51 protein-coding genes (1 of these 51 cut by a window edge) are annotated in these 57671 nt (G+C 43.9%); 40 read left to right on the top strand and 11 right to left on the bottom strand.

From position 1 onward, the window contains the following. From EV213_RS09055 to EV213_RS09030, 6 genes are all read left to right on the top strand, one after another. A protein-coding gene (locus EV213_RS09055) for a DUF418 domain-containing protein (RefSeq protein ID WP_133580208.1) crosses the window boundary here: on the top strand, window positions 1-453 show its 3' end. The gene continues 768 nt to the left of window position 1, outside the view; 453 of the gene's 1221 nt are visible here — the last part of the coding sequence; its start codon lies beyond the left edge, outside the window; it ends in the stop codon at window positions 451-453. 121 nt (window positions 454-574) lie between these two features. After that, on the top strand, window positions 575-1888 hold the full coding sequence (locus tag EV213_RS09050) for a phytoene desaturase family protein (protein WP_166639227.1): 1314 nt from the start codon (window positions 575-577) through the stop codon (window positions 1886-1888). Window positions 1889-1897: 9 nt separating this feature from the next. Continuing rightward, a complete protein-coding gene (locus EV213_RS09045) occupies window positions 1898-2776 on the top strand; it encodes an RNA polymerase sigma-70 factor (protein WP_133580206.1) in 879 nt (292 codons plus the stop codon). A 385-nt stretch (window positions 2777-3161) separates the two neighbouring features. Further along, complete coding sequence (locus EV213_RS09040; RefSeq protein ID WP_133580205.1) at window positions 3162-3815, top strand: GAP family protein; 654 nt, start codon at window positions 3162-3164, stop codon at window positions 3813-3815. A gap of 22 nt (window positions 3816-3837) precedes the next feature. Next, window positions 3838-4629: a MerR family transcriptional regulator gene (locus EV213_RS09035; RefSeq protein ID WP_133580204.1), complete on the top strand. Its 792-nt coding sequence runs from the start codon at window positions 3838-3840 to the stop codon at window positions 4627-4629. Then, entirely contained in the window at window positions 4619-4882 is a 264-nt protein-coding gene (locus tag EV213_RS09030; protein WP_133580203.1) for a hypothetical protein, read from the top strand. Before EV213_RS09035 ends, EV213_RS09030 begins: the two co-directional genes overlap by 11 nt. Window positions 4883-4962: 80 nt before the next feature. Here the strand turns inward: EV213_RS09030 and EV213_RS09025 are convergent, their stop codons facing one another. Together EV213_RS09025 and EV213_RS09020 are read right to left on the bottom strand one after the other, a co-directional pair. Continuing rightward, entirely contained in the window at window positions 4963-5562 is a 600-nt protein-coding gene (locus tag EV213_RS09025) for a TetR/AcrR family transcriptional regulator (protein WP_133580202.1), read from the bottom strand. Between the two features lie 4 nt (window positions 5563-5566). Then, window positions 5567-6322, bottom strand: a complete 756-nt coding sequence (locus tag EV213_RS09020) for an alpha/beta fold hydrolase (RefSeq protein WP_133580201.1) — start codon at window positions 6320-6322, stop codon at window positions 5567-5569. Window positions 6323-6700: 378 nt separating this feature from the next. On the opposite strand from EV213_RS09020, the gene EV213_RS09015 reads away from it, so the two are divergent. Next, window positions 6701-7309, top strand: coding sequence for a hypothetical protein (locus EV213_RS09015; protein ID WP_133580200.1), 609 nt, complete (start codon window positions 6701-6703; stop codon window positions 7307-7309). Between the two features lie 246 nt (window positions 7310-7555). Here the strand turns inward: EV213_RS09015 and EV213_RS09010 are convergent, their stop codons facing one another. Next, entirely contained in the window at window positions 7556-8239 is a 684-nt protein-coding gene (locus EV213_RS09010) for a hypothetical protein (RefSeq protein ID WP_133580199.1), read from the bottom strand. A gap of 452 nt (window positions 8240-8691) precedes the next feature. Here EV213_RS09010 and EV213_RS09005 point away from each other — a divergent pair, with 452 nt between their 5' ends. From EV213_RS09005 to EV213_RS08985, 5 genes are all read left to right on the top strand, one after another. Beyond that, window positions 8692-10113, top strand: coding sequence for a DKNYY domain-containing protein (locus EV213_RS09005; RefSeq protein ID WP_133580198.1), 1422 nt, complete (start codon window positions 8692-8694; stop codon window positions 10111-10113). Between the two features lie 1702 nt (window positions 10114-11815). Next, window positions 11816-12523, top strand: a complete 708-nt coding sequence (locus EV213_RS09000; protein ID WP_133580197.1) for an N-acetylmuramoyl-L-alanine amidase — start codon at window positions 11816-11818, stop codon at window positions 12521-12523. An 84-nt stretch (window positions 12524-12607) separates the two neighbouring features. After that, window positions 12608-13438, top strand: a complete 831-nt coding sequence (locus EV213_RS08995) for a divergent polysaccharide deacetylase family protein (RefSeq protein WP_133580196.1) — start codon at window positions 12608-12610, stop codon at window positions 13436-13438. Between the two features lie 65 nt (window positions 13439-13503). Beyond that, window positions 13504-13860, top strand: a complete 357-nt coding sequence (locus EV213_RS08990) for a DUF2200 domain-containing protein (protein WP_133580195.1) — start codon at window positions 13504-13506, stop codon at window positions 13858-13860. A 382-nt stretch (window positions 13861-14242) separates the two neighbouring features. Then, window positions 14243-14578, top strand: coding sequence for a hypothetical protein (locus EV213_RS08985; RefSeq protein WP_133580194.1), 336 nt, complete (start codon window positions 14243-14245; stop codon window positions 14576-14578). Window positions 14579-14780: 202 nt separating this feature from the next. On the opposite strand, the gene EV213_RS08980 is transcribed toward EV213_RS08985, so the two are convergent. From EV213_RS08980 to EV213_RS08970, 3 genes are all read right to left on the bottom strand, one after another. Continuing rightward, window positions 14781-14987: a hypothetical protein gene (locus EV213_RS08980; RefSeq protein ID WP_133580193.1), complete on the bottom strand. Its 207-nt coding sequence runs from the start codon at window positions 14985-14987 to the stop codon at window positions 14781-14783. Between the two features lie 116 nt (window positions 14988-15103). Beyond that, window positions 15104-16477, bottom strand: a complete 1374-nt coding sequence (locus EV213_RS08975) for a sensor histidine kinase (RefSeq protein WP_133580192.1) — start codon at window positions 16475-16477, stop codon at window positions 15104-15106. Window positions 16478-16488: 11 nt separating this feature from the next. Then, window positions 16489-17196, bottom strand: a complete 708-nt coding sequence (locus EV213_RS08970) for a response regulator transcription factor (RefSeq protein ID WP_133580191.1) — start codon at window positions 17194-17196, stop codon at window positions 16489-16491. Window positions 17197-17345: 149 nt separating this feature from the next. Between EV213_RS08970 and EV213_RS08965 the strand changes: the two genes are divergently transcribed. The 8 genes from EV213_RS08965 to EV213_RS08930 all read left to right on the top strand — a co-directional run bounded on the left by EV213_RS08965 (window position 17346) and on the right by EV213_RS08930 (window position 27548). Further along, window positions 17346-18113, top strand: coding sequence for an ABC transporter ATP-binding protein (locus tag EV213_RS08965; protein ID WP_133580190.1), 768 nt, complete (start codon window positions 17346-17348; stop codon window positions 18111-18113). Then, on the top strand, window positions 18100-19941 hold the full coding sequence (locus EV213_RS08960; RefSeq protein WP_133580189.1) for an ABC transporter permease: 1842 nt from the start codon (window positions 18100-18102) through the stop codon (window positions 19939-19941). The genes EV213_RS08965 and EV213_RS08960 overlap by 14 nt, the downstream gene beginning before the upstream one ends. A gap of 18 nt (window positions 19942-19959) precedes the next feature. Next, entirely contained in the window at window positions 19960-20322 is a 363-nt protein-coding gene (locus EV213_RS08955) for a YxeA family protein (RefSeq protein ID WP_133580188.1), read from the top strand. A 266-nt stretch (window positions 20323-20588) separates the two neighbouring features. After that, window positions 20589-22841 carry a helix-turn-helix domain-containing protein gene (locus EV213_RS08950; protein ID WP_133580187.1) on the top strand — a complete coding sequence of 751 codons (2253 nt, stop codon included), beginning with the start codon at window positions 20589-20591 and terminating at the stop codon, window positions 22839-22841. A gap of 203 nt (window positions 22842-23044) precedes the next feature. Continuing rightward, on the top strand, window positions 23045-24019 hold the full coding sequence (locus EV213_RS08945) for an ABC transporter permease (RefSeq protein ID WP_133580186.1): 975 nt from the start codon (window positions 23045-23047) through the stop codon (window positions 24017-24019). A 36-nt stretch (window positions 24020-24055) separates the two neighbouring features. Next, entirely contained in the window at window positions 24056-24937 is an 882-nt protein-coding gene (locus EV213_RS08940; RefSeq protein WP_133580185.1) for a carbohydrate ABC transporter permease, read from the top strand. Window positions 24938-24976: 39 nt separating this feature from the next. Next, complete coding sequence (locus tag EV213_RS08935; protein ID WP_133580184.1) at window positions 24977-26611, top strand: extracellular solute-binding protein; 1635 nt, start codon at window positions 24977-24979, stop codon at window positions 26609-26611. Window positions 26612-26624: 13 nt separating this feature from the next. Beyond that, entirely contained in the window at window positions 26625-27548 is a 924-nt protein-coding gene (locus EV213_RS08930; protein ID WP_133580183.1) for a family 43 glycosylhydrolase, read from the top strand. A 169-nt stretch (window positions 27549-27717) separates the two neighbouring features. On the opposite strand, the gene EV213_RS08925 is transcribed toward EV213_RS08930, so the two are convergent. From EV213_RS08925 to EV213_RS08915, 3 genes are all read right to left on the bottom strand, one after another. After that, the gene (locus EV213_RS08925; protein WP_133580182.1) at window positions 27718-28266 is read right to left on the bottom strand and encodes an NAD(P)H-dependent oxidoreductase; all 549 of its coding nucleotides are present in this window, start codon (window positions 28264-28266) and stop codon (window positions 27718-27720) included. Between the two features lie 152 nt (window positions 28267-28418). Continuing rightward, the gene (locus EV213_RS08920; RefSeq protein WP_133580181.1) at window positions 28419-28994 is read right to left on the bottom strand and encodes a TetR/AcrR family transcriptional regulator; all 576 of its coding nucleotides are present in this window, start codon (window positions 28992-28994) and stop codon (window positions 28419-28421) included. Window positions 28995-29090: 96 nt separating this feature from the next. Beyond that, a complete protein-coding gene (locus EV213_RS08915) occupies window positions 29091-29576 on the bottom strand; it encodes a VanZ family protein (protein WP_133580180.1) in 486 nt (161 codons plus the stop codon). 389 nt (window positions 29577-29965) lie between these two features. Between EV213_RS08915 and EV213_RS08910 the strand changes: the two genes are divergently transcribed. The 17 genes from EV213_RS08910 to EV213_RS08830 all read left to right on the top strand — a co-directional run bounded on the left by EV213_RS08910 (window position 29966) and on the right by EV213_RS08830 (window position 51642). Continuing rightward, a complete protein-coding gene (locus EV213_RS08910) occupies window positions 29966-31234 on the top strand; it encodes a rhamnogalacturonan lyase family protein (RefSeq protein WP_424923036.1) in 1269 nt (422 codons plus the stop codon). A gap of 414 nt (window positions 31235-31648) precedes the next feature. Continuing rightward, window positions 31649-32563 (top strand): NAD(P)/FAD-dependent oxidoreductase, encoded by a 915-nt coding sequence (locus EV213_RS08905; RefSeq protein WP_133580178.1) that lies wholly within the window; start codon window positions 31649-31651, stop codon window positions 32561-32563. 252 nt (window positions 32564-32815) lie between these two features. Further along, window positions 32816-33268 (top strand): VOC family protein, encoded by a 453-nt coding sequence (locus tag EV213_RS08900; RefSeq protein ID WP_133580177.1) that lies wholly within the window; start codon window positions 32816-32818, stop codon window positions 33266-33268. Then, complete coding sequence (locus tag EV213_RS08895) at window positions 33265-34068, top strand: DNA alkylation repair protein (protein ID WP_133580176.1); 804 nt, start codon at window positions 33265-33267, stop codon at window positions 34066-34068. Before EV213_RS08900 ends, EV213_RS08895 begins: the two co-directional genes overlap by 4 nt. Then, window positions 34065-34649, top strand: coding sequence for a TetR/AcrR family transcriptional regulator (locus EV213_RS08890; RefSeq protein WP_133580175.1), 585 nt, complete (start codon window positions 34065-34067; stop codon window positions 34647-34649). The genes EV213_RS08895 and EV213_RS08890 overlap by 4 nt, the downstream gene beginning before the upstream one ends. Before the next feature lie 185 nt (window positions 34650-34834). Continuing rightward, window positions 34835-35089: a hypothetical protein gene (locus EV213_RS08885; RefSeq protein ID WP_133580174.1), complete on the top strand. Its 255-nt coding sequence runs from the start codon at window positions 34835-34837 to the stop codon at window positions 35087-35089. Between the two features lie 72 nt (window positions 35090-35161). Beyond that, window positions 35162-35614, top strand: a complete 453-nt coding sequence (locus EV213_RS08880) for a hypothetical protein (RefSeq protein WP_133580173.1) — start codon at window positions 35162-35164, stop codon at window positions 35612-35614. A gap of 87 nt (window positions 35615-35701) precedes the next feature. Further along, window positions 35702-37951: a type 1 glutamine amidotransferase family protein gene (locus tag EV213_RS08875; protein WP_133580172.1), complete on the top strand. Its 2250-nt coding sequence runs from the start codon at window positions 35702-35704 to the stop codon at window positions 37949-37951. Continuing rightward, complete coding sequence (locus tag EV213_RS08870) at window positions 37944-38810, top strand: hypothetical protein (protein WP_133580171.1); 867 nt, start codon at window positions 37944-37946, stop codon at window positions 38808-38810. The genes EV213_RS08875 and EV213_RS08870 overlap by 8 nt, the downstream gene beginning before the upstream one ends. Before the next feature lie 647 nt (window positions 38811-39457). Beyond that, window positions 39458-41812, top strand: a complete 2355-nt coding sequence (locus EV213_RS08865) for a hypothetical protein (RefSeq protein WP_133580170.1) — start codon at window positions 39458-39460, stop codon at window positions 41810-41812. Then, window positions 41805-42734, top strand: a complete 930-nt coding sequence (locus EV213_RS08860; protein WP_133580169.1) for an ABC transporter ATP-binding protein — start codon at window positions 41805-41807, stop codon at window positions 42732-42734. The genes EV213_RS08865 and EV213_RS08860 overlap by 8 nt, the downstream gene beginning before the upstream one ends. Then, the gene (locus EV213_RS08855; protein WP_133580168.1) at window positions 42731-43588 is read left to right on the top strand and encodes an ABC transporter permease; all 858 of its coding nucleotides are present in this window, start codon (window positions 42731-42733) and stop codon (window positions 43586-43588) included. The genes EV213_RS08860 and EV213_RS08855 overlap by 4 nt, the downstream gene beginning before the upstream one ends. Window positions 43589-43610: 22 nt before the next feature. Next, complete coding sequence (locus EV213_RS08850) at window positions 43611-45218, top strand: hypothetical protein (RefSeq protein ID WP_133580167.1); 1608 nt, start codon at window positions 43611-43613, stop codon at window positions 45216-45218. Window position 45219: 1 nt separating this feature from the next. Then, on the top strand, window positions 45220-46224 hold the full coding sequence (locus tag EV213_RS08845; protein WP_133580166.1) for an AAA family ATPase: 1005 nt from the start codon (window positions 45220-45222) through the stop codon (window positions 46222-46224). Beyond that, window positions 46221-47090, top strand: coding sequence for a DUF58 domain-containing protein (locus EV213_RS08840; RefSeq protein ID WP_133580165.1), 870 nt, complete (start codon window positions 46221-46223; stop codon window positions 47088-47090). The genes EV213_RS08845 and EV213_RS08840 overlap by 4 nt, the downstream gene beginning before the upstream one ends. A 9-nt stretch (window positions 47091-47099) precedes the next feature. Beyond that, window positions 47100-48908: a vWA domain-containing protein gene (locus tag EV213_RS08835; protein ID WP_133580164.1), complete on the top strand. Its 1809-nt coding sequence runs from the start codon at window positions 47100-47102 to the stop codon at window positions 48906-48908. Further along, complete coding sequence (locus tag EV213_RS08830; RefSeq protein WP_133580163.1) at window positions 48889-51642, top strand: VWA domain-containing protein; 2754 nt, start codon at window positions 48889-48891, stop codon at window positions 51640-51642. Before EV213_RS08835 ends, EV213_RS08830 begins: the two co-directional genes overlap by 20 nt. Before the next feature lie 49 nt (window positions 51643-51691). Here the strand turns inward: EV213_RS08830 and EV213_RS08825 are convergent, their stop codons facing one another. Both EV213_RS08825 and EV213_RS08820 read right to left on the bottom strand, forming a co-directional pair. Beyond that, the gene (locus tag EV213_RS08825) at window positions 51692-52717 is read right to left on the bottom strand and encodes a methyl-accepting chemotaxis protein (RefSeq protein ID WP_133580162.1); all 1026 of its coding nucleotides are present in this window, start codon (window positions 52715-52717) and stop codon (window positions 51692-51694) included. A gap of 133 nt (window positions 52718-52850) precedes the next feature. Continuing rightward, entirely contained in the window at window positions 52851-53735 is an 885-nt protein-coding gene (locus EV213_RS08820; RefSeq protein WP_133580161.1) for a helix-turn-helix transcriptional regulator, read from the bottom strand. 126 nt (window positions 53736-53861) lie between these two features. On the opposite strand from EV213_RS08820, the gene melA reads away from it, so the two are divergent. The 3 genes from melA to EV213_RS08805 all read left to right on the top strand — a co-directional run bounded on the left by melA (window position 53862) and on the right by EV213_RS08805 (window position 57304). Continuing rightward, window positions 53862-55187 (top strand): alpha-glucosidase/alpha-galactosidase, encoded by a 1326-nt coding sequence (gene melA, locus EV213_RS08815; RefSeq protein WP_133580160.1) that lies wholly within the window; start codon window positions 53862-53864, stop codon window positions 55185-55187. 177 nt (window positions 55188-55364) lie between these two features. Beyond that, complete coding sequence (gene dat / locus EV213_RS08810) at window positions 55365-56207, top strand: D-amino-acid transaminase (protein ID WP_133580159.1); 843 nt, start codon at window positions 55365-55367, stop codon at window positions 56205-56207. A gap of 152 nt (window positions 56208-56359) precedes the next feature. Then, window positions 56360-57304 (top strand): aldo/keto reductase, encoded by a 945-nt coding sequence (locus EV213_RS08805; protein WP_133580158.1) that lies wholly within the window; start codon window positions 56360-56362, stop codon window positions 57302-57304. The last annotated feature ends 367 nt before the right edge of the window (window positions 57305-57671 follow it).

Genomic DNA, 57671 nt, shown 5'->3' with positions numbered 1-57671 from the left:
ATCTGGAGCGCGGCAATCGGCCTGCCCTTTCTTGCCATTCAGTTTGCGCTAAAATATACGATCGATAGTACCCATACAGGGCTGAATCTTGCACAAGTTCCCGCTCTACTGATCGCAAGTCCGGCGATCGCCATCTTCTATATAACTTCGCTGCTGCTTCTGCTGAGAACTGCTCTTGGGCAGCGAGTGCTCGCTCCTTTCGCGGCGGTTGGTCGTATGGCACTGACGAACTATTTGCTGCAATCCATCATTTGCATAACGATTTTTTACAGCTTTGGATTCGGCTTGTTCGCGCAAGTAAGTCCTTGGTATGGTCTTCTGTTGGCGATCGCCATCTATGGGCTCCAGCTTGTATTGAGCAATTTATGGCTGAAACGATATCCCTTTGGACCGTTAGAATGGCTGTGGCGCACGGCGACTTACGGTAAGCTCGGAGCCAACAGGAAAAGATAATTGATACAAAATGCATAATGTTTGCTAGAAGATCTTGCTTGTATATTTCTAAACTTTCTTTTGTCACAAAAAAGCACCGGCCCTCGTCATCGTAGTATCAAATCCACAAGGAGTGTGTCATTTGAAGACGTATGATATCGCGATCGTCGGCGGAGGGCTGGCAGGGCTGACTGCTTCCGTCTATTTAGCAAGAGCCGGTTTCTCTGTTGTTCTGTTAGAGAAGTCCGCGCAAATCGGCGGGCGTGCTATAACCATCAGGAAGAATGGGGTTTTATTTAATTTAGGAATTCACGCCCTTTACCAAGGCGGGGCTGCAGAGCAGGTGTTAAACGAATTGAATGTGAAGGTGGAGGGAGGAGCACCAGCCTCTAAAGCAGGCATCGTATGGAATGATCGGTTTCATGCGTTTCCTGGCAATGGCCTTTCCTTGTTAACCTCTAAACTTTTTTCTGGCGCGGCATTGATGGAGCTGGGGAAATTGATTTTTTCGTTAGGCAAAACGGATCTCAATCATTTACCGCCGATGAGCCTGCGAGAGTGGGCAGAGGAATCCATTAGCGACCCCATGGTGCGCCATTTCATCTATGCGGTTTGCCGGGCGAATTCCTTTGTGCCCGATCCGGATGCACATCTGGCTGCGCCTGGTATTAGACAGCTTCAACGCTCATTCAGAAGAAAAGCATTTTACGTTGACCATGGCTGGGGATTCATCGTAAAAGGATTGGAACAAAAGGCCATTCAGGAAGGCGTGACAGTCCTGAAGCAGCAAAATGTAAAGCAGATTGCTTTTGATGGGGTAAAACATACCATCCATGTAGCCGATGGTGAAACATTGCGTGTGAATGATGTGGTCATGGCAGCGGGATTAAGGGAAAGTTTAAGACTCTTCAAAGGAGCAGAACAAACCTCCTTAAGCCGCTGGGGGGACGATTCGCAGCCTATTTTCGCTGCTTGTCTTGATATTGCTTTGCACAAGCTGCCTAAGCCAGATTTGAACCGGAGCGCTGTGTTTTTTTTGGGTCAGCCGCTATTTTTAGTAACTCCCTCAAACTTTTCCAAAGCAAGTGACGATGGGTCAGCCATCGTGCAAGTGGTGAAGCACCTCGGTACAGATAGAGGAGAAAGCAATCCAAAGCAGGATGAAAAACAATTGGAAAAGGCACTTGACCTCATACAGCCTGGCTGGCGTAGTGAGGTGGCAGCCCGCCAATTTTTGCCGCGTATGACAGTGGTCCATGGCTTTAACTCGGTCAACACACCTTCCAAAGCGATCGGCCCGGCGGTTCCAGAAATTCCAGGTCTTTATGTGGCAGGCGATTGGGTCGGACATGGAGAACTGTTAGCAGATACCGCATTTGCAAGTGGAAAACGGGCAGCGGAAGCGATTATACTGCGTCACGAACATGAGAGTAAAAGCAGGTCAAAAACTATATGAATGAAGAGGATGGGGGAATATGCGATTAGCACAGTAAAAGCATACACAGAATGGAAGCCGATGCTGACTGGGCTGGCGTATCGTATGCTCGGCAGTATGATGGATGCAGAAGATATTGTTCAGGACGTCTTTATCTCTTGGGAAAAGACACCACAGGAGCACGTCCGACATCCCAAATCATATTTATGCAGAATGGTGACAAACCGTTGTCTTGATTATTTAAAATCAGCGGCATATCGACGTGAACAATATATTGGTGAATGGCTGCCTGAACCCATCATTACAAATCATAACGCAGAAACCGATCCTTCCGATGCGTTTGTAGCTAAAGAATCGCTCACAACGGCCTATCTTATACTTTTACAGCAGCTCTCAGTAACGGAACGGATGGTCTTTCTTCTTCGTGAAGTGCTGCGCTATGATTACGATGATATTGCGGACATTGTGGATAAAAGCAGCGTCAATTGTCGGCAAATTTTTCGCAGGGCAAAACGGAGCCTGGGAGATATTCCTGAACAGCCGTTGACGCTGTCATCCAAACAGCAAGCGCTGGTGGAACAATTCACCCAAGCGTTACAATCCGAAAATACCGATCAGCTCCTGGACTTACTGTCACCGGAAGCCATTGTGTATTTTGATGCCGGTGGTAAAGCGCTCGCACCTCTTCGTCCCATTTTTGGCCCCGAGCGGATCAGCCGTCTCTTTGCGGGCATTGTGTCTGATGCTCCCCCTGATTATCGGTTTGCACTTTGTGAAGTGAATGGTCAACCTGGTGCGATTGCCTATACGGGAACTCAGGTGTTTGCTGCCATTTCGTTTCAATACTGCGGTAATTACATTGAAGCAATTTATATTGTTATGAATCCGGAGAAGCTACAGCGTCTTTAGCTCGTTCCCCTTCCGAGCATCTAGCGCAGCGTAATGTCGTGTGGTCCTTAGTCTATTTAAAGACGAAAAGTCTACGCTACGCTGTCCTTTCCTATGTTTTTGTGAACATTGGGATTTTGCCGGTCCTTACTTTTCTTAACATCTATGTTCCTTAACATATAACACGCTACATCTGTGCCCACAAACCCGCAATCCATGCAAGACTAGGATTTGCGGGTATATGTTTGCTGTGATCTGGCGTCTCTGCTTGAAGCGCGTCCAAAATATTCTCCAAAGTAGGTTGCTTTTCAGAATGTGGGACTGCTTGAATCAATAAAGCCATTGACTTTGACGCTAACGTATATGTTTGAATAAGGTTGTAGTGCTTTTTGAAAGGAGGCAAACAATGTGGGTCACGGTGGCGGGTTTAGCCTTGTTAGATAGTCTAAGTTTTGCTTCAATTGTTATGACATTAGTTATGCTTTTATCATCTTCTTACTCGCCGCTTCGAATGATGACGTACTTGCTGACGGTTTCATTTTTTTATTTTATTCTAGGCACCCTTCTTAATCTAGGGTTCGATTCCCTGCTTCAATCCCAGTTTTCTGAATGGAGGTCATCCTCAATAATGCCTTACATCCAAGTCACTTCTGGGATCGCTTTGATTCTACTGAGTATTTGGCTAGATAAGAAACCTAGGAAATCTTCTTCAAAGATAAGCAGATTCAAACCTAAAAATACATTTGCTTCCATGGTAAAGTTGGGGTTCTTGGTAGCACTTATTGAGTCGATGACGATGCTTCCATTTCTATCTTTTGTAGGGATTGTCACAGCGAGTGAACTGACTTTCTTTGAATGGGGCCCACAACTGGCAGCCTATGTGCTTATAATGATTGCACCTCCTACGATTCTGGTAGCTCTAAAAACGCTTATCGGGACAAAGGTCGATTCATTATTAGTGCAAATCAACCGTAAAATCGCTCCTTTTGTGAATGGAGCTGTGAGTACAGTGGCGTGCATTGCCGGACTTTATTTAATTGCCGACGTGATCGCCAAGTAAGAAAAAAGAAAGGAGAAAACGCATGATTTATTCCATAGGCGAACTGATCAATAGAATTAAGATTAGCAGGAGAACACTCCATTATTATGATGAAATCGGCTTACTGAAACCAACAATATCAAGAGAAAATGGGTACCGTTATTATGATGAAAGTGCCGTCCTGAAACTGCAGACAATCCTTTCACTGAAATCAATGGATTTTTCTCTTGATGAGATCAAAGAATTGTTTGATACAACTCCGGAGACGTCCGATACGCCAGATGACCCTTGGATGCCGTTGCTACAAATGCAAATTGACCAGGCCACTAGGAAAATTGACGATTTGAAGAGAAAGCAATTCATTCTCAGAAGCGTTAGCCATACGTTGGTGATGTCGGGAAAGAGGGTAGATGAAGACATTTTTCAATTGATGAAAAAAATTGAAAGTCCTCATTTTGTGGAGGGAGAAATACCTGCGACATTTCCTAAAGAAGTATTTTCCGACGACGAAATCAGAGTGCTTGAGCGTCTTCCTTTAATCGGGAGTGAGGATCCTCGCGTTGCAGAGACCATTCATTTAATCAAGCAGACGCGATCGGCAATGCACAAGGGGATAGAACAGGCCGAAGAAGATCGTTTAGCTCATCTCTGGGCAAATTGCATTTCAAAGTGGTTTGACGGTGATTTGGCATTACAAAATAAATATTTTACCTTTATTGATTCTGCCAGCAAGGAGAAGCCGATCGTCTTCGGGCTTGATGATGAAGTCATTCGATTTATCGATCAATTGATGAATACCACACAACAGAGAGAGGAATCTGAACATGAATCTTGAACAGGAATTCGGAAATCGTGAAGACTTTAAGAAGCATTTGACTCTGTTTATCGTTGCCCATATTATCGTCAATATATGGTTGCGCATGGACGTAGACTTTCTGTCCGGTCTAAAGGAATCAATTACCCAAGGGAGGATATGGTATTACCATGAACAAACTGGCCTATTTATCACGGTGATATGGTTCCTTTTTTTAGCAGTGCAAGGGGTTTACACAGGGTTAAAAAGAAAGCGAAAAGAAGTGGAAAGATAAGCTTAAATTGTTCCCATTACACATTTGGCAAGTTGCTATCCTTAGGGTTTAAGAAGCTTTTTGGAAAAGGGGACTATAGTTTACAACATGTCATTCACATTACAAAACTGTTCGATGATCTGTTTTTTCATATGTGTTACCGGGTAACTATTGGGGTAAGCCGTCAGCATGAACATCATGCCATGGAGCGTTGAAGAAAAATATAGCGATTGCATACGTGGATGGGGTACTCCCATAGCCATAAAAATATCACATTGCAGTTCGAATTGCTGAGCCATGGCGTCATTCAGTAGCTGACTTTGCTTGAATAAGACCAAGTCTTCTTTTGGTTGTGTTTGGAGGTGCAAATAGAAGCGGTACACTTCGGGATTACGCTTCACGCCGTTAAGTGCTCCGTCCACGATGTACCTCAATTGCTCAGAAGGAGGGTCAAGTGTTGTAGCCGAACGCATGACTTCATCAATCTCGTCAATTCGGTGCTGTACCATGGTTGCGAGCAGAGCTTCTTTCCCTTTGTAATAATTGTAAAGCAAGCCTTTGGAAACTCTGGCCTTGTTCGCAATATCGTCAATCGAAGCGTCATGATAGCCACGCTCGATGAATATATCCATTGCAGCGGTACGGATTTTCTCACTCGTTTCCTGACGAATGCGATCATTTTCTTCTCGGGTACGTGGCATGTTCTTATTCTCCTTGAATGAATGTTTGAATGTGACGAGACACTTCTGCAGCGTGGGTCAACGTAAGATAGTGATCTCCGCCTTCAATTTCCACAAATTGAACCGAGGGAATTCGTTTAAACTCTTCAGCAATTTTAAGCATATCTGGCCATTCAACTGTACCATAAATGAAAAGTGTATCCGGTTTTATCTCCTCTAACCTCTCAATAGCAGGGGGGTCTGGCCAAATGACTTTGAAGCTTTTCCATTCCGTAAAGACGCGGGTCATGTATTGCGTTGCCATTTCACGAACAAAATCTCGGTATTTGCTGGTCATCGTGACACGATAATTCAGTCCAGCCAAGGACAAGTCAACCAGCTTGGGGATATCCGGAGCTGCGGCATTTACCGAAGCCATCCAATCTGTGAATTCATTAGAAAATTGAAATCCGGTTAAAGCGGGGCAAATGACGACAAGACGTTCGACCATGGAAGGGTAAGCGAGGGTGAAATCCGTGACAGCTTGTCCTCCCATAGAATGTCCAACGAGCGTCACGCGTTCCAGCCCTAAATGTTTAAGCAGGTTGTACAAATCTTCAACTAAGCTAGTGGGGGATTGAGGAGCTGGAGAATGACCGCATCCTCGGCAGTCGAAGGTAATCACTTTCCTAGATTTCGCTAGTATCGGGACGATTTCTTGCCACTCCCTTGAGTCAACCCCTGGACTGTGTACCATCACGATCGGAGAGCCGTCACCTTGAATGTCATAAGAAAGATCCATGAATTTTCCTCCTAATAGGTTAATCAACGAAATATCTGTTCATTATTTCCTTTGATTTCTTTCAACTATTTCTATGTCAAAAAGAGCAAATGCGGACAGATGAGAATGAATTTATTTTTCTTAATTATAGTTTAAGACTGAACGTACAGTCAATAAAAAATCACAATTGTAGTCTTGGCTTAAAGTTTGAAGAAACACGGTAACCGCTTTTTGAAGAGAAAAATATTGTCTGCTGTTGCAGTTGTGATTAAACTATACTTATAGTTTTGGTCTGATTGTATAGTGTAGAACGGACTTATCACCGAATATGGATAGTCCTGAACAGGGTTTTCTGTATCACTTGAGCCTGACCATTTAGGAGGTATTCACATGAATGAGTTGAAACCGTATCAGGATTGGATGGAAAAATGGCTCGATAACCACTTTGATACACCGCACCGAGAGTTTCTCATGTCCCATCCTGCCAAGACGGACGAGGACGATTTCGGTGTGCCGGTCGACATGCAGGACGGCGAAGAAGATGAGGAGGGATGGGTTCGGTGGAAAATGATTCCCTCAACTGTAACTGTTGCACAGATTCGGGAACTTGAACGTGCCCATGGGCTTCCCGTAACAGTTCCTCCACTGTATGCTGCCTATTTTACGACACGTTTTGTGATGAGTGTGACATTGAGATATAACCATTTCGGTATTGAACTGCCCGGGGTGCCTTCAGCCCACCCGCTCCGAGATGTGCATGCCTTATGGGAAAACGGGAAATCATTGATTCGAGAAAGTTATATTCCCTTCGCTACTTATGAGGACGGCGCTGGTCCGATATGCTGGGATATGCTTCAGCCACGGGAAGACGGAGATTATCCCGTCGTTTGGTTCGACCACGAAGCGCTTACCGAAGGAGAGCGCATCCGCCGCTCTGTCCTGGAGACTCTGGCGCAGCCGCTATTCCCTGGGTTCCAGGAGATGTTGAGCTCTGCTGGCAGTGCGTAACAGGGAATTAATGTTTTGATCATAGGTGGTGCGGTTACATAAAGACCGCTATTTTTTCGGTGTTTCCTATTTGAGATACTATGGTTAGCAAGTAAATGTCCATAAAAAAACTGTGGATTATTCGGAGAGAATGCGTCAATACCAATATCTCAATGCACAAGCAATAGAGAGTGACAAAATAAGGTGATTCAGCTTTGCGAAACATTGTAAAAGTTGGTTTTACTCACAATGTATAATCATCTAACACTATAAGTTTTTTTCCTTTTTGTATGCTTGGATTTCTCTTTCATATTCATTCAATAAGCGCGTATGGTAATCAGCTTCATCTTTTTTTCGTGGATATTTCTTTTCTAATTCTGGCATAACTTGCTGCCAGACATAGTTATTTTTAAAATTGTCATACTCCCAATCATACATAAATTCTTCAAAGGTTAAGGAGAGATGATCCGCTACTTTTTGTGTGAATGTAATGACTTCATTCTCTTCATTGCCTTGAGTAATGAACGCCATTTCTTCTCGTATATAGGCATTAATCCTCTCTTCGTCGTGTACGTCGACTCCGTACACGTCCTCAGCAAACTGGAACGTTAGCTTTCTTTCATCGTACGCTTTTTTCGCTTCCGCTAATAAATCATCTTCATCAATCGTTGAATATTGGCCCATCATCTGACCCATAGACAACCTGATCACCCATTTTCTAAGCTCTTCATCAGGTGAATGTAAAGGTTTGGTCGTTTTCCCTAACACCTCATCAGCATCTTCAATAGCGTTTTCCACAATCTCACCTACATCGAAATCTTCGTAGCTCTGTTGCTTTACATGTACAACTTCATCTTCGTTTGCGTCAGCAAATCCACAGCCACTTAGAATGCCAATGAATGCTAAACCGATAATCATGATGAGGATATAGTTTGTTTTGATTTTCTTCAAGCAAGCACCTCCAGTTTGTTTTGTCTAAAGAAGTGTACTGATCGTAAATACTTTATGTTCGTTCATTTGCATTTCTAAGAATTGAGAAAATTTGAAGTCTACCCCCCTACAGTACCATTGATCATAAGTGCTATCAAATACAGTGCTGACATTCTCTATACCGTTTAGTAGTGATCTCGGTGTCCTGCAAGAAATGGGGTCCTTCAATGGTGGAATTGCGAAAGTGTTTAGTGATATTCGGTTGGTTATGGTGTATCTGAAAGCGGGTCAAACACGGAGCTCTCCGCTAATGATGACACATAGACCAAGCACTGACTTTTTCGGATGCAGGTATACGTTACTCTAGGATTGTCATGCTTTATTAAGAGGTAAGGTGAGGATACCTTTACTCATGAGTATAGTATAATTTGGGAAGATCGCTTTAAAATAGATTAGGAAAGAGTGGTTATGTCATGGGAGAGTCTTTTTTCATCCATAAAGATAGTGTCGTCTTGAAGAAAGAAGATAATGAAGAGCTTTTTCCTATTAAAGGCGGTATTGTCCCGGACAGCTTCGGGGTTATTTATGTATATAAGCGTGGTTGGCTGCAATTTGCTTATTTAAAAGATCGCAAAGGCGTCTGGTGGTTTAATGGAGCTAAGAATAAAGTCAGCTTTGTCACCACGGAAGTTGATGGTTTTCGAGTACTTGACGATGATTACGGCCTCGACAGCAATCATCTTTATCTTGAGGACAAGCTCGTTCCAGGTTCGGCCCCTACCAGCTTTGAACTTCTTCAGGATTCTCCTTATTTTGCCCGCGACAAGAACTTCCTTTATGTGAAGAGCAGCAATCATTTTCATGTCTTCGATGATGTTGATGTCACCACACTGGTGGCTTTTAACGCCTATTGTACGGATAAGGATCATCTATTTCATCATTACGATGCTCTTAGTTATGCCAATGAAAGCAAGGGAGAGGTCGTGGATTGGCTACGCGAGAATCAGCCAGAATTACGGGGATGGTGGCACCCGAAATACGAGAAGTCAGCAGACGGTGCAGACCAAGTTGCTTTCGAGTGGTATAAAACCGAAAAGGAGATCTTTTATCGCACTGAGGCAGGCGTTAAAGCTCGTAAGAATCTACGGTCTGTGTACAATCTGGTGCGGAATGCGGATGTGGCGACTTTCGAGCCATTGGATGAGAATTTTTCACGAGACAGCAGGGCGGTCTATTATCAATGGCGTATGATTAAAGGGGCCGATCCGAAGACATTTAAGACGCTTGGCGGTCGGTTTGGTCGAGATACTAGCAAGATCTATTACAACGGTTATTGCGTCGACAGGGCGGATCCCGACAGCTTTTTCCCTTACTTGAGTACCCATTATCTTGGAATCGCTAAGGACAAAGACCATGTATACAGAAATCAGTATACCCGCACAAGTTTGCCGTTCGGTCATCCGGACAATATTCTCCAACCAATCAAAGGTGCAGAAGCGGCCAGCTTTGAATTATTGACGGAGTCAGGAAGTTGGGCTGTCGACGCCGGCAGAGTGTATTTATGGGGAAGTCATGCGAAGAAAATGGATCGTTTAAGCTTTGAACACTTACACGAAGACAGTCCACAAAGCTGGGCGAAAGATCGAACTGGTCTCTATAATGCCAATGGTCGCCGTACTGTCAAGGGGATTGATGGACGGAGCTTCGTAATGCTGAATAGCTATTGGGGCAAAGACAATACATCCGTCTTTTGTTTCGTCACGGGAAGCATACAGAAAACTGCGGATGCCGAAACGTTTAAGGTGACGGATGATGTCGGAGGGGCAGAAGATGCCACATACCAATATGCCATCGTATCTGGGTCTGTCAAAAAAACAAAAAGAAAAAGGGGCTAAATAAATTTAATTTCCTGTTTTTGCTGCCGAGATCGACATAGTCATTTGCTTCTGCACGGAATTATGTAAGTGTAAAATATACTAAAGAACAATCTTCAGTGCATAATAACCTTTATTCAATTCCAACTTATCAGGAAGAATCAACGCGTTATCTCTCAATTTAGATGGCGCGTTTTTTGCATGAGTTAAGTCAGGTGCAACTAGTGCCCCCTCAGATAGAGTAGATTTTATTTTATTCAGGATGAGTTATGGTTCTTGTTTTCGCAAAAGTTAACAGTTGGAAATCATTTTCTCTAGGCAAACGGCTATACATTCGCCTTCACCCTAAAGGGTACAAGTGCAACATTGACTCGAGAAGACCTCGTCGTGTTTTCTTTTCACCCTACGGGCACAAGTGCAACATCGACTCGAAAAGACCTCGTCGTGTTTTCTTTGCCGCTGGAGTCTCTCTAGTAGCCGCTTTTGGTTTATTATACAGAACGAATGAAATGAGAAAGATCTTTTTTGGTTTCATTTTCAACAGTTACCACAACTTTCGTGTAAAAGGCACTAGGAGATCTACCTTGAAACAGTGCACTGACTTGCCTGATTTGGCTGCTACTCGGCTTTTTACTTTCTATACGAGACCGAGCCACAATAAACTATGAACGCAGAAACAAACATCAGCGTAGTCCACATACGTAGACTCTAGTGGGATCAGCGCGAGCTGAAGATCCCCTCGGAAAGCCTGCTTTCCGAGGAAGCTGAAGCCGTGCCCCACAGAAAGCGAAGTATGTTGACGCAGCGGTCGTCATTCCCGTGCACCGTAGCGCATCTTCAACTCGAAAAGACCTCGTCGTATTTTCATTGTTGCTGGAGTCTCGCTAATCGTCGCTTTTGGTTTATGCTAAAGGGCGAATCAAATGAAACTGACCTTTTATGGTTTCACTTCATTCCTTTACCAAACGACATTCGTGTAAAAGGCACCAAGTGATCTACCTTGAAACATTGCACTTACTTTGCTTATTTGGTTGCAACAGAGCTTTTTACCCACTATACGAGACCGAGCCACCATAAAACAATGGACGCAGAAACAAACATCAGCGTAGTCCACATACGTAGACTCTAGTGGGATCAGCGCGAGCTGAAGATCCCCTAGGAAAGCCTGCTTTTTCGAGGAAGCTGAAGCCGTGCCCCACAGAAAGCGAAGTATGTTGACGCAGCGGTCGTCATTCCCGTGCACCTTAGCGCATCTTAACCTCGAAAAGATCTCGTCGTGTTTTCTTTGCTGCTGGCGTCTCACTAGTTACCGCTTTTGGTTTTTGTAAAGAACGAAAGAAATGAGATAGACCTTGTTGGTTCAATTTCGACCATAACCAGCTAAGGTAGTGGAAAGGGCACTAGCATCCGGTGAACCTGGTGTTTGCAATGGTTGCCTTCAACCGTTATTGAAATAAAACAATCTAAACAATTAGCTGGATTAAGAATCCTTTCCTTCACTTCTTTTTAAATCGGAACTTTGTTTTTGTCATGCTTGACCAACTTAGAAGCGGGTACCCATTCTAAATCCTCTTTCATTAAACTTAGGTCAGCCCCGAAGACAAGATAGTGTGGGGTGATTTCCCACGAATAAAACAGATCGTAGTGAAACAACTTAACAATAAAAAGGCGATATTGATCTCCTGAATTGGAGTGTTTACTTTGGCCAGTGAGGTGCTTTGAGATGGGAAAATCCTTTGAATGGGGACAGCAATTACGTCTTATTCGCCTTGTTTTGATTGCCGTAATTTTAGGGAGTAGTTCCACGAATGTTATGGCGTATGATTCACCGGTGGAAAGTCCATTACCCTCCTTCCAAGTATTAATTGATGTTGGGCACGGTGGCATTGATGGGGGCGCTGTATATGGTGAGTTGATTGAAAAAGACATTAACCTTTCTATTGCGAAAAAATTGTATGATCAGCTGAATAGTCAAGGGATTTCTGCAATCGTAAACCGAAATACAGATTATGCGCTGAGTGAGGATAATCGCTGGTTCCCAAGTCGCTCACGTCATAAGCGTGATTTAATTCAGCGGATGCAATTGTCAAATGAAATTTCTACCGATTTGTTTATCAGTCTCCATGTGAATGCCACTAAAAATAGCACCAGACGCGGGCCTTTAGTTCTTCACCAAAGCAATGAGCTAAGCGCCTACCTTGCTCAAAGCATACAAATTGAACTAAATCAGCAACAAGGATCAGCGAGGCTTCCTAAGGTTGGAAAGACGTATTATTTATTAAATCGGATTAAGCAGCCCGCCGTTATTGTGGAAATGGGATTTATCACAAATGCTAAAGATCGTACGATGTTAACAGATCCCAAGGAGCAAGTAAAAATTGCTTCAGCAATCACCGAAGGTATCAAACATTTTCTACTCATTGGAGAATGATCATTCATTCTTCGTGGGTCTTTGGATGTTCATAATAGTATCCGTTTTAAGTAAAATACACAGTTTGGTTGAGGAGATGAAGGCATGTCGGTCACCTTTAGGATGATTTTGTCGTTCTGTATGCTCCTTTCTCCTGGTCTTAATGAGGCATCAGCTCAGATGGTAAGTAATGAGATTTCCTCTGCAATGTCCGGTAGAATACCCGATGAGCAATCGACAAAGAAAATTTCCATCGTCATTGATGATTTTGGCAACAGGATGGTAGGAACGGAAGCCATCTTAGCTCTGCCAATTCCGTTGACTGTCGCGGTGATGCCCTTTCTTCGATCTAGTAAAGAGGATGCAGAAGGAGCACACCGTCGTGGGCACGAAGTCATTATTCATATGCCGATGGAACCAAACTATGGCAAAAAGGAGTGGTTGGGTCCAGGGGCACTTACAACTGATTTAGACGATGCAGAGATTCGCAAACGGGTTGAGGCTGCAATTGCCAACATTCCACATGCGGTTGGGATGAACAATCATATGGGGTCCAAGGTCACTGCCGATCGGCGCATCATGGCGATTGTTATGGAGGTGTGCAGGGAGCACGGGTTATTTTATCTGGACAGTCGGACGACGTACAAATCCGTTATCCCAGAGGTCGCAGCTGCCTATCATGTTCCGGTACTGAGTAACAAGCTCTTCTTAGATGATCGTTACACTCAGGGACATATTCAAGGACAACTGGGACTGTTAATGCAGCACTTGCAAGAAGATCAAGACGTGATTGCCATTGGGCATGTCGGGCCTTCTGGGAAAAATGTTGCATCTACTTTACGCCAATGGTCGTCCGAGGTGAAGAATAAAGCTGATTTTGTGACAGCATCCCAGCTCATTTCCCCAGAGGAACGAGAATTACAGATACTGCCGTAGGAATCCCTTTTTCAGCTTCGCGCTTATTTTGGTATACTAAAAAAAACAGGCAGTGAGGGAGTATCATGACCAAACATAGAATTTACACAACAAGTTTCGCCAGTGTCTATCCCCATTATGTGACGAAGGCAGAGAAAAAAGGACGCACAAAAGCAGAGGTTGATGAAATCATTCGCTGGTTGACAGGGTATCGTCAGGAAGAGGTAGAAGCCTTACTAGAATTAAAGACCGATTTTGAGACCTTTTTTGCGGAATCGCCCCAACTGAACCCTTCACGTACGTTGATCAAGGGTGTGGTTTGCGGCGTCCGTGTGGAGGACATTGAAGAGCCTACAATGCAGGAAATTCGCTATTTGGATAAGTTGATTGACGAATTGGCAAAGGGAAAAGCAATGGAGAAGATTTTACGGAAAGCATTGTGAATTCTCTAACCAATCGATACATAAGGATGCAAAGTCTAATGATAGAAGGGAATGGAATTTAATCTCTGAAGGTGAGCGTAAGTGAGTTATAAAATAAGAATGGCGATTATGCGGAGAAACCAACTACGTTTTTGTTGTGGAGGTTCAGCAAAATCGGAAAAATGGTGGCTGATAAACAGCTCGTGACCTGGGTAAGCTCACACCGAGTGTTATCGTAGTGCTTTAAAAAGCCATGATTTGCAGATTTTTTTTGAGCAGGGAAGGTTAAAGAAACGACCAAAATGACAATTTCATTCCGGTCCCGACAAACTATAGTTTGTTATAATTGGTAGTGACGTAATGTGTGCTATACTTCATAATAAACCATCGGGAGGATGAAGAAATGTCCACGGATGATATGTTGCATATGATTTTGCAAGCGGTGCGCGAGCAAGGCGAAGAGTTGAAAAAATTTAAAGATGAAGTCAACGTCCGTTTCGATCGCATTGAAACCCGTTTGGACGCGGTTGAAGGTCGACTGGATGCTGTAGAAAATCGATTAGAGGCGGTTGAAGGTCGACTGGATGCTGTGGAAAATCGATTAAAGGCGGTTGAAGGTCGTCTTTACGCTGTGGAAACGGCTGTTGGCGAGACGCGGAATGACATCGGATATTTCAGTAAGAAAATTGGGGAACATGATTTAGAATTTGACCGGATGAATCGCAAGCTCCAAGCTTAATATGGTTTCTATGTACTGCCAGGGTGTTACAGGACCTTGGCTTTTTTAGGTCCGTCCACGTCGCGTTTTTCAAGGGAAAGCCAAGATCTGACAATAGGATAAAATAGCAGTCCATCATTTTTATCTGATAAATGTAGAACGTCAGCACAAAAATACTCCCTGTACGGTTGAATTTTCAACCTTACGGGGAGCTGTTGATTCATCATGCATAAATTTTATCCAATAGAAGGAGGAGAGAACTGCCTGCATAAAGAATAACAGCAAGCCAAGTGACCATGTAGATGAGAACGTCGCCTCTAGACGGCTTTCTTTCCTTTTTCTTTCGGTGGTAGTTCAAAATGACAAAATATCCGCAGAGTAGTAACATCGTTGAGCCGGCAAGGCTGGCTTGTTCAAGTATAGAAGACATGAAACTTCCTCCTACAGTTAAATTAGCAGATGCGTTTTGACGAGTACACGTTTGTATGTAACGCCATAAAATTCCTTAGACATCTAACTCCGAGCTTAACAAAGCCTTGCTCTGCCCTAAAAGCTGATCTTCACGATGGTTCCTTTACCGGTTTGGCTGACCAGTTCGAGCGTCATCCCATGGGCTTCGATAATATCGCGAGAAATGGCCATGCCTAGCCCGGTCCCGTGGCTATTATTTGTATCCGTACCGCGATAATAACGGTCAAAAATCTGTTCAAGTTCTCCAGCTGGAATCCCTTTTCCGTTGTCCTCGATAAATAGGGCATCAGTTTGGATAGTGACAGCAACGGTTGTATCGTCCTCATTGTGAATGAGGGCATTGCAGATAAGGTTAAGAAGCGCTCTCTTCATTAAATGCTGGTCAATAGAAAGTTCAAGGTCTTGAGCTTCACTCTTAAAGGAGATGTTGCGCCCTTCAAACTGCGGATCATTCAACAGGTCGATGACCAATTCTTTGATAAAAGCTTCAACTGGTGTTTTCGCCAACTGCAACGGCAATTCCTTGTTCCGCAACCGCATCGTCAGCGTGAAGTCGTCGAGCAGTTCCTTCATGTAAATGGACTGTCTCTCAATGACCTCGGCGTAATCCAGACGCTCCTCCGCTGTAACCTCCGCACTTCGCAGCAATTCAGCATATCCCCGAACTGAGGCAAGCGGTGTTTTTAAATCATGAGAGGCATTGCTGATCCATTCATTGCGCATTTTTTCCAATTTCATTCGTTCGCTTTCGTTCTTACTCAGTGTCTCCGATACATCATTTAAGTTGGAGAAAACAGATTTGAAAAGCCCAGGCTTTTTTGGCTGCTGTGAATGAAAGTTTTGTTGTTTGAGCTGGGAGATTCGCTCGATCATCGTGTTGACCGGTTTTGTCAAAATCGTGCTGAAGAGAAGTCCGATCACCCCGGCAATCACTAAATCAACAATGATGATGATTAAAAGAAATTCGGAAGCATAAGAGAGAAATGAGGGAGCATCGATCATAAAGACAACGCGTCGTTCCTCTGCATCCGGCAACCCCACAATATAACTAAAGTCTTCATATTCTCCAAGAAAATATGTATTAAGTTCATCGTCCATATATTTGTATTTATGTACAATCTCCATTGCCGAGTAATGGGTTGAAGCAGTAGCCGGCGCCTGGTAAGACGACACGACATTTCCGTTTCCGTCAAGAATTTGCAACCATGCGTCATACGCTTCCAATGCCTGCTTTCCATTTTGCGAAACGAATGGTTCCCCGTTGTTCATCGATAAATATTGGGTGAACTCTCGCGTGAACGTTTCTGCCGAGTCACTTGTCACCCCGTCCATTGCCCTCGAACGCTCGGAATACCACATGCTAATCAAAATGATGGTGTTGACGATAAAAACGATGAGTATGATGCTAATGATTGAGAACAAATAACTCCCTGTTAGCTTCCATTTCATTGTGAAATCACCTATTTCCCCTGAAATCGGTAGCCTAGACCTTTGACGGTCGTAATGTATTTGGGGGTGGAAGGCGAATCCTCAATTTTTTCCCTTAATCTTCTAATATGCACAAGCAATGTGTTATCTCCGCCAAAAAAGTCTTCATCCCATACACTTTGAAAGAGCGTTTCCTTGCTTAAAATACGGTTGGGGTTCCTCATAAAACAAGCCATAATACCAACTTCTTTTGCCGTTAATTTCAACCCCTCGCCATTTTTTGTTACCTCGGTTTCCTCACTGTTGATGGAGAAGGGGCCGACGGTCGTCGTACGTTGATTTGCTGAGGCGTCACCTTCATTGGAAGACAAGCCCGCTCGCCTAAGTTGTGCTTTGACACGATAGGCGACTTCTTTAGGACTGAACGGTTTCGTAATGTAATCATCACCACCGAGTGCGAGTCCCAGTATCTTATCTGCTTCATCATCCTTTGCAGAAAGAAATAAAATTGGAATGCTCGATACGTCGCGAATCATTTTGCAGAGATCGTAGCCATCTCCGTCAGGTAGCATAATGTCAACAATCGCTAAATCGGGAGAAAATCGCTGAAACTGCTCCCAACCTTCCTTCACACTGCCCGCAGTCTCCACATTTTCAATTCCTTCTTTATGTAAGGCTGCTGCCATTAACTTGCATAGATCGTTTTCGTCATCTACGACTAGAATGCGTGGCTGTGCCATCGTCATCATCCTTTCAAGCGAAATTCTTCTGTTTCATAGTACCACGTTTTTTAGGCCGTTTTTGCAATTAAGGATTTTGTAAGGATGGCGTGATTTCAGGTTAAGGATGGAGGGATATAGTTAAGCCAAGAGAGGGAGGTGCCCGTACGATGGAATCTTTACTAGCTGTAAACAATGTTGAAAAAACATATGGGAAAGGTACAAACACATTTAAAGCGTTGGAACAAATTTCGTTTGAAATGGCCCATGGAGAATTTGTAGGTGTCATGGGGCCATCAGGTTCCGGCAAGTCAACGCTCTTGAATGTGCTGGCAACCATTGATGCCCCAACTGAGGGCGATATTTATATTGAAAAGGATAATATCGCGAAAATGAAGGAAGAAAAACTGGCGGATTTTCGCCGCAACCATTTGGGTTTTATTTTTCAGGACTATCATCTGCTAGATTCTTTGACGGTGAAAGAAAACATCTTGCTTCCACTGGCCATCGCCAAACGACCCGTTGCCGAAATGGAGAAGCAGGTAGTAGCCATTACGAAGGATTTCGGGATTCATTCCTTATTAAATAAATATCCTTATCAGATTTCTGGTGGTCAAAAGCAACGAACAGCGACATGTCGCGCGCTTGTTAACGACCCAAAAATGATTTTTGCAGATGAGCCGACGGGTGCGCTTGATTCAAAAGCGTCAGAGGATTTTCTAGAACGATTGAGCAGGTTAAATGAGGTGCGGGAAACGACGATTATGATGGTCACGCATGATGCGTTTGCGGCCAGCTTTTGCCGTCGGATTCTATTTATTCAGGATGGTCAGTTATCTGAGGAAATTGTGCGCCAAAATCAAACGAGAAAGCAATTTTTTCAAACGATCATGGATGTGTTGGCACGTATGAGGAGTGGTGTCGATGACATTAGCTGATATCGCTTTTAAAAATGGGTTGCGCAATATAAAAAGCTACGGATTGTATATCGGCTCGACCATTTTTTCAATCATCATCTACTTTACCTTTATTACATTGAAATACAACGAGGATATTAGCGCTTTGTCAGAGACCTCAAAGCAAATTAGTGCAATTATGGGTGCTTCGGCGTTTATCTTGTTGATTTTCGCTGCCGTTTTTATCGCGTATTCCAATTCGTTCTTTATGAAGAGACGAAAAAAGGAAATCGCCTTATTTTCACTGATGGGTATGCGGAAGCGTTCCATTGGTTTGATTCTCTTCCTGGAAAACTTGGCGATAGGTGTCATTTCTTTAATCGTAGGGATCGGCCTTGGCTTTTTATTTTCACAGGTCTTGCTGATTCTGTTAATGAAGCTGATGGGGCTGGAGATGGTGTTTAGTTTTGCCTTTTCCATGAGCGCAGTCGTCGAAACTTCGTTGGTTTTCTTTCTTCTTTTTCTCGCTACATCGGTGCAGGGGTATTTTATCATTTACCGCTTTTCATTAATTGACCTGTTTCATGCGGAAAAAAAGGGAGAAGAGCTTCCAAAAGCAAGGGTCTTTTCAGCCATTATTGGAGTGATTACGCTCGGTGCTGCGTATTGGCTGGCGCTGCAGGATCTCATGACCTCAGACGCATGGCGGATATTGGGTCTGGCGATGCCCCTTGTCATCATTGGTCTGATTGTTTTAGGATCGTACTTCCTGTTTCGCAGTGTGCTCGTCTACGCGCTTCATGTCGTAAAAAAACGTCGCTCGTTTGCTTGGAATGGTCTCCATTTATGGACACTATCACAACTTCTTTATCGGGTAAAAGGAAATGCACGTTCACTGACCATCATTGCTATACTGAGCGCAACCACTATTACCGCGGGTGGGGCAGTATTTGGATTGTATTATACCGCTGATAAAGAGGTTCAAATCTCTGCACCATTTACATTTATGTGGGAGGGGGAAGATCAGCAGATTGATCCATCCCTGACTACGTATGACGAAACGATTCACAGCAAGCAGGTTCGTATTGAAGAGAATAATGGGATAGTGCGACAATATGCCCTCATAAATTACACGATGTATGCCGCGTTAGCCGATCAGCTCGGTCAGGAAACAGTTGAAACACCTGATGCCAACAGTGCCATATTGATCGATACGTTTTTTGATGAGCGATGGGCAGAAAAACCATCTTCAGTACAGCTGGAAAATGAGCATTATCAGGTATCATCCATGTTAACGACGCCTGTTTTTAACGTAGGGACGTTAGGAGGAGCTGCCATCATTTTACCTGATGAGCAGTATAAGGAGATTGATGTAGAAGAGCAAGTGTTTCAAGCTGTTCAGGTGGAGGGCGAAGTACAGCAGATGGCTGTTTCTGAAGCATTAGCCACGTCTACTGAGAATTTTTCAAGTGCCATACAGGAGTATAAGGACGCCATTGAAGCGTCTGGCGTCTTGCTGTTTGTGGGTAGCTTTTTAGGCCTCGTCTTTCTAGTCGCTACAGGAAGCATTATCTATTTTAAAACGATGGCAGAGGCGGAGTCCGATAAAGAGGCATACAGAGTCCTTCACAAGGTCGGTGTGTCCAGAAAAGACATGACACGTAGTATCCGTCATCAAATTGGCGTCATCTTCATGGCCCCATTTGCTTTAGGAGTCCTTCATGGCATCGTTGCGTTAGTTGCTTTTTCAGCGCTTTTTAAAATGAATTTATGGTTCCCGGTGTTGCTATGGGTGCTCGCTTATGGATTCATTTACAGTATTTATTATGTTGCTACAGTGAAGAAATTCAAAAAAAGTGTATTCAATTAGGAGAAGGAGGGCGTTTTTATGCGAAAGGTTGTCGGCGTCATCATTACGGTAGTCATTCTATTTATTGGTGGGATTGTTGTGTTAGCAACAGTTGATTTTAATCGAATGGGGAAGGAACATCTCTATATTCAAACGAGCGAACCCGCTAATGTGGAAGAAACAACGCTGGATTCAGGACAAATAGTAAAAAGTTATTGGTACGAAGCGCTGGCGTTTAATGAAGAAGGCGAGGAGTTGGTCGTTGAATATTCCGCTACGAAAAAACTTGCATTGGATGCCTATTTGAAGCTTTACGTAAAAAACGAAAATGAAGTAACGTCATACGATGAAGTCCAGTGGGAGGACATCCCCGTAAAAGCTCAGGAGCAGTTAAAGGAATAATGCTTCCCAAAGATGTAATAGTAAATTACATCAGCAGTGACGAATTTGAAAAGGTCACCTCTTAAACGAGGGGCCTTTTTCTTTTTTACTGTAGTCTCATCTATGAAGAGAAGGGAGAACCTGCCCAGACAACGAATAAGTTTGGTACGATAGATGCTAGGGGGGCATAACGATAGTACATATACGGAAATGAAGATGCAACATGTTTTCATTTAATGTAAGCGTTTTCCTTTTGCTGAATAGAATACATCCAAGGGAGATTAGAAATGCATAGAAAATGGTTTTATCGTCTCATTCTTTCTTACTTACCGATGTTTTGCATCGTCATTTCTATCCTGATAGTTATTTCATTTTTATTTATTTATCAACTGACTAAAAATGAGGCTGTCAAGGTCAATCAGATCTATGCGGAACATGTCATGGAGACTATCGAATACTATTTGCGACTGACCGATCACATGGTGATGAAAGAAATTCAGGGGACAGATACATTTTCGTCTTTTTTTAATGAGACTTTTGATGAGGAGACAGAACGGCCATGGGTGAATTACCAGACCAATCTTAAGCTTGATCAGTTGGAGCGGACGCTGCCGTTATTCAGCACCATCTATTTGTACCGGCACAAGGACCAGGCCATCTTAAACCCGTCCTACGGATTTACAACCGTTCAATCATTTTGGGATGGGGCGTTTATTGGGCAATTGCTGAATTCTGAGGAGACACCAACCGATTGGAGCTCAGTCCGGACGATTACTGTCGGAAATCAGAACGAGGAAGTCACGACGTTGGTACGTAGCGTTTCATTATTAACAGGAAATCAGGGGTTCGTCGTCATCAATGTTCATACCGATGCGTTGCGACGATTAATTGCCACATCAACGGACTCTCAATTGACGTACCTTCGTTTAATTGATCAAAGAGGTCACGACGTCTTTTTCTTAGGTGAGCCAGCTGCGAAGGATTCTTCCCATGAGGCTATTACAAAGTTGTCCAACGGGCGCTCTTCCTATACAGGGTGGACGATAATGAGCGGCTTGCAGGAAAAACAATGGTTCGATATCTTCTCGTTGTTTTCATATGTATGGTTCGCCGTTGCCTTAGTCAGCGTACTTCTTGGCGTCGTTTGGATTATCCTCATGAGTCATCGTAACAATAAACCAATTCAATCCATCATGGAAAGCATCAACTCGTATTCTAAACAAAGAAATCGTCCATTTCTTAGAGATCCTTCTGGCGATGAACTGGGAATCATTAATACCGCCATTCAGAGTTTGCTAAGAGAATCGTCGGAAATGGATCAGCAAAATAAAGAAAACCTTATGTATAAGCAGCGAATGCTGTTTCAGGAATGGTTGGAAGGAAACAGGGTGATTTCCTTTGACGAGTGGGCGGATGAGAGAGAATTATCTTCGGATTTTCAGTTAAATGAAGCGTGCCTATTGCTTTTTGAAATCGATCATTATGAACAGTTTTTCGACAACCACAGTAAAAAGGATCTTGCGTTGGTAAACTATGTTGTTAAAAAAGTGCTAGAGGAAATGGTGGACGGCGATGCGGCGTTCTCCATTTGGCACGAATGGGTTTCAGATCGGCGTCTGGCAGCGGTGGTTTTGTGCTCCCGTGAAACGGATCTTGGCTGGCATCAACTGGCGGAGCGCTATCAGAACTGGATACATTCAGAAATGCAATTCACGATTACGATCGCTCTAGGCAGTGTCAAACATGATATGGACTGCATCCCGTTGGCTTACAGTGAAGCCAAACGAGCGCTCTCGCACAAGATAACGCTTGGCAGACAACGAATTATTGCACATGAAGACATTGCTGGATTAAACCAGATCGATTCCACGCATTACATTCCGTTGGTGGAAGAAATCATCCAGCGCTTCAAGCAAGGGGAAGGGAACTGGCAAGGCGGACTGGGTCAGTTGTTCCACTTGTTTAGAAAGGACCAAGTTTCTATGCAGTTTTTAACGAGCATCTTATCGTATTTTACCTATCAGATGCAACAGGAAATGAATTCACTTGCTTACGACTATGTCGAGGTATGGAACAGCGGCTCGTCGTTGTTGTCGGATATGGAAACGAATCGTTTCGAAAACTTGGATGATATTTCTAACTACGTTTTGGACTGGTTGACGAATAAAGAAATAGATCTTCAGCACATCAGGAATAAAAATATCCACCGTCAGTCCATTCTTGATATCAAAAAATACATTGAAAAGCACTACCATTGTATCGATTTGTCTTTAAGCTATTTGAGCGACCTATTTAACATCCAACCGACGTACTTGAGTCGGATTTTCAAAGAAGAAATGGGCGAGAAATTTGTAGACTATTTGATGAACGTCCGAATTCGCCAAGCAAAGACGTTGCTATCTGAGACGGAAGAGACGGTACAGCAGATCACAGTGAAAGTCGGCTATACTCACGTAGTCTCTTTTACACGTGCTTTTAAAAAAATTACCGGAGTGCCTCCTGGAGAGTATCGCAAGGCGGTGCAGAACGTGAATCAATAATTGTTAAGCCTATAAAACAAGTTAAGTGTCTTTACTCCTTGACCCAATCCTTGGGGACAAGGAGTTTTTGTTACTTAGGAAAAGGATGTAGGAAGGAGTTATTTTGGGTTTACTCATGAAAATAAAGTTTATTGCCTGAATAATGCGAATGTCGTAAGTTGAATGTGCAGTACATAAGAAAACGCAGGGAAAGGGGATGGATGATGAAATTCAACCGTATCGCAGGAAATGAATCAGCACCTGCCATTCAAAAAGACGTTATAGCCAGGTCAAGGAAATTACGACGGAAAAGGCTTTTACGTCAGAATTTGCCACTGTTCATTATGTTTGCTCCAGTTCTTATTTATTTTCTACTGTTTAAGTATGGTCCCATCCTAGGCTTGGTGATTGCCTTTAAACAGTACAGCTTGGCTGGAGGAGTGTTTGGGAGTCCGTGGGTAGGGATGGCCAATTTTGAAATGCTATTTAACACGCCGCAGATGCTGAATATTATTCGAAATACGTTAATGTTAAGTGTGCTTCAGGTGGTCGTGGGATTTCCGTTGCCAATTCTGCTGGCGATTTTGTTGAATGAAGTGCGCAAAAGCTGGTTTAAAAAGTCTGTGCAAACGCTCGTTTACTTGCCTCATTTCTTTTCATGGGTCGTTATCGCCGGTATCGTAATTGCAATGTTATCGATGGAAAGCGGCATCATTAATGTATGGGTGCAAAAACTAACAGGCGACGTATATCCCTTTTTGTACGAGCCGGTCGCTTGGGTTGCTGTTCTTCTAGCCTCAGGGGTTTGGAAAACAACAGGTTTTTCAGCAATTATCTATTTGGCTGCCTTGTCAGCCATAAACCCGAGCTTGTATGAATCCGCAAGTATGGATGGGGCCAATAAATTTCGTCAAATTTGGCACGTCACACTTCCAGGAATCAGCGGCACGATCATTTTAATGCTGATTTTATCGATGGGGCAGATCATGGAAGTCGGATTCGATCAAGTATTCATGCTCCAAAATTCTGTCGTCGCGGGCGTTTCAGAAGTTATTAGTACCTATGTGTATAAGATTGGACTGCTTGGCGCGCAATACAGTGTAACGACTGCACTTGGGTTCTTTGAATCTCTCGTAGGACTTGTCCTCGTTTTAACGGCAAACTGGATTGCGAGGCGATTCAATCGTGGGTTGTGGTAGACGACGTATTTTGTTACTCAAAAGGGGGCTGGATCATTGAGAGATTCTTTTGGAGATAAAGTGTTTTATTCCGTCAATTATATTCTTCTAGCCGTCGGAGCTCTGACGTGTGTATTCCCGTTGATCCATATTTTAGCTATGTCTCTTAGTGATTCTCATGCGGTGCTGTCAGGGATGGTTACACTTGTACCTGTTGGCTGGACGTTGGAATCCTATAAATTGCTAATCAACGGAACAAATATCATCCAGGCTTTCTTGAACAGTGTAACCATCACCGTTCTTGGGGTGATTTTCAGCATGGCGTTTACGATTCTTGCGGCGTATCCTCTCTCCAGGAAATACTTTATCGGAAGAAGTTTTTTTACATTGCTGCTTGTGTTTACAATGCTTTTCCAAGGGGGGATCATTCCGACCTTTCTTGTCTTGAAGTATTTTGATGTTATTAACACATTTTCAGCCGTCTGGATTTTAAATTTAGTAAGCGTTTTCAATATGCTAGTGATGCGAACCTATTTCCAGAACATCCCCGAGGAAGTTCAGGAATCAGCAAGGATCGATGGTTGCAACGAGTGGAAGTTGCTAATACGGATCATTTTGCCTCTCTCTATGCCTGTACTTGCGGCATTGGCACTTTTTTATGGTGTTGGCTACTGGAATGCGTTTATGCAGGTGTTGATCTATATCAATGACACAAGTAAGTATAACCTGCCCGTTCTTGTGCAGCAGATGATTCAGAGCCAGTCACTGATGCAGGAAATGATGCATGCCACGCCGGAAGATGCAAGCCAAATGCAAATGACCCCAGAATCCGTCCGCTCGGCGGGCATTATTTTCATGGTCATTCCTATGCTGATTGTCTACCCGTTCGTGCAAAAGTACTTCGTCAAAGGGGTGATGCTCGGTTCTGTTAAGGGATAGGTTTAGAACACAAAATAGTATAGGGGAGGTCTTTAAATCATGAGATTAAGGAAAAAGCTATGGAAGACAGCTACCATCGGGGGCCTGTGCACGTTTTTACTAATGGTCGCTGGGTGCTCAAATGATGGAGGGTCCAGTGAAGAGGCAAGCGGAGAAACAGCAGGTGGCAAGCCGGAAATTAGCGTCTCTCTCTATGACCGCGGTTCAATTCCTCGAGAGGAAGGCAGTATTGATGACAATCTATGGACGCAATGGATCAACGAAGAATCGGCTGTTAAGGTGAATTACAAAACCATTCCACGTTGGGAATCCGTGGAAACATTTAATACGTTGTTTGCCTCAGGCGATGCTCCGGATTTGGTGTTTGAATTTGACACAGGGTACCGGAATCAACTGTATCAACAAGGACAATTAATGCCCATCGGTGGTCTCATCGAGGAACATAGCGACACGTATAAAGCGCTGATGGAAAAATATCCGGACTTAAAAACGTTAGGAACAAAGGATGACGGAAAACTATATGAAGTTGGCAGAGTCTCCTACCTACACAGTTTTCAAGCGCTTTTTATTCGAAAAGACTGGCTGGATAATTTGAATCTGGAAGTGCCGGACACAATGGAAGAATTGCTCGAAGTGGCCAATGCGTTCACGTACGAGGATCCTGATGGGAATGGCGTAGACGACACTTTCGGCATTGCTCTGAGTGGTGAGACTGCTGGTGCGATCGGTTCCTTGTTTCAAAATGTCACGTGGGTCATTAATGATGAGGACCAATGGGTAAAAGATTGGGAAAGGTATGAAGCGGACCTCGCTTTCAGAAAAGAAGCCTATGATTCAGGATTAGCGGATCTTGACTTTCTCACCGACTTAAACGGGGAGCAGGCACTTCAAGATTGGGTCACCGGGAAGGTTGGCATTCACGCAGGCCGTACGGTTGATACAATTGATATCGATCGCTTTTACAGTCCATTGAAAAGAAATGTGCCCGAAGCGGATGTCATCCCTATTTTGCCGGAAGGCCCTTTTGGTCGCTTTTCTGTTGGATTACCGAATCCTGTCCAAATGACAGCTGTCGTCAACGCACAAGCGGACAATACAGAAGCCCTTGTTGAGTACATTGACTTTATGGCAGATCCTGAGAATGCAGTGAATCTACGAAATGGATTTGAAGGCGAACACTACGAGTTAGATTCAGAAGGCTGTCCGGAAATTATTGATGGGGATAAATATACCGCAGAAGTTTCATGGAACGTCGACTTTCATATGTTGGTTTCAAGAGCTGAATTGGGGACGTGTAGTGATTTGGCAAACCGTCTAGATGAAGAAAATCCGCTTGAAAAAGAATTTATTGATATCGTGCACAGAAATAACGAGTTGAATTTAAACAATGACTATCCTTTTGTTACGCACGGAGAACATATGCCGCAAATTCCCAATCATTTAATTTTGATCTCGCAAAATGCAAATGACGCGATTCAAAATATCTATGATCAGGCGATTGTATCAGGAGAGCAATATCCGGTGGAGCAAGCAGTGGCTGATGCGAAAAAGGCATGGGATGAGGCAGGAGGAGAGCAATTGGAAGAATTTTATCAGACATGGTATATGGAGAACAAAGACACTGCTTTTCTAGCAGAAGATATGTATAAGTACATTCCGGATAGACAGGAATAAGGGAGGACGACGAATGAAGTTTGCGGACACATCACGAGGACGACCCTTTACGAAGGACCCTGCGGTCGTTTCTTTTAAAGGGAAGTATTGGATGTATTATACGCTTGGTCCTTATGTCGGCGAGCAAAAAACTAGTGATCGTGGCTTCTCCATCGGTATTGCGGTCAGTGATGATTTGGAGCATTGGGAAACGGTAGGGGAGATCCCGGAAGACCAGACTTACGAGCAGAGGGGGATTTGTGCACCAGGGGCGATCGTGCTCGATAACCGAATCCATGTGTTTTATCAGACATACGGAAACGGTGCAAATGATGCGATCTGCCATGCGGTTTCCGACGACGGAACCAATTTTACGAAGAATTCAACAAATCCTGTCTTTCGACCAACTGGGCCATGGAACAACGGCAGAGCTATAGACGCAGATGTCATCGTATTTAAAGGGAAATTATGGCTGTACTTCGCGACGAGGGATCCCCAAGGCGACATTCAGATGCAAGGAGTTGCATCTGCTTCGTTGGATTCTGACTTCGTTCGGTCAGACTGGATCCAGGAATGTGATGAGGCGATTCTTTATCCCGAATTGCCGTGGGAGCAAGAATGCATTGAAGCTGCAGCAGTATGTGAACGGGAAGGGAAACTGTATATGTTTTACGCCGGTGCATACAACAACAAACCACAGCAAATTGGCTGTGCAGTAAGTGTGGATGCCGTTCAGTGGACCCGCTTGTTCCAAGAGCCGTTCTTGTCAAACGGAAAACCAGGAAGCTGGAACGAGTCTGAATCAGGCCATCCGTTCGTTTTTACAGATGAGAATTCGCAAACGCATCTGTTTTTTCAAGGCAATAACGACATGGGGAGAACCTGGTATATCTCACGCGTTTCCATTGGCTGGCGTGACGGGACTCCTTATGTGGATGGTACGGGGGAAAGAAGCTAGAAGGCTTTCTTTTAAAAAAATTTTAACGATAGCTTTATAAAGTTAGAGGAAATCACTAAGGGACGCCCGAATGTAGGCGTCTCTTTGTTTGTACTATAAGGCAACTTCATCTCAGGTTCTTAGGCAATAAACAAACTGGCGGGCTCATGGGCTAAGATGAATAGGCCGTTTAAAGTTTGTAAGCTTTCAAGGATTGGTCTTGAATGTAGTTCACATAGGCTGCTGCTTCAATTTGCAACTGTTTTTCAGTCAATTGGTCCGCATCGTAAGTGATCCATGATGGGAGGAACGTACCTCTGCACCTAACGATCGTTGCCTGCAAAGGTTTCGTGTATTCACTGATTGAAAACCAATCAGACCCACCAGCTTGATAATCTTCGAGGGTTCCACCGGCTGTGATCGCAAGGATAAACTGCTTTCCTTGTAGCTGCACCCCTTTAGACCCATAAGCCCAGCCATATTCCAATACATCGTCAAACCATTTTTTTAAAAGCGGAGTTACACTGTACCAATATAGAGGATATTGAAGAACAATCCGGTCATGGTCAAGAAGCAACTGCTGCTCGTCCTTGGTATCAATCGTCCAATCCGGATACACTTCGTAAAGGGAATGAACGGTGATGTTCGAATGAGAACGTAATGCCTCGACTCTGCACAAATTAGCGCGTGACCCATCATGCAAATGGGGATGCGCTTCGATCACGAGTGTTTTTTTCATCTCACTTCTCCTTAGTAGAAAAATTCAGGTGATCAACAGCGTAGATTCAATGACTTTTTCCGGAATGAACGTTCCGGAAAAAAGAGAACCCTTTTTAGACCCAACATTGTCTCTTAATGGAATGATCGTTCCGAAACTTGCGAAAAATAAGGTCAAATCAGCTTTAAGGCTTCTTCGACCATCTGTTCGTAAGTTTTTTTATTCTTATTTACTTTGGACATTACGTTAATGCCATGATTGAGGCTATGGAAGAGAGTGACAAGTGAATGTATGTCTCGGTCTGCTGCAATTTCCCCAGTCCGTTGCCCTTGTTCTAATAAACGTTGTAAGGACTGTTCAAAGGACTCAAAGCTTTCTTCAATCAACTGCTGCATCGTGAGATCCATTTGATCAAAGGTCACCATCGTATTGGACATAAAACAACCTCCAGGCGTCTCATCATCCAGTGCCTGAGCGATATGATAAGAAAAAAACTGCCTCAACCCTTCTTTTACAGAAGGCGCCTGCTTCCAAAGGTTGTAGCGTTGTTTGCCGGAATGCTCATAATGCTTCAAGGTTTCAGCGAATAACGTTTGTTTATCTGTAAAGGATTCATATAAACTGGAACGACTGATGCCCATACTTGTCAATAAATCTGGAACATTCGTCGCAGCATAGCCTTTTTCCCAAAAGGTATACATCGCTTGTGCAAGAGCTCGATCTCTGTCAAATTGTTTAGGACGCGCCATTTTTGATCACCTAATGAGATTATATCATTATGGAATGAACATTCCAATATAAACATTTCGACGAATTTAGTATCTGAGGTGTTCGTTAAAGATGAATTAACTGACTTTTTTTCTATCCTTTAACAGTCGGGAGATAAGCACATAAAAGACGAAACCAATCAAGCCTCCAACGGTGTTCAGAATGAGATCATCAACGTCGAACGTTCCCATTGAAAAGAATAACTGTGCGCTTTCCAAACTAAGGCTTAGCCCAAAAGATAGGATAAATACTCTCAAGAATTGAAGGATCTTGGATTTCATCAAGGTACCGAGAAAAACGCCAAACGGAATGAAAATCACAATATTTCCGAACAAGTTCAACAAAGTGTGCTTCGTTAACGCAGTTAGTGCTCGGGTGATTTCTCTGAGAGGCACAAGGTTTCCTGAATGCAGGGCGTATAAAAGGTAGTCAGGGTTTGCCGTATTTCGCTGTAGATTATCCAGCAGAGTTTCTATATGGAATGGACCGAATTTGAGCACGACAATTTTGAACAAACAATAGATATAGAAAAGTAATAACAGATAAACAACCGTATTTTTCATTAATGTCTCCCCAACAAGTTCACACTTATTTCGTTTTTCATCTTCGTGATTGTCTTTGCATTATTTCATATGTATTCGGTCATTTTCCATTCTAAACGTCCTATACATACTGAATGAAACCGTGACTAAGGATGTGAAGAAAAAATTTCCTCGTTCCTCCTTCCCCCTTATTACATCAATAGTAAGACAAACGAGGAAGAATGGTTGCTTGCTTAAAGCTCTGCAAAAGAATAATGAAACGCTTACATTAGGGGCGTTTTGTGATAAACTTATACCGTTAATTAAAGAGAATTGTTGAGGGAAGCAAAATAGAATACCTGCTTCATCTTATACATACTGGGCACAAGTATACTGCCCTGCAGCTGATCGACAGAGTGAGAGGAGAGAACATGATGAATAGCGAACATAATGGTACAAGCATCCCGTTTGACTTAGGAAATGTTGATATTCGCGCCGCTGGTAAAGGGTGCAAAATGCTTGTTGGTGATCTTGATGGCGATGGCAGGATGGAGCTTCTGATGGTTCAGCCAATCGGAGGCATCGATGCAAGGTATGTTCCTTATCAGGTGCAATGCTTGACCGCTTTTGATTTAGAAGGTCACATGTTATGGCAACGCGGGATGCCTGATCCAGAACCAGGAGGCCCAGGGGCAGATTACCCAGCGCAAATTTATGACCTCGACGGCGATGGTCACAACGAAGTGCTATGTGTCATGAATGATCAGTTTTTTGTGCTGGATGGAAAGAGCGGGAACGTGAAGGAAGCCTATGACCTACCTGCACCGGACGCACACGATTGTATTATTATCGCGAATCTATCTGGGAATGAATACCCTAGCGACATTATCCTGAAAAATCGGTACCATAAAATGTGGGCAGTAGACCGAAAATTTGAATTGCTCTGGGAATACGAAGGGAATCCAGGCCACTTTCCATGGGTGTATGATTTTGACGGAGACGGCCGTGACGAGGTGATGGCGGGGTATGATCTTCTCAATTATGACGGGAAAAAGTTGTGGTCATGCCAGCCACTTGAGGATCATGCAGACTGTATATGGATCGCTCACACAGATGGACAAAAAGAGGGAGTCCCCCATATTGTAATTGGTGGCAGTGTGACCGTCATGTACGATTGGCAAGGTGTTGAGCTGTGGCGGTATGAAGACTCGATTGAATCACAGCATATCGCGGTAGGGAACTATCGGGATGACCTCCCCGGCTGCCAAATTGCAGGATTGGATCGCATCATTCGTGGTGATGAAGCGGGCAAAGATGGCCTATTTTTGTTGGATCAAAATGGTCAGGAAATTTGGAAAGAAGACCGAAAGAGCAAAGGTTGGCTGACCATTATTGATACGGTTCGGCAGTGGGATGAAAACAAGCTGGATTATATTTTGGCGTACCGACGAGGAGGAGGCGTTTATCCAACGTTGTATGACGGATGGATGAACCCGGTCGTGACATTTCCTGTCGATGGGTATGTTGTACATGCGGATCTCCTTGGCAGCGGTAGGGAGAATATCGTCATTTATGACGAATCCAATGCATATCTATTCTCCAGCAAGAAGCAGGATGTCTCACAGGGCGCTTCTAAGCCGTTGCCTCAGACCAAACGTTTGTACAGTTCAACGCTTTATCCGGGGGGAGAATGGCTTTAAATATCAAGCAGTGGATATATTGTTGCTGAGTAAAATATGTCTGATGAAATCAGGCTATTGTGGATGGGTAAGCATTAACGTTTTGAAGAGAAGTTTTTCAGAAGAGCGCATCCACTTGCGCTCTTTAGTAATGAGTTATAACTGTTTAAACTTAAAAAACACAAGTATGCAGACAACGTCTCACGGGATTTCATAAAAAAGTTTCATCATGCATTATCTTTTGCAAAAAACTTGACGGTAATTTTTATTGCGCCTATTATAGATACATAAAGTCCTTTATATAGAAGGGAGATGTATATAATAGTAAAAAGCGAATTCAAAATCTGTCGAAGAATAGCCTGGTTTCGTTTGCTTTAATTAAAGATATAAATACTCTGTGAAGTCTTTTATATAAAAAAACTGGAGGAATTCATAATGGCTTACGATTGCGCAATTATTGGTGGAGGACCGGCTGGATTGAATGCTGCGCTTGTGTTAGGACGGGCAAGAAAACGGATTGCACTATTTGACGATAGCAGCCCCCGTAATGCCGTGACACATGCTTCACACGGGTTTATTACGAGGGATGGTGTAACGCCAGAGGAATTTAGGCGGATTGGTTATGAAGAGGTATTACGCTATCCAACAGTGGAACATTTACCAGTAAAAGTGACTGAGGTTTATCGGGACAAAGAAAGTAAGGACATCGTTCTAAGGAAATCATCTGGTGAAAAAGTCAATGCAAGGAAGCTGATCCTTGCCGGTGGGCTAAAAGAAGAGTTACCAAATATTAAAGGGGTTCATCAATTCTATGGGAAAAGCTTGTTTAATTGTCCATTTTGTGATGGCTGGGAGTTAAGGGATCAACCGTTGGTCATTGTTTCTGATCAACCCCATGTGTTTCACACTGCTAAATTACTATTAAATTGGAGCAAAGATGTGACGGTATGCACTCATGGCGCAGATGTACTAACAGCTGAGCAGCAGCAATTGTTGTCATCTCGGGGAATTCAAATCGTGAAAACACCGGTGGAAGCGTTTATAGGACGGGAGGGAAAGCTGGAGTATGTACAACTGATAGACGGCACTAAAATTGCACGAACTGGGGGATTTATTGCCCCTACGATGGTTCCACAGGTGCAATTTGAGGACATGCTTGGCTATGAGATGAACGAACAAGGTGGGATCGTAACTGACGGATGGGGTCGTACGTCAGCACCAGGCGTTTACGCAGCGGGTGACGCAACGTATGTCATGCCTGCACAGCTAGTCTTAGCCGCCGCCTCTGGAAGCAAAGCAGCGATGGGTGTGGTAGCCGATTGTTTAGAAGAGGAATGGCCAACCATCTGATCATCGACCTCATACATTGAAACGAAACCTTATCCATCCGAATGTCTATTGTACTTAAAGCGACATAGTGAGCGAGTAGCCTCACTATGTCGCTTTTTCATTGCGTTGAGCTGCCTAGATCATGACCGTACAATTATAGCAAATCAGCATTAACTTGTTTTTTTATTTTGCTAGATAGATCATTATAGTCACTTTACATACGTACTGTATGTATGTTAAATTATAAAAAAACAATATAAAGGAGCAAGATAAATGAAAATCAATAGTTTTTATCCAGTCATTCAAACAAAGCAGGTTGCTGCAACAGCATCCTTCTATGTCACACATTTTGGTTTTGAGACTGTATTTGAAACGGATTGGTATGTGAGTTTGAAAATGAACCAAAGTACCATTCCATTTGAGTTGGCCATTTTGGAACCTTCACATTCAACGATTCCTAAATCATTTGGCAAAGAGACGAGTGGTTTGATACTAAATTTTGAGGTGGACGATGTTGATGCTGTGTATGAGAAGCTCATTAAGACAATAGGGCTTCCAGTGCACTTAGACATTCGAACAGAGGAATTTGGTCAACGTCATTTTATAACGAGCGATCCAAATGGCATTTTGCTTGATATCATTTCAATTGTCCCCCCGTCAGAGGAATTCAGCAGTCAGTACAATGAGGACATTTGGACAGAGTCGAATCAAGGCAAAAATCAGTGAGTTCACCAACCGCATTGAAGCACTATTTTGATGAAAAACTGGCCACCCGAATAGCCGAACTGATTAAGCCTCTCGATCAACAATTCCCTGCGGATTCATTTATTGAACGTGTAGCAAAAGCAGTGGGTCCATTTGAGTTGAAAAAGAGAGTAGAGGTTATTGCAGATGAGCTTTATCGAGCTTTGCCCGAAGACTATGAACAAGCGTTGTCGATACTCATGCACATTCTTGGACCCGAAAATCAATCAGAAAAAGGCATGTTTACTGAAGGGTATTTCTTGATGCCGATTACGTTTTTTGTAGAAAAATATGGCGTTCACGATTTTGAGGGCTCTATGACTGCACTCTATAAGATGACAAAGCGACATACATCAGAGTATGCTGTAAGACCTTTTATTAATGCTTATGAATCGGATTGTCTACAGCTCTTCGAGAAGTGGCGTAAGGATCCCAACGCCCACGTTCGTCGTCTCGTAAGTGAAGGGACAAGACCTCGTTTGCCTTGGGCGAAAAAGATCAATGTCTTAGGCGGAGACCCTGCGAACAATTTGTCTCTACTTGCCCCATTATTTCATGACTCCTCGCCTTATGTACGCAAATCTGTCGCCAATCATGTTAATGACTTGTCGAAGGAGCACAGAGCGCTCGTTTTAGACTATATCGAGGCTAGGTTAGAAAATGAAGGTGAGCATGGCATTCAGACGGCTCGTCATGCCTTGCGAACGTTAACAAAGGTAGAAGACAAAGGCGCTATCGCTTTATTGAAAAACTTTCAAAAGGAAGGGGCAGCGCTAAAATGAAAAAGAACAAGGCTGAGACGAAAGAGACGATACTGAAGCTCATTGGAATTGCACGTCACTATTTTACAGATCACGGCTTTGCAAATACATCGTTGGAAGCTATTGTGAAGGATGCGAATATGACGAGAGGAGCGCTTTACCATCACTTTCCTAACAAAAAAGAGCTCTTCCGCATCGTTTTTGAATCTGTGCACGAACAGGTGGGAAAGCGTGTAGAGCAAGAAGCTGAGAAAGGGGAAGACGGCTGGGAGCAACTACAATTAGGTTGTCGAGCGTTTCTTGCTGCTGCCATTGAAGAAGATCACAAACGTATTATGTTAATTGATGGTCCTGCCGTTTTAGGTTGGGAGGCATGGCGTACGTTCGATCAAAAGAACGCGATGCGATTACTGCATGAGCAGCTGACAGGAATGCAGGCGCAAGGATTAATTAAGGAAATGTCAGTTGAAGCGTTAACACATTTACTCTCCGGTGCACTGAACGAAGCGTCCTTATGGTGTGCTCAGCATCAAAATCAACAACAAGCCGTTGAGGAAACAATGGCTGTCGTCGAGCTGTTTTTGCAAGGTTTGAAGCGTTAGGTAAATAGAGAGTAGCATTGTTGGAAAAGAAGGGTGCAACCGCAATGAGCAATCACTATTGTTCATTTCTCTAGCCATTTGTCAAAAACATCTTAAAAATGTGTGTGTGAAGGGTTGAATGCTTTCGCTCGTGGGAATAATATAGAATGTAAGGATATTTCCACTGAAGGGGTAGAGGCAGAACAATGAGAAAGAAGATTCCTTTATTGGCTGCTGCCTTGTGCTTCATTTGGCCAGGCGTTGGCCAAGTGTACAATGATGATGGAGCCAAAGGTATTCTTTTTGCCGTTGTGTATGCAGGGTTAATGGTTACCTACGTAAAAGTGATTCCGGATTTCGGTCAGATTTTTCTGATTATCGCAATGTTCTACAGCATCGTTCATGCATATAAAATGGCTGATTATACAAACCAGGCTGGCAAAACACAATCGCAGTCTTAGAAATGAATTGGAAATTTCAAAGTTGAGTTTTCAATTGGTCTCCTTTACCATAAACGTAAAGGAGGCTTTTTTATGTGGCTAGAGATCGATCAAACCCCTGTTCAACTTACATCCATTCAAGAAGGCATACATAAGAATAGCAATGGTTTCTATATTCATTTTGATGGCATCGAGACCGAGAAGCTCAGGGCTTTTTTTGTTGATAATGCACTCCGGGTGCAACTGCCCGAGGCGGAGGAAGCGATATCGCTCGTATTGGACCCATCGTTTGCAGCGACTAGAGGAAATTGCCTTTTTTTTACGCGACCTTCATCAGAAAATAAAGGCCAAGAAGAGCTAAAGAAACTCGTAGAGATGCTTGGGGAAAATGTTGTTGAAATCCGGCAAAATCAACTTAGTGTCCAAGTGTTGATCGACATGCTTGCAGACCAGCAACTGATTTCAAGGGAGCAGTATATTGATAGACTGAAGAATGCCCTTCATCAAGAGCGCTTGGAGTTGTCTAATAAATTCAACACGGACTGAAGCGAATTTATATAGAAGTCGCAAAAACGACGGAATGGAAATGAAAGCGAGGTGTTATGAATTCGAAAATTATGGTTGATGTTGTTCGTGCTGCTATTTATTTGTATTCCAATCGAGAGCGTTTACACTCAAGGTGGCGTCAACGTAACATTAGAATCTGGAATTGACGGATTAGTTAAACCAAGAGAAGGTTTTCCTCTGACGGTGACTCTTGAGAATCAGATGCTTCGCGATATAAACGGAATACTTGAAATTACAGGCATTCATGAGCAACTGTCGATTCGGAAAGCAGTTGAAATCGAAAAGAGTGCAACGAAGACCATCGTCGTTTCACTACCAGAACATTCGAGAAGTTTTCGTAGCAGTCCAAATGATTCAATAGAACAAATACGTCTTATAGAGGATGGCAAAGACATTCCGCTTACTGGTGATCTTTCTCTTGACTATACTGGAACTTCGACAGAGGCAAAGATCATCGGGTATTACGCACCAAATGAACCGTTGGATTCGACCGAACAAGGGCATCAATATCTCAAAAACAATGATGCGATGATTTTGCATGTCGAACGGACGGATTTTCCTGATGAGAGTGTTGGATTAAGTATTCTCGACATGTTAATTATGGATTTAGCGGCCGTTTCCACGCTGACCGCTCAACAGCAAGAGGCAATTACGAGTTGGGTCGGTCATGGAGGCACGCTTGTGTTTGGCGGGCAGGGGGAGGTTACTGAAGAACAAGATCCTTTATACGACCTTTTGCCAGTGCCCTTGACCACTGGAGATTCATTATCAATTGAAACCATTGAGGCGTTTCCAGTTGAACCTCCACCTGGGGTTGATTACATTCGTTTAGAAAGTTTACAGCTTCCTCGGTTTGCTAATGAGACACTTGGGAGCGGACACATTTTTCAGCTTCCTTTTTCCACCACTGCATTAGGACTTACTCATGCGAACAATGAAAACCTACCAATGCAAGCCTTTCTTAACCATGCTCTTTCCATGGATGTAACAACGACGGAATCGTCTGCGTCATTTCCGAAAAGAGGATCTTTCCCTTCAACCCCGATGCCTTTATGGGGAGTTATTGTCATGATGAGTGTCCTAACATTCATTGCGATTCCGAGCATGTGGTTTTTGTTCACTCGATTAAAGAAAGAAAGATATTTGTGGTGGGTTGTTCCTTCTATTTCATTGCTTCTTTTTACAGCAATTGTGTTGATTGGAGCGAAAGATCGTCTATGGGGTATGACCGTGAACGAAGTCAGCATAGTCAATCTTCATCCGGATGGGAGCGCTACTGGAGAAGCGGGTATCTCATTATTAACGAGCGTAGGTGGAGACAAAACCGTTCGTTTCAACGAATCCGTGCAACTTGACTTACCAGTTGTAAGTTATTATCCAGATGAAGATGTGCCTTTACTGCTTCGTTATGACGGTACACATACACAAGGGAAACTTGACAATACATCGTATTGGAGTGATTACCACGTCAAAGGGAATGTATTTTATGAGCAGATTGGTCTTTTTCAAGGGTCTTTACGATTAGAAGATGGGATGTTGGCTGGGGAGCTGACCAATGAAACAACGAGATCCTATTCTGAGCTTATTTTACTCTATGGAGACAAAGCGGTCTTTTTAGGGCATGTTGGGAGAGGTCAACATTTCGTTATTGATGAGGACATCTCAACTTCGCTCGTCAGATCTCCTACTCCTGTGGCATTCGGTGCACTTGTTGACTATGGTGTCGTTCCAGAAGAGCAAAGACAGGTCTATGATAGGTTGATTGGCCGCTTAGGACTTTATGTAGACCAACAAACATCACGCACTCCGGCACCCTTCCTTGTCGGTCTCACACGTGACATTGAGTCCTTTTCCGATATTGAGGATGCGCAAACAAATCAATTGGTTCTTCAAAAACTCCAAGTAGATTATCAACTGGAGGGGCAGGTGGAGATCAGTGAGAAGGATTTAATCGTTTCTATTGAAGGAGATGATTCCAAAAGGGATATTCACATTGATGAAGAAAGGGATATTCTTAGCGCAGAACCTGGCACTTATACGTTCAATTATAAGCTTCCTGTGAGTGAAGAACTAGACCTTGTAAAATGGAAACGCATGAATGCAGATCTTTCATCTCATCCATCGGTTTCATTTCTTATCTATAACAGAGAAGAGAATGCTTGGGAAGCGATAGAACAAGAAATGGTGATAAAGCCGTATCTTAGTGCAGAAGATACATTTTCTATTCGGTTAGAAATTAGTCATGAAATCAATGGACCAAGGCACCCTGAAATGCCAATGTTCACGCTCGAAGGAGAGGTGAGATCTGATGAGTGACTTAAAAGAAAATGAGCGCGTGGGTTGGAACTATACATGGTATGTCGCCAGAGAGGAAGCGAAGAGTTTTGTAAGCCAAAAGCGGCAGCTGTCCCTTATGGTAGTGTATAGCGTGCTTTTGACTTTGCTTTACCTATATGGCTTCAAATCGGTTGGTTTCTTTGCTTTTGATTCATTGAACCCGTTACTGAGTCAAGGTTTATTTGTGTTCATCACCTTAATTCAAATCGGCCTTATAGCGTTGTTAATGCCAGTCTCTCTGCCGCGCCGTGAAAAGCTAATAAACTATCTAAACACACATCAAAAGACGTCGAAGACTAGCGGCAGGCAATGGTCCGTTCTTTTAGGAAGTATGATGTCATCAGTTGGTTTTATGCTCCTAGTGGGCATTGTTACGGCGCCGCTCTATGGAAGTATTTTTTTATACGGTCGAGTGCCATTCGAAATGATGGGCATAACAGCGGGGATTCTAGGAAGTATGATGCTAGTGGTCAGTTCTGTCGGTTTACTGTGTGCGGTAGTCACTCGCAAGTCTATTGTAGCTAAGATCCTAACATGTTTCATATCCAGTGTTGTCGCTATCGGAAGTTTAATTCTAGCGTACATCTATCTTTATACCAATGAACTAATCGGTGGAGATGCTTTGTTTTCCGATCAATCCGTTATCTACATGCCCTTAAGCAATTTTGTGAAGTTAATTGACTTGATGACGGGAAATGTCTTACTCATGACGTTGCTTCGGGATAATGTGAGTGCTCCTCTTGTTCCTCTATGGTTGCTGTTTGTATTGCTCATCAGTCTTGTCATTTGCTTAAGTTTACTTGCTGCGTCAGCACGGTTGAAATCGAGCTGTGTTTAGTTTCAATAATATCTAAGTAAAAACGATCCAAAAATAGTCCGGTTAATTTTTTCATTTCAGCTAGAACTAGTCTAATAAATTGGAAATTTCTATGTTGTGTTTTCAATTAGTCTCCTTTACCATAAATGTATTGGAGGCTTTTTTATGTGGTTGCTAAAACAACACGGCTCATCTCGCTTTTGGATTTTCTTCGTTATACGAGACCGAGACAAAATAAAACCAATTTATGCAGAAACAACCATCAGCGTAGTCAAAATACGTAGACCCTGTGGGAACAGCGCGAGCTGAAGATCCCCTCGGAAAGCAAGATTCCAAGGAAGCTGAAGTCGTGCCCGCGGAACGCGAAGTATTTTGACGAAGCGGTCGTGATTGCAGCATCTCTCGAAAGGAGCTCATCGTGTTTTCTTTACACCCATAAGGGCACAAGTACATCATCTACTCGAGAGGACCTCGTCGTGATTTCTTTGCCGCTAACAGCTTGGAAAATTGTTTCAGAAAAAAAAGGTAAAAATGTAACTATAAGAAATGAAATATCGTCCATCTATGTGTGAGTGAAATAGTAGAAGCCTAAACGGTTATGCTTGGAGAATATGATTTTATGAAAGCATCTCATGTAAAAATGTGAATGAACAGTAGGAGAGAATTTAATGTACAAACGATGGAGTAGAATGGTTCAGTGGCTTAGCATCATTTTTGTGTTGGCCCTTTCGACTGGGCAAGCAAACGCTCAGGAAGCAGATATTAATGTCACGCTTGAAGAAGGCATTGACGGCTTGGTCAGACCTGAGCACGGCTTTCCGATAAAAGTGACGCTTGAGAACACAAGTGGGCGTAACATTTCAGGAGACCTTGCGATTTTGTTGCATCCCCGGGGTGTCGCAAATCAATCTGTTATTAAAGCGGTTGATTTGCCAGCAGAAACAACAAAAACGGTGAACCTTTCCTTACCGAACGATGACCTTTCATATCAGTATTCGTCGAATAATGGAACGGTGCTTCAGCAGGTTCAATTTTATGAAAATGGGTGGAGGAATGGAACAGAAACCCCACTTTCAGGTGACTTAATGCTTACCAATGTGCAAGGTACGATGGATGATGTATACGTAGGGATCTATTCCACTGATCCTGATGCGTACCCCAGTCTGAAGCAATATTCAGCTTCAAGTCAATCCATGCTTCAGTTGCTTACAATGACCGAAGAGGATTTTCCTGAATCTTCTTTAGGGCTAGACATGTTGAATATGATTTTTGTTGATCAGGTGTCAATTCAAACACTCTCGGAAGAGCAGCAACAAGCCATTATCGCCTGGGTTAGGCAAGGTGGGGTATTTGTGGCAGGAGGGGATCCTGCTGCTGCGACAAAGCTGGGGGGAATGTCAGCATTTTTGCCTCTGCAATCGGGAGCAGCCTTACCTGCCAATCCGGCGATTTTTCCAGGCGTTGAAATGATTCAAGGTGACCTCCATCCAGAGGCTTCTTACGTAAGTTCGTTAGGCACACCGGAGACACCTTTGGCTGCAAGCAGAGACGTCGGCAGTGGAGCCGTTGTTCAACTGTTTTTTTCTCCAGCTGCAGTTGATTTTTCAGCTTGGGAAGAGGTAGGCGCAACCTTTTGGAACGATCTAATGTCTCCACATGCGGTAGCCATGAACGATGACAGGTACTATTTAGGAAATGTACAGCGTGCTGCATCATTGTTCCCTGCTCAAACGCTTCCTGTTTGGGGTATTTCCCTTGTGGTTGCCCTTTTCGTTATCGCGGTTTTCCCGCTAAGCTACTTCCTTTTAAAACGATTGGACAAACGAGAGCATATGTGGTGGATTGTTCCGGTCGTTTCATTAGTCATTTGTTTAATGACGTTTGTTATCGGCGCCAAGGATCGTTTGGCGGGAACAGAAGTAAATGAAGCGTCAATCATCGATTTACATCCTCATGGAACAGCTACGGGCTATGGAAGTATAGCCTACTTAACAAGCAACGGTGGCGATAAAGCCTATAAGGTAAATCAGCAATTACAGAATGTGTCTACAAATGCCATCGGTCAATTTGAAGGCGCACATGGGGCAGTGCAGTATGGACAAGAGTCAACAAGCATTTTATATAAAGATACAGGTTTTTGGTCGATCTATGGTGTTAATGGAGATGTCTCGCTCTCAACAGAGGGATCGTTGAAGGGAGATCTAAAGCGCGAGGGGAGCCAGCTATTTGGTGAACTAGTAAACGAAACCAATTTGACGTTCACACAGATGTATCTTCTTACCGGCAATCAAACCGTTCCATTAGGCGCTGTTGGTGCAGGTGATACGCTACAACTGGATGCAAGTGTTGACACCATATTAATGGGTGCACCAACAATGAATGCATTTCAAGGACTCACATCACTGATCGATGCCTCTGAGCAAATCAAGCAAAGTCAAGTTGAAGCGATGATGAATGCAAAACAAAATATGGTGAATAACCGTACAAAAAAAACACATGAACCAATGCCTGTGCTTGTAGGAATTTCTCAGGATCGTCTTTATAGCGAAGGCGAACATCTTGATGTCACTGCGATGCACCTCGTATTTCAACCAATAAATGTCGAGGAAACCCTTCAGGGAGAAGTAAAATTAAATAATACCAATCTAACTCTGTCTGTTGATCCGCTAGATGAAGCAAGCGAAGTACACTATATTGAATCGTATTCGGTTGGCGTGCGGGAAGAGCTATATGTTAGTGCAGGAACCTTTCAATTTACCTACCAGCTGCCACCAAACGAACCTTTAGATAGAGTGACATGGCAAGAGCTCACTATAGAACCAGACACGTCTATGTATGGGAGCACGTTTTCGATTTACAACCGCACTACAGAGACATGGGAAGACTTAGGGACATTCGCAGAATTGCCCGCAGGCGACTACCTCTCGGATGAGGGGTCGATTGAATTAAAACTCGTGACAACAGAAGAAATTTCGGCAGGGTTGCCACAGGTCGAATTGATTGGAGAAGGCAAAAATGATTAAAACAGTGAACCTCACAAAAACATATGGTACATTTACGGCGCTTAAGGAACTGAATTTAGAAGTGCAAAAGGGCACTGTTTTTGGATTTGTTGGTCAAAACGGGGCAGGAAAATCAACAACGTTCTCGATTTTGTCTACGCTCCTCACTCCTACAAGTGGAGAGGCTAGAGTAGGCGGCTTTAATGTCGTTACAGAACAGAAGAAAGTACGTCAGATGATTGGTTATATGCCTGATTTTTTCGGTGTATATGATAATCTGAAGACAGAAGAATATCTCGACTTTTATGGTGCAGCTTATAACTTGTCATTAACTGAGCGCAAGAAAACCATACCTCAAATGCTTGAGCTTGTTAATCTAGCAAATAAGAAAGACAGTTATGTAGACTCGCTTTCTAGAGGGATGAAACAGCGGTTATGTTTGGCACGTGCGCTCATCCACGATCCAGAGGTGTTAATTCTTGACGAGCCTGCCTCAGGACTAGATCCACGAGCTCGTGTTGAAATGCGTGAAATCCTAAAAGAGCTTAAACATATGGATAAAACCATTTTAATTTCCTCGCATATCTTGCCTGAACTGTCTGAAATGTGCGATGTTATTGGAATTATCGACCAAGGGGTATTAAAAGCAGAAGGCTCCGTTGCAGCAATTCGTCAAACGCTTCAGGCCGACCGGCAAATATCAGTGACGGTCCATGGGGATATTGAAACGGCAATTGCCTTTTTTGAACAGCATGCGAAAACGACACTCGTCGAAGTACAAAATGACGTATTGTCTTTTGGGTTTAAGGGAGCTGATCAGGAGCAGGCTGCACTACTGAGCGAGGCGATTGGGCATGGCATTGCGGTGCTGAGCTTCCGACCGAGCGAAACCAATTTGGAGGATGTGTTTATGGAGCTAACAAAGGAGGTTGAACTAACATGACCAACTGGCTTTTACGAAACCCTGTGTTGCAAAAAGAGTTTAAGTTGAGGTTTCGCACGAAAAAAAGTTTTTTTGGCATTGCGGTATACGTCACTGTTATGGCAGGAATCCTCTTGCCAGTTCTGTATATGTTTATGAATCAGTATGGAGTCGCCACATATCAGCCGGAGGAAAGCCGATGGTTGTTCCTCTTTCTCACGATGTTACAGCTGGCACTGATTATTTTTGTTGTGCCGGGCCTTACCTCAAGTGCGATTAGTGGAGAAAGAGAGCGGCAAACACTCAACATTCTATTAACCACGAATCAGTCGTCGTTTTCTATCATTATTGGGAAGTTATTTTCGTCCCTTGCCTTTATGACCGTTCTTATTGTATCGACGATGCCGCTGTACACCATCCTCTTTTTGTATGGAGGCATTTCGCCAAATTTATTATGGATTACCTTTGGTATGTTCGTTCTAACTATGGTTTCGATTGGGGCAGTAGGAATTATGGCATCAACGCTCATTCGGAAAACGATTGTGGCGACGATTACGACTTATGCGATCAGCTTTTTCCTTGCCCTCGGTCCTGTGATTACGCTCTTTATCTATTTTATGGGAGTGAGCATGCCAAGCGGAAGTGCGCAAAACCTCTCCGTTTTTCCATTATTCATTTCATCCATTAGTATCCCGCTTATGCTGTTTGAAACGTTCGGGGTTCATATGATCACTGAAATGGTCGGACAAACTGGACGGGTGCTACCGACATGGCAGCCATGGGCAATACTTTTTAGCTTTTACGGACTGCTTATCATTGGCAGCCTGTTTGTGGCAACGGCGCGTCTACGCCCACGAAGCCGAATGAAGAAATAGTGAATGAAGGGAAAGGATTCTTATGGACGAAAACATTGCCTATGAAAGACTGTTAGAGCAAATGAAAAAAAGGCTATGGATGCGTCATAATGCTCGTTTTTTCCAATGGCTGCTCGCGATCTGTGCGTGTATGATTTGTCTAATTACACTTGTTGCACGATATATAGAACTACCTTCAATGCTCCTGTTGTGGGGCATTGGAAGTGGTCTCGGCTCAATAGGCATCGCTGTTTTGTGGTGGAAAACAAGGCCAACGAGGCTTTCAGCCGCACAGATGTACGATCGCGAATCGGCCGACGATGCTGTTGTCACCGCCATGCAGTTTGCGGAAGACGATGAATTTATAGCGATTCTTCAGCGAAGAGATGCGGTCAGGCGAATGCAAGACACAAAATCACACGTATTTGCGATTGTAAAGCCGATATGGCACTGGCGACCGCTTGCCTTAGTTGCCGTCTGTGCAATGGTTGTCGGGGCGTCGTTATTTTATCCGAGTCAAATGATGAAAACGGCAGCACAGGCATCAACACATCAAACACTGATGTCAGAGCCGAAAGCGCTTGTCGATCAGCTATTAGAAGAAGAAAAACAAGATGAATTGATGGAAAAGCTACAGCAATTAAAAGAAGCAATGAAGGAAGCCAAAACGGCTCAGGAGCTTCAAAAGCAGCTTGAAGAATCTGCAGCAGAAATGGCGTCTATTCAAGCAGACAAACAGCCTGAACAACAAGAACTGAAAGAGATGCAGGACAAGCTTGAAGAAGCGGGTTTAAAGTCTCTCGCGGAGGCGTTATCTGAACAAGATAAACAGCGGGTTGAACAGGCAATGAAAGAGCTCCAGCAGCAATTCGAATCATTAACGCAAGAGCAGAAGCAAATGCTTGCCAATATGGCGCAAGGGCCTCAAGAAAACAAAGAGGAAATGTTATCTGCCTTGGAAAAACAGCTTATGGAAGCCCTGCAAGCAGGACAGCTCGCACAACAGTCAGCGCAGTTGCAGCAACAGCTTCAACAAGCGGCTTCCTCACTATCTGCCGCGATGGCTCAAGCAGGCCTGCCATCTTCACCATCCGCTGGCACATTGTCAGGCAATGCCGCACAGGGGGACTCTTCGAACGGACAGTCAACAGGAGATTCCTCTGCATCAGGGGGGGACAATAGCTCCTCCTCACAGTCAGATGGTACGTCAGAAAGCACTGCACAAGGCCAGGGGGCATCTTCTAACCAAGGGCAAACGGGCGCTGCCAATGGTGAAGGCAATGGTAGTGGGAATGGCAACGGTAACGGCGGGAGCGGCTCTAATGGAGGCGGACGTTCAGAAACGAGCGGCAATGGTGGTCTTTATGGAGGCACGGGCATTGGAGATCGCGACCGTTTAACATTCCCAGAAAGAATATCTGGTGAAGAAACGACGTACACAGATTCGGGACGCCTTGGAGACGGGGCTTCTGAAAAGGAAACAGTAGCTGATGCGCCTAGCCAGCGAGGTCACGTTCAATCGTACGAAGAAGCCTATGGGGCGTATGAACAGCATTATATCGAAAGTGTTGACCGTCAGCAGCTTCCACCAAAGCTCGAGACGGCTGTGAAAAATTATTTCTTAGACATTCAGCCAGAAGGAGGAAATTGACATGGCATTAGAGGAACAGTCACAGGCTTTTCAAGCAGCAAGAGAAGAGGCTGAAGCAAGCAAGCGTGCTGTGCAATCGTTTATCGTCGGCCAAGACGCTGCCATCGATCAGTTGTTTTGGTCGATTCTTGCTGAAGGACATGTGCTATTAGAAGGTCTTCCAGGTATGGGGAAAACAATGCTCGTGCGAACCGTAGCAGACATTATGCGTCTCCGTTTTTCAAGGATCCAATTTACCCCAGACCTCATGCCTTCGGATATTACGGGAACGACAATGGTGCAGCAGTCAGCAGAAGGGAAACAATCATTTTCCTTTCATCATGGTCCTATTTTCTCTAATATTGTTCTCGCTGATGAAATCAATCGCGCGACCCCAAAAACACAAAGTGCTTTGCTTGAAGCAATGGCAGAAAAAACGGTCACCGTGATGGGCGAAACAAATACGCTCCCAGCGCCGTTTTTTGTGCTCGCGACGCAAAACCCAATTGACCTGGAGGGCACTTATCCATTGCCGGAAGCTCAGGTCGACCGATTTTTGTGTAAAGTGCTCATGCCTTATCCAAGCAAAGAAGATCTGAAGGAGATCGTGAAGCGTACGGTATTGCAGGAGCACGAACCCTTCACGCCATTAATGGAAGCTGAGCAACTTTTGGAGATTCAACAAATGGTGAAAAAAGTTCTCGTCTCTGACGACGTCCTGGATTTCGCCGTGCAATGTATCCTCTGTACACATCACGATGAGGAAAAAGCGCCGCCGCTCATTCGACAGTACGTTCGCTTTGGCGCCGGTCCACGAGGATTGCAAGGCATGCTTCGACTGGCAAAAGCAAGAGCGTTTATGGAAGGTCGCTACCATGTATCTAAAAATGACATCATTGCAGTGATCAAGCCAGTACTACGCCATCGGCTCTTTTTAAACTTTGAAGGGGAAGCAAGCGGAATGTCGATTGATCATCTTCTTGATGAGGTCATTGATGCTGTTGCAGAAAAAGGACGAGTCCGATGACGAACGAGCAGGTGGCCATTTCGTCATCCTTCCGTTCACAGTTGAGGAGACGTATGCTTCAGGCACGTCTCACAAGCTCCGGTCTGCATAAAGGGCAGCGTCGAGCCAGAACCTTTGGGCACTCCTTGGATTTTTCAGATTATCGAGCTTATCATCCAGGGGATGATGTTAGGCAAATGGATTGGAATGTGTATGCGCGCACGCAGAAATATTATATTAAACGATTTCTTGATGAGCAGGAGCTATCTGTTCACTTGATTTTAGATTGCAGTCAATCGATGGCTTTTGATCAACAGAAGTGGCACCGAATGAAAGAAATTACGGCAGCATTAGGGTTTATGAGCCTTGCGGCGGAAGACCGGCTAAGTGTATCGCCACTCCCGAATTCCATGAGTCCTTTTCGTTCCAAAAAAGGGACGAGCCATGTACAGCAGCTGTTTCAGTATGTGCAAAGAATTCAGTCGTTTGAGGGAACGTTTGCAGACCAGCTTATGCACATGAAACCAACGGCAGGACTTTGCATTGTGATCAGTGATTTTCTTGAACCGTTAGATGTTCTGCAGCCTGCATTGAAAATGCTACGCCGGAGGTCAAGCGTCCGTCTCGTACAGATGTTGTCCGAGGAGGAGCTACAGCCAAGCTTTTTAGGAGATCTTCAGCTTATCGATACAGAGTCTGGCAAAGGATTGAATGTGAGCGCTAGGTCTGGGATTTTGAAGGCCTATAAGGAACGGTTGGCCGACCATACGGAGAGCTTAAACAGCTATTGCTTACGTTTAGGGATGGAACTAATTCAAGTTAGTGCGGCACAGTCCTCAGAGGACATTGTATTGAAGGAAATGACGAAAAAAGGCTGGGTGAAATGAGGAATTAATATGCGTTTTACAACACCATGGTTTTTTGCCTTAAGCATTTGTCTTGTGATTGTCGTGCTCTTCTATTTGTTTCGCAAACAGTTTGAACCCTATGTGACGTCAAGCAACCTTCTTTGGGAACAAGTTATGCAAGAGTACCAAGCAACTAAATGGCATAAAAAGCTACAACGGCAGTTGCTTTTGCTTCTTCAGCTCCTCATTCTTGCCCTCCTAATGCTCGCAATGGCAGATCCATTCATTAAACAACAAGGCATTGCAGGGGAGCAAGCCATTGTTGTGCTGGATACCTCGGCATCGATGTCGGCAGAAGTGAATGACAAAACAGCTTTTGCGCAGTCACAGGAAGCGCTTTTAAAGTTTGTCGAAAAACGCCGCCATGACCAAGGTGTAACGGTGATCACAATGGGACAAAAACCAACCATTGTCCTTCAGGATGAAACCAATACTCGAAAAATTGAATCAACTGTGAACAACCTACGCATCGATTATTCTCGTCCATCCGTTGATAGCGCCCTTCAATTAGCGAGTGCGCTAGCGTCAACCTCGTCCTCCACAGTCCATGTGTATAGTGATGCGTTGACAGAAGAGACGCTAGGGGACGGCTGGGAGGTTCCAATTGCCGTTCATAATATTGAGCGAACGACTGTGGAAAATGTGTACGTTTCATCTTTCGGTGTTCGCGCAACAACGGACAATGACAGGGCAACAGGTCTTGTTGAAGTGAAGCAATCCATACAAGGAGAATCGAACATAGAGTTGCAGGTGTGGGCAGGCAATGACCTTATATATGAAAAGACACATTCGTTCTCAGGAGTGGACCCGCTGTACATAGAGATAGACAATGTTCCATCTGCAAATGTTTACAAGGCTGTCGTCTCATCACAAAATGATGCAGTGTCTGCTGATAATACGCGGTATGCTTTTTCCAGTGAGTCGGTGTCCGCTCCTATTTATGCAGTTGGTGAAGTTAATCCTTTTGTAGCGAAGGTCTATCAGCAATTAGGGCATGAAGTCGTTTTTGCTAAATCAGTCGCACAATTGGATCCTGATAGAACCGCTGGGTTGACAGTCGTGGCAAATCTGCCACCTGATGACTGGCCGACAGGACCGAAACTCATTCTCTCACCAACGAAAGGCGGGCCTTTCCAAGTGGAGGAGGCTGTCGTGATCGCAGTTGACATCCAACAGAACGCATCAGATGAATTAATGACCTATGTGGACCTGAACGACCTGTTTATTTCGAAAGCAAACCCTACAACGACATCACTTGAACCAGTCGTATCAAGCGGCGATGTTCCTTTAATTCAATCAGGTCATTACAATGGCGATCCAGTTGTGCTGCTCAATTTTGCGATTGAGGACAGTGACTGGCCGTTGCGCTCAAGCTTTCCTGTTTTCTTTTACAATGCGCTTCAGCACCTCACCTCAAAAAATGAACATCTCGGCTATCTCTACCCAGGAGAATTGCTTGAGTTGCCTGTTCTTGAAGAAAATGAAGCGTATGTGTTCAATGAGGACAATGATATTATCCAAAATGTCACCGGAGAAATTGAGACAACAACACCTGTATTGCCAGGACTTTATCATATTCAGTCCCAAGGCCAACCGATATACTTTACCGTTCAGATGCCTGTTGAAGAAAGCGAACTTGAAATAGCTCCCTCATTTAACCGAGGGGAAGGCAGTGATCCTTCGATGGCAGTTGCCGAGATGATTGATGATTATATTTGGGTATGGTTCATCGTCATAGCTCTCGTCATCGTCATCATAGAGGGGGAGGTGTACCGTCGTGGAATTCGCGTTTCTTAATCCATTCGCCCTTCTATTGCTGCTTCCATGCATCGCATGGCTTTGGTTTTTTCTACGTTCGTTAAAGGCATTGCCAAGCTACGATCGCTGGACTATTTTTAGTTTGCGAACAATGATCGTCCTTCTTTTAGTCGCAGCCATTGCACAGCCAGAGCAGCGTCTGACTAAGGATGAAGAGAATGTCATCTTTGTCATTGATCAATCTGCATCAGTTGAAAATCAGGGAAATAAAATGCTCAAGGACATTTCAGAGATTGTGGAAGTGAAAAATGAAAATGATCAATATGGGATTGTGTCTCTTGGGCAAGAAGCTGTTGTCGAAAGGTCGCTGCAAAACAATTTATCGTTTGGCTCTGACTTATCTCAAGTGAAGCAAGATGTGACAAATCTTAGTGAGGGGATCCAGCTAGCATCAGGGCTGCTAACGAATCAAGGCGGAGGAAGGATCGTCATGCTCACAGATGGCAATGAAACAGCTGGGGATGCTGTAGACGCCGCATCAATCGCTCAGCAGCAAAACATTACTATCGACGTCATGACGTATGCTCCGATGACTGGTCCAGATGCTTCAATCGCTCTCTTTGAAACGCCTGCTACTGTCTATCAGGGAGAATTGGCAAACCTACAAGTAACTGTCGATAGTACTATCTCTGGAGAAGCCTCATTACGCATCCTAAAAAACAACAATGTGATTGCAAATGAAACGGTCGCATTAGATGAAGGGGCAAATGCTTTTCAATTTTCAGCACTCACTGAAACGGCAGGAACCGATGTGTACAAGGCAGAAATTCAGCTGCCTCAGGACAACGTCGCAGAAAATAATGTGGCTTATGGTGTGTCGACGGTTGAAGGACCACCTAGAGTTCTTATTGTGGAAGGAGAACCCGGTAACGCAGTCAATGTCAGCAGTGCCTTACAACCAATAAATATGGGCGTTGATGTAATTGCAAGTTCTCAATTTCCAATGACGCTTACAAGCCTCCTGGATTATGATGCTCTACTAATGGCAAATGTGCCAGGCTCCTCACTCTCTCAGGAGCAAATGGAAATGGTAGAGACAGCGGTCAAAGAGTTTGGCATGGGGTTTATCATGACGGGAGGAGATCAAAGTTTTGGTCTAGGGGGGTACTTTAATACACCAATCGAAAAAGTGTTGCCTGTATCGATGTCCCTCTCAGGAGAGAAGGAAATACCATCTCTCGGCATTGTTTACGTTCTTGACCGTTCTGGAAGTATGAGCGGCTACAAGCTTTCAATTGCGAAGGAAGCTGTTGCAAGATCGATTGAAATGGTGAGAGAAAAGGATGCCGTTGGGCTAATTGCCTTTGATAGTGCACCATGGGAAGTGTTACCGCTGCAAACGCTGGAGGATAAAGAGGAGGCCATTAACCAAGTTGGTACCCTAACATCAGGTGGTGGAACCGACATTATGCCAGGGCTACGTATGGCGTATGACAGACTTAGGGCGCTTGACGTGCAACGCAAGCATATCGTGTTATTAACTGACGGGCATTCATCGTCCAACGCCGCCTACAACAGCCTTCTATCAGATGGGCTAGACAACAATATTACGCTTTCTTCGGTGGCGATTGGGGACTCAGCTGATCGCAGACTACTAGAAGGGCTTGCTGAGATTGGTGAGGGACGTTTTTACAATGTCCTTGATGTCAGTACGATTCCAACCATTCTTTCAAGAGAGACGGCGTTAACGACGAGAACCTATATTGTTGATGATCCCTTTTATCCCACGTTTCGCTCCACTGGCGCCTATTCAAATTGGTTTTCAAATGGTGCTCCGCAAATGAATGCCTACATTGCGACAACGGCGAAAGGTAGAGCGTCAGTCATCCTAGAAAGTGCAAAGGCGGATCCTATCCTTGCTCAATGGTCCTATGGGTTAGGTGAAACGGTCGCTTGGACATCCGACCTTAGCGGAGAATGGTCAGGAGGGTGGCCGACGTGGTCGAATTGGCAGCCTTTTTGGGGAGATATCATTACGTCAACCTTTCGGAGTAACTCGACAGACCCTTATTATACACAGGTCAATCGGATCGCTGATGAAGCGAAGGTAACTGTCACATCTGAAAGCAATACGACGACACCACTTGTTTCGCAGGTCGTGTCTGAAGAAGGTGACATTGTCGAAACAACAACGAGAGTGACTGGTCCTGGAAGTTATGAAATCCGTTTTCCATCGCAAGCAGGTGTGTATTATCTACAGTTGTTTGAAGAAGGAGCCGAAGGAAAAGAACTGGTTTTTCAAAAAGGCATTACCGTTCCTTTTTCCGAGGAATTTGACTTACGAACTGAGAATAAACAACTGGCACAACGAGTGGCAAACGCAGGTGGTGGACAAGTCATTGAGAGTTTGAAGGACGTCTTTGCTCCTATGGAAAATCCCCCTCAGCAGGCAACAGAGGTAGGGCGTTGGCTCATATTGCTCGTCTTTTTCCTCTTTTTTATGGAAATCGCTCTTAGGAGGTTTGGGTTTCCGGTTAGACTGGCAAGCACAATGCAAGCTTCTTTTGCGACGAAGAAGGATACTGAATCTCGTTCTCCTCAAAAGGGAAGGGTACCAAACATAAGAGAAAAATCAGCGCAAGTTGCACAAAATAAAAACAATAAATCTACGAAAACAAAAGGAGGTAAGACAGTAGAAGAGTCGGGAGAACGAACGGATAAAGACGATCGAATGAAGCGTTTATTGGATGCCAAAAAGCGTCGTCAGCGATGATAGAAAAAGCGCCTAGGAGTCGGCTCCTAGGCGCTTTTGTCGTAATTGACTACTCTTTAGAAGCTGCTGCTTCAGCCTGACTTGTTTTCTCATTCATTGAAACGACTTTCTCCTCTTCCTTTTGCGGAGATGCTGCTGGTTTAATTGCGAGTAATTCCTCAGCCAGCTTTTGCTGGAGCTCATCAGAAGAGGTGAGCACTTCGATCATGGCGTGGTTTGTATGGTCAAACACTTCAGAGGTCGAATTGATTTCGGTAAGCACTTCTTCACTAAAAGCTTTCTGTTCTTGGATTGATGCGAGAACTTGAGATACATCCCCCTTGGTACGATCGATTGAAGCCTGCACCTGATCAATGATGTTGGTCACTTCTTCAGACAAGCTCATGCCACTTTGAATGATTTCAAGGTTGTTTTCAGCATCATTTAAGGCATCTTCAATCTCTTGTTGAATTCGTTTTGTAAGCTCGTCAATGTTTTTCGTGCTATGAGACGTGCTTTCAGCCAGCTTACGCACCTCATCAGCAACAACCGCGAAGCCTCTACCGTGCTCCCCAGCACGGGCTGCTTCGATGGAAGCGTTCAGTGCGAGTAGGTTGGTTTGCTCGGCTATATCATGAATGACTTTTACAATGTTTTCAATCTCTTTTGAACGAACGCCCAATTGCGTCATGCTTTCCGACGTCTGCTTAGACTGATCGACAAGCTGATTCATTAACGTTTGCACTTGGGATACAGAGGTTTTTCCCTCTTTTGAGATCTCATCCATTTTTTCGGTTGAAGAAAGCAATGCCTTGCTTTTTGTCAGCATTTGATTGGTATTGTCATTGGACTGGCTCGTTATTTCCTTCACATTTTCAAATCGTGATTTAATTTGCGAAATCAATTGGTCGACTTGACCGTGTTGGGAATGTGTTTGCTGGTGTTGCTCAATGGTTTCTGTAATGTCTACGTATAGTTGATCTAACAATTTGTTTGATTGTTTTTTTTGTTTCTCCTGTTCAGCTAAGACGCGTTGATGCTCTTGAAGAAGGCTTTCATATTGTAGGCTACTTCCGCTGTTTTTACGTTTAAACACGTGCTACCACTCCCTTAGATTAGATACCTACAATCTATATCGTCAAAAAGTATCGACTCCTTTAGTCGTAGGTAAAAAATCATGAGAGAACATCATAATGCAGCGTTATTTTGTGTTAAAAACAGTGTCGTCGTTAATCCATAATCATCACATCAACAGGTCGATATTGATCCTGCTTACGAAATTCGCCAGCACTCATCCCAACCGTCTTTCGAAACACTTTATGAAAATAATTAGGCTCACTATAGCCACATTGAGAGGCAATCTCTTTAATTGAGGCTGTACTTGATGATAATAAAACCATTGCTCTTTCCATCCGTACCTTCGTCATGTATTGAACTGGCGTCATATGCATCGTTCGCTTGAATAAACGTGTGAAATGGTAGCGAGAAAGCTGTGAAACTCGTACGAGGTCATCAATCGAAAGGTCTCTATCATATTGCTCTTGCACGAGAACTGTGGCTTTTACGACGGCAGCTGGCCAATCAGATGAAGAACTTCCAAGAGAGTGGACGTAACGATTGAGCTCCATCGCAAACTGGTAGGCAAGGGAAGAAGCAAAATAGGAATCTTGAATTAGGTTCTCAGAAGCTAGCTTCCAGATGGATATCAGCTTTTGAATAGGCATAGAATCTGAGTGCAATGTTAGAACAGGGCCAAATGATTTTAAGATCTCCTGATGATAATGAAGCAGCTCATCCCCTTGGAGTGTGAGATAGATAAACTCCCATGAATCACTATTTTCAGGAAGATAATACGTATGATCACTTGGGAAATGAATGTAAAATGCCTGCCCGGCCTTTAATGTGTATTTCTTTCCTTCATGAATCATCTCACCGCGGCCAGAAAGCGTATATTGAAAGGCCGCACGCTTGCTCTCTTTCCGTTGGATGCCATCAAGATAGTAGGCTTGACTCGTCTGTTTTTCCCATCCCACAGACGTTATGTTTGCAAACGAGCTAGAACGCTTTTCTTTGAAATGAAAACCGAATGTGCGATTGATGTGATTAGTAAGCAATTTTTTACCCTCTCTGTATTGAGATTTACCCTTGTGATAGCGCTATCTTTTTACTAAGCTTAGTATAATGAACGCATTTGAACAAGAGTGTGCACCACAAAAAGATACAATAAGGAGGGCATAATAATGCCAAAAATTACGTATTTAGGCGCTGGAAGTACGGTTTTTGCGAAAAATGTGTTAGGAGACTGCATGCAAACGCCTGCTCTGGCCGAAGCTGAATTTGCGTTGTTTGATATTGACTTGGAAAGGCTTAAGGATTCTGAACAAATGCTTCTTAACTTAGCAGCTTCCACAGAGAATACAAAAGTAACGATCAAAGCCTATACAGATCGTAAAGAAGCATTGCGCGGTGCATCCTATGTCATTAATTCGATTCAAGTAGGCGGGTACGATCCGTGTACCATTACAGATTTTGAAGTGCCTAAAAAATACGGCTTGCGACAAACCATCGCGGATACTCTTGGTATTGGGGGACTCTTTCGCTCGTTAAGAACCATTCCTGTTATGCTTGATTTTGCCCAAGAAATGCAGGAAGTGTGTCCGGATGCTTGGTTTTTAAACTATACAAACCCAATGGCTGCTCTGACCGGAGCCATGATTCGTCATGGTGGCATCAAAACGGTTGGTCTTTGCCACTCCGTACAAGGCTGTGCAACGGGCTTGCTACGTGATTTAGGTATTGAAAATAAGAACATTAAGCATTCAATTGCAGGGATAAATCACATGGCTTGGCTGCTAGACATAACGAAGGATGGCGAGGACCTTTACCCAGAAATAAAACGTCGTGCCATAGAAAAAAATGCGTCTGAAAAGCATGGGGACATGGTTCGTTATGAAATGATGCATCGCTTTGGGTTTTACGTCACCGAATCATCTGAGCATAATGCGGAATACTTGCCGTATTTCATTAAAAGCAATTACCCTGAGCTTATCGAGCGCTTTAACATTCCGCTTGACGAGTATCCAAGACGTTGCGTAAATCAAATTGCCGGCTGGGAAAAAATGCGTGAGGAAATGGTCAATAACAAAGCACTGGAGCACAAGCGCACACACGAATATGCATCGTACATCTTGGAGGCGATGGAAACCGATGTGCCATTTAAAATTGGTGGCAACGTATTAAACCAAGGGGGGTTAATTTCGAATCTTCCTGAAAAGGCCGTCGTTGAAGTTCCATGTCTCGTCGATAAAAACGGCGTTCAGCCTACCTATGTTGGTGAATTGCCAGAACAGCTGGCAGCGCTAAATCGTACGAATATCAACACCCAGCTTCTCACAATTGAGGCAGCCATCAGCGGCAGCAAGGATACACTTTATCAAGCAGCGTTTCTTGATCCACATACATCTGCTGAGCTCTCGCTAGATGATATCGTTTCACTGTGTGATGACTTAATCGAGGCCCATGGCGCATGGCTTCCACAGTTTCATGGCAAACAAGTCTCTGTTTAATGGGTTGATGAACGTCCATCAGTGAGTCACGTTTCGAAGTACAAAGTTTTGAAAGGAGCGGAGTTGCCACAAAGGCAATGAGCACCGGACAAGGCAAAGCAACAAAGAAAGCGAGCGTTTCTCATCAGCCTGAGTTTATATGATAAAGTAGAAAGAAACCCCTCAGGAGGGATGACAATGCGTAATTCACTTATCTATGTCAATGGGACATTTACTGAACAACCAACAATTGATGTCGAAGAACGTGGATTTCAATTTGGTGATGGCATTTATGAAGTTGTGGCTGTGAAAGCGGGACGTTTGCTTTTCACTCGAGATCATTTCAATCGTTTGGAGAACTCCTGTGCAGCATTGAGAATTCAGCATGGGTTTACGTATCAAACCTTCGAAAAAGCGATGAACGAACTCGTGGAAAAAACACATTGTGAGAACGGCATGGTATATATTCAGGTGACGCGAGGGACAGCATCGCGAAATCATGCATTTCCATCGCCAACCACGGTTGGTTGTTGCTACGCTTACACGATGTCTAATGCCTCCTCGGCACATGCATTGCAGGAAGGAAAAGCGATCACTTTAGCTGATATTCGGTGGCTCCGGTGTGATATCAAGTCCTTAAATTTGCTAGGCAGCGTGCTTGCTAAACAGGAGGCGTCCGAAAGCGGGGCAGATGAGGCGATTTTGCATCGTGAGGGGATTGTCACTGAGGGCAGCTCGACCAACGTGTTTGTCGTGAACGATGGCATCCTTTATACCCATCCAGCGAACCACCTCATTTTAAACGGAATCACAAGGCAGTATGTTATTAAACTGGCGAAAGAGGCTGGACATCAAGTTGTTGAGGAGCCATTTTCAATACAATTTTTAGAGCAAGCAGACGAAGTATTTATCACTTCAACAACACAGCGGATTCGTCCAATCACAACATTGAATGCGAAGAAATTGACAGATGCCCCTGGGTCACTGACATCCAAGTTACAACAAGCTCTGCAGGCAACGATTTTAAATGAACTAAACTAATTAATTTAATAAAGTCTATAATAAGTTTCTCTATATGGCAGGAAAAGAACGAAAAGAGTCGAATTTTGTAATCGTACGACCCTTATTTGCAGATCAGCACTGTAAGACAGAGGAATATGTAAAGGCTTACGATAATATACAGAGGTGATAAAATGAGAACGGTACAATTGAACAAAGTAAAAAATCCAGTAACACAGCTTATTATGGGGTCTGATTATTTTCATCCGGATCGTTTAGACGAAGTAAAGGGCATTTTACAAAGTTATTTGGATATTGGTGGAAATACGATTGATACAGCTTTTATTTACGCTGGCGGGGAAAGCGAAAAAGCAATTGGTCTCGCGGTCGAGCAAAATGGATGGAGAGATCGTTTCAATTTATGGACAAAAGGCGCTCATCCAAATCAACAAGGCTCTACGGTGACGAAGCATGATATTGATGAGCAACTAAAGATCAGCTTAGATCGTTTACGTACGGAGTCTGTTGAATTGTATGCCCTTCATAGGGATGATACTTCTGTTCCAGTTGGTGCCATATTGGAATGGTTAAATGAACATGTGGAAGCAGGAAGGATCGGATCGTTTGGAGGATCCAATTGGACGACAGCACGACTTCAAGAAGCGAATCAATATGCTGAAAAGAATGGTCTTCAAGGCTTTTCATTCTCCAGTCCAAACTTGAGCCTGGCGAAAGCAAAAGAACCTTATTGGGCCGATTGCCTTAGTGTAGATAATGATATATTGAATTGGCACAACGAGAGCAAGCTACCTATTTTCTCATGGTCCTCACAGGCTAGAGGGTTCTTCACAGGTCGCTTCACTCGAGATAACTTTGAAAACGAAGACCTTGTCAGAGTATTTTATAACGACGAAAACTGGGAACGCTATGACCGTGCTGAAGCTTTAGCAAAGGATAAAGGGCTCTCCACGATTCAAATTGCACTCGCCTATGTGTTGAATCAGAAGTTCCCAACAGCGGCGATTATTGGACCACAAAATGAAGCAGAAATGAAATCGTGTGGCGAAGGGGCAGGAGTGTCGCTATCAGAGGAAGAAATTCAATGGTTGAATTTGGATTCATCTACGAGACCTAGCTAAAAAACACACATTCTAAATGATATGCATGGAAAAAACTAGGCTGAATGAAAACGTTTGACTTATCTCAGCGCGAAGACTTGGGAGGCGCGGAGTTGCCATAAGGGCAATGAGCACCGGACAAGTCAAAGCAACGAAGAAAGCGAGCGTTTCTCATCCGACGTTTTCAGGCTGAATGAAAACGTTTGATTTTCGAGGCGCGAAGACTTGGGAGGCGCGGAGTTGCCATAAGGGCAATGAGCACCGGACAAGGCAAAGCAACGAAGAAAACGAGCGTTTCTCATCCGACGTTTTCAGGCTGAATGAAAACGTTTGATTTTCGAGGCGCGAAGACTTGGGAGGCGCGGAGTTGCCATAAGGGCAATGAGCA

It is taken from the genome of Aureibacillus halotolerans, from assembly GCF_004363045.1.
Classification (GTDB): Bacteria; Bacillota; Bacilli; order Bacillales; family DSM-28697; genus Aureibacillus; species Aureibacillus halotolerans.
The sequence above is the reverse complement of the archived record's forward strand: the minus strand, read 5'-3'. Positions and strand labels throughout refer to the sequence as shown.

Coding starts and splice junctions, on each gene's coding strand:
- EV213_RS08960 (WP_133580189.1), top strand. CDS start 18,100: ATGACATTAGCTGATATCGCTTTTAAAAATGGGTTGCGCAATATAAAA.
- EV213_RS08925 (WP_133580182.1), bottom strand. CDS start 28,266: ATGAAAAAAACACTCGTGATCGAAGCGCATCCCCATTTGCATGATGGG.
- EV213_RS08985 (WP_133580194.1), top strand. CDS start 14,243: ATGTCCACGGATGATATGTTGCATATGATTTTGCAAGCGGTGCGCGAG.
- EV213_RS08930 (WP_133580183.1), top strand. CDS start 26,625: ATGAAGTTTGCGGACACATCACGAGGACGACCCTTTACGAAGGACCCT.
- EV213_RS08860 (WP_133580169.1), top strand. CDS start 41,805: ATGATTAAAACAGTGAACCTCACAAAAACATATGGTACATTTACGGCG.
- EV213_RS08910 (WP_424923036.1), top strand. CDS start 29,966: ATGATGAATAGCGAACATAATGGTACAAGCATCCCGTTTGACTTAGGA.
- EV213_RS08870 (WP_133580171.1), top strand. CDS start 37,944: ATGAGTGACTTAAAAGAAAATGAGCGCGTGGGTTGGAACTATACATGG.
- EV213_RS09005 (WP_133580198.1), top strand. CDS start 8,692: ATGGGAGAGTCTTTTTTCATCCATAAAGATAGTGTCGTCTTGAAGAAA.
- EV213_RS08865 (WP_133580170.1), top strand. CDS start 39,458: ATGTACAAACGATGGAGTAGAATGGTTCAGTGGCTTAGCATCATTTTT.
- EV213_RS08845 (WP_133580166.1), top strand. CDS start 45,220: ATGGCATTAGAGGAACAGTCACAGGCTTTTCAAGCAGCAAGAGAAGAG.
- EV213_RS08995 (WP_133580196.1), top strand. CDS start 12,608: ATGTCGGTCACCTTTAGGATGATTTTGTCGTTCTGTATGCTCCTTTCT.
- EV213_RS08890 (WP_133580175.1), top strand. CDS start 34,065: ATGAAAAAGAACAAGGCTGAGACGAAAGAGACGATACTGAAGCTCATT.
- EV213_RS08945 (WP_133580186.1), top strand. CDS start 23,045: ATGAAATTCAACCGTATCGCAGGAAATGAATCAGCACCTGCCATTCAA.
- EV213_RS08850 (WP_133580167.1), top strand. CDS start 43,611: ATGGACGAAAACATTGCCTATGAAAGACTGTTAGAGCAAATGAAAAAA.
- EV213_RS09035 (WP_133580204.1), top strand. CDS start 3,838: ATGATTTATTCCATAGGCGAACTGATCAATAGAATTAAGATTAGCAGG.
- EV213_RS08935 (WP_133580184.1), top strand. CDS start 24,977: ATGAGATTAAGGAAAAAGCTATGGAAGACAGCTACCATCGGGGGCCTG.
- EV213_RS09020 (WP_133580201.1), bottom strand. CDS start 6,322: ATGGATCTTTCTTATGACATTCAAGGTGACGGCTCTCCGATCGTGATG.
- EV213_RS08915 (WP_133580180.1), bottom strand. CDS start 29,576: ATGAAAAATACGGTTGTTTATCTGTTATTACTTTTCTATATCTATTGT.
- EV213_RS09030 (WP_133580203.1), top strand. CDS start 4,619: ATGAATCTTGAACAGGAATTCGGAAATCGTGAAGACTTTAAGAAGCAT.
- EV213_RS08980 (WP_133580193.1), bottom strand. CDS start 14,987: ATGTCTTCTATACTTGAACAAGCCAGCCTTGCCGGCTCAACGATGTTA.
- EV213_RS08920 (WP_133580181.1), bottom strand. CDS start 28,994: ATGGCGCGTCCTAAACAATTTGACAGAGATCGAGCTCTTGCACAAGCG.
- EV213_RS08885 (WP_133580174.1), top strand. CDS start 34,835: ATGAGAAAGAAGATTCCTTTATTGGCTGCTGCCTTGTGCTTCATTTGG.
- EV213_RS09025 (WP_133580202.1), bottom strand. CDS start 5,562: ATGCCACGTACCCGAGAAGAAAATGATCGCATTCGTCAGGAAACGAGT.
- EV213_RS09040 (WP_133580205.1), top strand. CDS start 3,162: ATGTGGGTCACGGTGGCGGGTTTAGCCTTGTTAGATAGTCTAAGTTTT.
- dat (WP_133580159.1), top strand. CDS start 55,365: ATGCGTAATTCACTTATCTATGTCAATGGGACATTTACTGAACAACCA.
- EV213_RS08950 (WP_133580187.1), top strand. CDS start 20,589: ATGCATAGAAAATGGTTTTATCGTCTCATTCTTTCTTACTTACCGATG.
- EV213_RS08905 (WP_133580178.1), top strand. CDS start 31,649: ATGGCTTACGATTGCGCAATTATTGGTGGAGGACCGGCTGGATTGAAT.
- EV213_RS08835 (WP_133580164.1), top strand. CDS start 47,100: ATGCGTTTTACAACACCATGGTTTTTTGCCTTAAGCATTTGTCTTGTG.
- EV213_RS08855 (WP_133580168.1), top strand. CDS start 42,731: ATGACCAACTGGCTTTTACGAAACCCTGTGTTGCAAAAAGAGTTTAAG.
- EV213_RS09000 (WP_133580197.1), top strand. CDS start 11,816: ATGGGAAAATCCTTTGAATGGGGACAGCAATTACGTCTTATTCGCCTT.
- EV213_RS08970 (WP_133580191.1), bottom strand. CDS start 17,196: ATGGCACAGCCACGCATTCTAGTCGTAGATGACGAAAACGATCTATGC.
- EV213_RS08805 (WP_133580158.1), top strand. CDS start 56,360: ATGAGAACGGTACAATTGAACAAAGTAAAAAATCCAGTAACACAGCTT.
- EV213_RS08880 (WP_133580173.1), top strand. CDS start 35,162: ATGTGGCTAGAGATCGATCAAACCCCTGTTCAACTTACATCCATTCAA.
- EV213_RS08965 (WP_133580190.1), top strand. CDS start 17,346: ATGGAATCTTTACTAGCTGTAAACAATGTTGAAAAAACATATGGGAAA.
- EV213_RS08840 (WP_133580165.1), top strand. CDS start 46,221: ATGACGAACGAGCAGGTGGCCATTTCGTCATCCTTCCGTTCACAGTTG.
- EV213_RS08955 (WP_133580188.1), top strand. CDS start 19,960: ATGCGAAAGGTTGTCGGCGTCATCATTACGGTAGTCATTCTATTTATT.
- EV213_RS09045 (WP_133580206.1), top strand. CDS start 1,898: ATGGGGGAATATGCGATTAGCACAGTAAAAGCATACACAGAATGGAAG.
- EV213_RS08990 (WP_133580195.1), top strand. CDS start 13,504: ATGACCAAACATAGAATTTACACAACAAGTTTCGCCAGTGTCTATCCC.
- EV213_RS08900 (WP_133580177.1), top strand. CDS start 32,816: ATGAAAATCAATAGTTTTTATCCAGTCATTCAAACAAAGCAGGTTGCT.
- melA (WP_133580160.1), top strand. CDS start 53,862: ATGCCAAAAATTACGTATTTAGGCGCTGGAAGTACGGTTTTTGCGAAA.
- EV213_RS08975 (WP_133580192.1), bottom strand. CDS start 16,477: ATGAAATGGAAGCTAACAGGGAGTTATTTGTTCTCAATCATTAGCATC.